This is a genomic window from Kitasatospora sp. NPDC056446, from assembly GCF_042796115.1.
In the GTDB taxonomy this organism is placed as follows: domain Bacteria; phylum Actinomycetota; class Actinomycetes; order Streptomycetales; family Streptomycetaceae; genus Kitasatospora.
The window spans coordinates 1-55,828 of record NZ_JBHTRF010000050.1; the positions used below are offsets into that span (position 1 = coordinate 1).

50 protein-coding genes (1 of these 50 cut by a window edge) are annotated in these 55,828 nt (G+C 73.8%); 22 read left to right on the forward strand and 28 right to left on the reverse strand.

Features of this window, described 5'->3' with window-relative positions:
* Positions 1 to 306: 306 nt before the first annotated feature.
* A complete protein-coding gene (gene map, locus ACFQ6N_RS26905; RefSeq protein ID WP_380654082.1) occupies positions 307 to 1,074 on the reverse strand; it encodes a type I methionyl aminopeptidase in 768 nt (255 codons plus the stop codon).
* A 215-nt stretch (positions 1,075 to 1,289) separates the two neighbouring features.
* Here map and ACFQ6N_RS26910 point away from each other — a divergent pair, with 215 nt between their 5' ends.
* Together ACFQ6N_RS26910 and ACFQ6N_RS26915 are read left to right on the forward strand one after the other, a co-directional pair.
* Positions 1,290 to 1,772: a hypothetical protein gene (locus tag ACFQ6N_RS26910; protein ID WP_380654085.1), complete on the forward strand. Its 483-nt coding sequence runs from the start codon at positions 1,290 to 1,292 to the stop codon at positions 1,770 to 1,772.
* A 98-nt stretch (positions 1,773 to 1,870) separates the two neighbouring features.
* Entirely contained in the window at positions 1,871 to 2,149 is a 279-nt protein-coding gene (locus ACFQ6N_RS26915; protein ID WP_380654088.1) for a helix-turn-helix domain-containing protein, read from the forward strand.
* Positions 2,150 to 2,233: 84 nt separating this feature from the next.
* On the opposite strand, the gene ACFQ6N_RS26920 is transcribed toward ACFQ6N_RS26915, so the two are convergent.
* The 3 genes from ACFQ6N_RS26920 to ACFQ6N_RS26930 form a co-directional block, all read right to left on the reverse strand.
* Positions 2,234 to 3,622, reverse strand: coding sequence for an ABC transporter substrate-binding protein (locus tag ACFQ6N_RS26920; protein WP_380654091.1), 1,389 nt, complete (start codon positions 3,620 to 3,622; stop codon positions 2,234 to 2,236).
* Positions 3,623 to 3,698: 76 nt separating this feature from the next.
* Complete coding sequence (locus ACFQ6N_RS26925; protein ID WP_380654093.1) at positions 3,699 to 4,604, reverse strand: carbohydrate ABC transporter permease; 906 nt, start codon at positions 4,602 to 4,604, stop codon at positions 3,699 to 3,701.
* Entirely contained in the window at positions 4,601 to 5,539 is a 939-nt protein-coding gene (locus ACFQ6N_RS26930; protein ID WP_380654096.1) for a carbohydrate ABC transporter permease, read from the reverse strand. The genes ACFQ6N_RS26925 and ACFQ6N_RS26930 overlap by 4 nt, the downstream gene beginning before the upstream one ends.
* A gap of 238 nt (positions 5,540 to 5,777) precedes the next feature.
* On the opposite strand from ACFQ6N_RS26930, the gene ACFQ6N_RS26935 reads away from it, so the two are divergent.
* Positions 5,778 to 6,395, forward strand: a complete 618-nt coding sequence (locus ACFQ6N_RS26935; RefSeq protein ID WP_380654099.1) for an SMI1/KNR4 family protein — start codon at positions 5,778 to 5,780, stop codon at positions 6,393 to 6,395.
* A gap of 56 nt (positions 6,396 to 6,451) precedes the next feature.
* Here ACFQ6N_RS26935 and ACFQ6N_RS26940 read toward each other — a convergent pair whose 3' ends face one another.
* The 3 genes from ACFQ6N_RS26940 to ACFQ6N_RS26950 form a co-directional block, all read right to left on the reverse strand.
* The gene (locus ACFQ6N_RS26940; RefSeq protein WP_380654102.1) at positions 6,452 to 7,213 is read right to left on the reverse strand and encodes an SDR family NAD(P)-dependent oxidoreductase; all 762 of its coding nucleotides are present in this window, start codon (positions 7,211 to 7,213) and stop codon (positions 6,452 to 6,454) included.
* Complete coding sequence (locus ACFQ6N_RS26945; RefSeq protein ID WP_380654105.1) at positions 7,210 to 8,607, reverse strand: MFS transporter; 1,398 nt, start codon at positions 8,605 to 8,607, stop codon at positions 7,210 to 7,212. The genes ACFQ6N_RS26940 and ACFQ6N_RS26945 overlap by 4 nt, the downstream gene beginning before the upstream one ends.
* A gap of 132 nt (positions 8,608 to 8,739) precedes the next feature.
* A complete protein-coding gene (locus tag ACFQ6N_RS26950; protein WP_380654108.1) occupies positions 8,740 to 9,327 on the reverse strand; it encodes a TetR/AcrR family transcriptional regulator in 588 nt (195 codons plus the stop codon).
* A gap of 150 nt (positions 9,328 to 9,477) precedes the next feature.
* Here ACFQ6N_RS26950 and ACFQ6N_RS26955 point away from each other — a divergent pair, with 150 nt between their 5' ends.
* Positions 9,478 to 9,951: a DoxX family protein gene (locus ACFQ6N_RS26955; protein ID WP_380654111.1), complete on the forward strand. Its 474-nt coding sequence runs from the start codon at positions 9,478 to 9,480 to the stop codon at positions 9,949 to 9,951.
* Positions 9,952 to 9,953: 2 nt separating this feature from the next.
* Here the strand turns inward: ACFQ6N_RS26955 and ACFQ6N_RS26960 are convergent, their stop codons facing one another.
* Both ACFQ6N_RS26960 and ACFQ6N_RS26965 read right to left on the reverse strand, forming a co-directional pair.
* Complete coding sequence (locus ACFQ6N_RS26960) at positions 9,954 to 10,250, reverse strand: MTH1187 family thiamine-binding protein (protein WP_380654113.1); 297 nt, start codon at positions 10,248 to 10,250, stop codon at positions 9,954 to 9,956.
* A gap of 93 nt (positions 10,251 to 10,343) precedes the next feature.
* The gene (locus ACFQ6N_RS26965) at positions 10,344 to 11,825 is read right to left on the reverse strand and encodes a SulP family inorganic anion transporter (protein ID WP_380654217.1); all 1,482 of its coding nucleotides are present in this window, start codon (positions 11,823 to 11,825) and stop codon (positions 10,344 to 10,346) included.
* Between the two features lie 776 nt (positions 11,826 to 12,601).
* On the opposite strand from ACFQ6N_RS26965, the gene gcl reads away from it, so the two are divergent.
* Both gcl and ACFQ6N_RS26975 read left to right on the forward strand, forming a co-directional pair.
* Complete coding sequence (gene gcl, locus ACFQ6N_RS26970; RefSeq protein WP_380654115.1) at positions 12,602 to 14,383, forward strand: glyoxylate carboligase; 1,782 nt, start codon at positions 12,602 to 12,604, stop codon at positions 14,381 to 14,383.
* A 152-nt stretch (positions 14,384 to 14,535) separates the two neighbouring features.
* A complete protein-coding gene (locus tag ACFQ6N_RS26975; protein WP_380654117.1) occupies positions 14,536 to 15,024 on the forward strand; it encodes a glutathione peroxidase in 489 nt (162 codons plus the stop codon).
* A 43-nt stretch (positions 15,025 to 15,067) separates the two neighbouring features.
* Here ACFQ6N_RS26975 and ACFQ6N_RS26980 read toward each other — a convergent pair whose 3' ends face one another.
* Positions 15,068 to 15,988: a LysR family transcriptional regulator gene (locus ACFQ6N_RS26980; RefSeq protein ID WP_380654120.1), complete on the reverse strand. Its 921-nt coding sequence runs from the start codon at positions 15,986 to 15,988 to the stop codon at positions 15,068 to 15,070.
* Between the two features lie 96 nt (positions 15,989 to 16,084).
* Here ACFQ6N_RS26980 and ACFQ6N_RS26985 point away from each other — a divergent pair, with 96 nt between their 5' ends.
* The 6 genes from ACFQ6N_RS26985 to ACFQ6N_RS27010 all read left to right on the forward strand — a co-directional run bounded on the left by ACFQ6N_RS26985 (position 16,085) and on the right by ACFQ6N_RS27010 (position 21,365).
* Positions 16,085 to 16,789 (forward strand): succinate dehydrogenase cytochrome b subunit, encoded by a 705-nt coding sequence (locus tag ACFQ6N_RS26985; RefSeq protein WP_380654122.1) that lies wholly within the window; start codon positions 16,085 to 16,087, stop codon positions 16,787 to 16,789.
* The gene (locus ACFQ6N_RS26990) at positions 16,786 to 18,729 is read left to right on the forward strand and encodes a fumarate reductase/succinate dehydrogenase flavoprotein subunit (RefSeq protein WP_380654125.1); all 1,944 of its coding nucleotides are present in this window, start codon (positions 16,786 to 16,788) and stop codon (positions 18,727 to 18,729) included. The genes ACFQ6N_RS26985 and ACFQ6N_RS26990 overlap by 4 nt, the downstream gene beginning before the upstream one ends.
* Positions 18,726 to 19,463: a succinate dehydrogenase/fumarate reductase iron-sulfur subunit gene (locus tag ACFQ6N_RS26995; protein ID WP_380654127.1), complete on the forward strand. Its 738-nt coding sequence runs from the start codon at positions 18,726 to 18,728 to the stop codon at positions 19,461 to 19,463. Before ACFQ6N_RS26990 ends, ACFQ6N_RS26995 begins: the two co-directional genes overlap by 4 nt.
* Before the next feature lie 382 nt (positions 19,464 to 19,845).
* Positions 19,846 to 20,151 carry a hypothetical protein gene (locus ACFQ6N_RS27000; protein WP_380654130.1) on the forward strand — a complete coding sequence of 102 codons (306 nt, stop codon included), beginning with the start codon at positions 19,846 to 19,848 and terminating at the stop codon, positions 20,149 to 20,151.
* 297 nt (positions 20,152 to 20,448) lie between these two features.
* The gene (locus ACFQ6N_RS27005; protein ID WP_380654132.1) at positions 20,449 to 20,982 is read left to right on the forward strand and encodes a DUF6232 family protein; all 534 of its coding nucleotides are present in this window, start codon (positions 20,449 to 20,451) and stop codon (positions 20,980 to 20,982) included.
* Positions 20,979 to 21,365 carry a hypothetical protein gene (locus ACFQ6N_RS27010; RefSeq protein WP_380654134.1) on the forward strand — a complete coding sequence of 129 codons (387 nt, stop codon included), beginning with the start codon at positions 20,979 to 20,981 and terminating at the stop codon, positions 21,363 to 21,365. The genes ACFQ6N_RS27005 and ACFQ6N_RS27010 overlap by 4 nt, the downstream gene beginning before the upstream one ends.
* Before the next feature lie 82 nt (positions 21,366 to 21,447).
* Here the strand turns inward: ACFQ6N_RS27010 and ACFQ6N_RS27015 are convergent, their stop codons facing one another.
* Positions 21,448 to 22,383, reverse strand: a complete 936-nt coding sequence (locus ACFQ6N_RS27015) for a DUF2797 domain-containing protein (RefSeq protein WP_380654137.1) — start codon at positions 22,381 to 22,383, stop codon at positions 21,448 to 21,450.
* A 469-nt stretch (positions 22,384 to 22,852) separates the two neighbouring features.
* Here ACFQ6N_RS27015 and ACFQ6N_RS27020 point away from each other — a divergent pair, with 469 nt between their 5' ends.
* The 3 genes from ACFQ6N_RS27020 (at position 22,853) to ACFQ6N_RS27030 (ending at position 28,664) form a co-directional block, all read left to right on the forward strand.
* Entirely contained in the window at positions 22,853 to 24,973 is a 2,121-nt protein-coding gene (locus ACFQ6N_RS27020) for a restriction endonuclease (protein ID WP_380654139.1), read from the forward strand.
* 215 nt (positions 24,974 to 25,188) lie between these two features.
* Positions 25,189 to 25,959: an ABC transporter ATP-binding protein gene (locus ACFQ6N_RS27025; protein ID WP_380654142.1), complete on the forward strand. Its 771-nt coding sequence runs from the start codon at positions 25,189 to 25,191 to the stop codon at positions 25,957 to 25,959.
* A gap of 68 nt (positions 25,960 to 26,027) precedes the next feature.
* Positions 26,028 to 28,664 carry an ABC transporter permease gene (locus ACFQ6N_RS27030; RefSeq protein WP_380654144.1) on the forward strand — a complete coding sequence of 879 codons (2,637 nt, stop codon included), beginning with the start codon at positions 26,028 to 26,030 and terminating at the stop codon, positions 28,662 to 28,664.
* Between the two features lie 281 nt (positions 28,665 to 28,945).
* Here the strand turns inward: ACFQ6N_RS27030 and efeU are convergent, their stop codons facing one another.
* The 4 genes from efeU to ACFQ6N_RS27050 all read right to left on the reverse strand — a co-directional run bounded on the left by efeU (position 28,946) and on the right by ACFQ6N_RS27050 (position 33,489).
* The gene (gene efeU / locus ACFQ6N_RS27035) at positions 28,946 to 29,794 is read right to left on the reverse strand and encodes an iron uptake transporter permease EfeU (protein ID WP_380654147.1); all 849 of its coding nucleotides are present in this window, start codon (positions 29,792 to 29,794) and stop codon (positions 28,946 to 28,948) included.
* A gap of 43 nt (positions 29,795 to 29,837) precedes the next feature.
* Positions 29,838 to 31,157, reverse strand: coding sequence for an iron uptake transporter deferrochelatase/peroxidase subunit (gene efeB, locus ACFQ6N_RS27040; protein ID WP_380654150.1), 1,320 nt, complete (start codon positions 31,155 to 31,157; stop codon positions 29,838 to 29,840).
* A 239-nt stretch (positions 31,158 to 31,396) separates the two neighbouring features.
* The gene (gene efeO / locus ACFQ6N_RS27045) at positions 31,397 to 32,545 is read right to left on the reverse strand and encodes an iron uptake system protein EfeO (protein WP_380654153.1); all 1,149 of its coding nucleotides are present in this window, start codon (positions 32,543 to 32,545) and stop codon (positions 31,397 to 31,399) included.
* Between the two features lie 128 nt (positions 32,546 to 32,673).
* Positions 32,674 to 33,489, reverse strand: coding sequence for an ABC transporter ATP-binding protein (locus ACFQ6N_RS27050; RefSeq protein ID WP_380654155.1), 816 nt, complete (start codon positions 33,487 to 33,489; stop codon positions 32,674 to 32,676).
* Between the two features lie 231 nt (positions 33,490 to 33,720).
* On the opposite strand from ACFQ6N_RS27050, the gene ACFQ6N_RS27055 reads away from it, so the two are divergent.
* Positions 33,721 to 35,943: an AMP-binding protein gene (locus tag ACFQ6N_RS27055; RefSeq protein ID WP_380654157.1), complete on the forward strand. Its 2,223-nt coding sequence runs from the start codon at positions 33,721 to 33,723 to the stop codon at positions 35,941 to 35,943.
* An 18-nt stretch (positions 35,944 to 35,961) separates the two neighbouring features.
* Here ACFQ6N_RS27055 and ACFQ6N_RS27060 read toward each other — a convergent pair whose 3' ends face one another.
* On the reverse strand, positions 35,962 to 37,290 hold the full coding sequence (locus tag ACFQ6N_RS27060; protein ID WP_380654159.1) for a hypothetical protein: 1,329 nt from the start codon (positions 37,288 to 37,290) through the stop codon (positions 35,962 to 35,964).
* Between the two features lie 244 nt (positions 37,291 to 37,534).
* On the opposite strand from ACFQ6N_RS27060, the gene ACFQ6N_RS27065 reads away from it, so the two are divergent.
* A complete protein-coding gene (locus tag ACFQ6N_RS27065; protein ID WP_380654219.1) occupies positions 37,535 to 39,094 on the forward strand; it encodes a M4 family metallopeptidase in 1,560 nt (519 codons plus the stop codon).
* Between the two features lie 75 nt (positions 39,095 to 39,169).
* Positions 39,170 to 40,066: an IS982 family transposase gene (locus ACFQ6N_RS27070; RefSeq protein WP_380654161.1), complete on the forward strand. Its 897-nt coding sequence runs from the start codon at positions 39,170 to 39,172 to the stop codon at positions 40,064 to 40,066.
* A gap of 126 nt (positions 40,067 to 40,192) precedes the next feature.
* On the opposite strand, the gene ACFQ6N_RS27075 is transcribed toward ACFQ6N_RS27070, so the two are convergent.
* The 4 genes from ACFQ6N_RS27075 to ACFQ6N_RS27090 all read right to left on the reverse strand — a co-directional run bounded on the left by ACFQ6N_RS27075 (position 40,193) and on the right by ACFQ6N_RS27090 (position 43,663).
* Positions 40,193 to 41,212 (reverse strand): hypothetical protein, encoded by a 1,020-nt coding sequence (locus ACFQ6N_RS27075; protein ID WP_380654164.1) that lies wholly within the window; start codon positions 41,210 to 41,212, stop codon positions 40,193 to 40,195.
* Positions 41,213 to 41,267: 55 nt separating this feature from the next.
* A complete protein-coding gene (locus tag ACFQ6N_RS27080) occupies positions 41,268 to 41,642 on the reverse strand; it encodes a hypothetical protein (RefSeq protein WP_380654166.1) in 375 nt (124 codons plus the stop codon).
* 10 nt (positions 41,643 to 41,652) lie between these two features.
* Entirely contained in the window at positions 41,653 to 42,588 is a 936-nt protein-coding gene (locus ACFQ6N_RS27085) for a glycerophosphodiester phosphodiesterase (protein ID WP_380654169.1), read from the reverse strand.
* Positions 42,589 to 42,661: 73 nt separating this feature from the next.
* On the reverse strand, positions 42,662 to 43,663 hold the full coding sequence (locus ACFQ6N_RS27090) for an ArsR family transcriptional regulator (protein WP_380654172.1): 1,002 nt from the start codon (positions 43,661 to 43,663) through the stop codon (positions 42,662 to 42,664).
* Between the two features lie 74 nt (positions 43,664 to 43,737).
* Here ACFQ6N_RS27090 and ACFQ6N_RS27095 point away from each other — a divergent pair, with 74 nt between their 5' ends.
* From ACFQ6N_RS27095 to ACFQ6N_RS27105, 3 genes are all read left to right on the forward strand, one after another.
* Complete coding sequence (locus ACFQ6N_RS27095; protein ID WP_380654174.1) at positions 43,738 to 44,691, forward strand: oxidoreductase; 954 nt, start codon at positions 43,738 to 43,740, stop codon at positions 44,689 to 44,691.
* A gap of 254 nt (positions 44,692 to 44,945) precedes the next feature.
* Positions 44,946 to 45,548, forward strand: coding sequence for a TetR/AcrR family transcriptional regulator (locus ACFQ6N_RS27100; RefSeq protein WP_380654177.1), 603 nt, complete (start codon positions 44,946 to 44,948; stop codon positions 45,546 to 45,548).
* Between the two features lie 96 nt (positions 45,549 to 45,644).
* Positions 45,645 to 46,697, forward strand: a complete 1,053-nt coding sequence (locus tag ACFQ6N_RS27105) for an SDR family oxidoreductase (RefSeq protein ID WP_380654180.1) — start codon at positions 45,645 to 45,647, stop codon at positions 46,695 to 46,697.
* A gap of 102 nt (positions 46,698 to 46,799) precedes the next feature.
* Here ACFQ6N_RS27105 and ACFQ6N_RS27110 read toward each other — a convergent pair whose 3' ends face one another.
* From ACFQ6N_RS27110 to ACFQ6N_RS27135, 6 genes are all read right to left on the reverse strand, one after another.
* The gene (locus ACFQ6N_RS27110; RefSeq protein ID WP_380654183.1) at positions 46,800 to 47,363 is read right to left on the reverse strand and encodes a hypothetical protein; all 564 of its coding nucleotides are present in this window, start codon (positions 47,361 to 47,363) and stop codon (positions 46,800 to 46,802) included.
* Entirely contained in the window at positions 47,360 to 49,108 is a 1,749-nt protein-coding gene (locus tag ACFQ6N_RS27115) for an alpha/beta hydrolase (RefSeq protein WP_380654185.1), read from the reverse strand. The genes ACFQ6N_RS27110 and ACFQ6N_RS27115 overlap by 4 nt, the downstream gene beginning before the upstream one ends.
* Positions 49,109 to 49,112: 4 nt before the next feature.
* A complete protein-coding gene (locus tag ACFQ6N_RS27120) occupies positions 49,113 to 49,514 on the reverse strand; it encodes a hypothetical protein (protein WP_380654188.1) in 402 nt (133 codons plus the stop codon).
* 159 nt (positions 49,515 to 49,673) lie between these two features.
* Positions 49,674 to 50,309, reverse strand: coding sequence for a class I SAM-dependent methyltransferase (locus tag ACFQ6N_RS27125; protein WP_380654190.1), 636 nt, complete (start codon positions 50,307 to 50,309; stop codon positions 49,674 to 49,676).
* Positions 50,306 to 50,800 carry a hypothetical protein gene (locus ACFQ6N_RS27130; RefSeq protein ID WP_380654193.1) on the reverse strand — a complete coding sequence of 165 codons (495 nt, stop codon included), beginning with the start codon at positions 50,798 to 50,800 and terminating at the stop codon, positions 50,306 to 50,308. The genes ACFQ6N_RS27125 and ACFQ6N_RS27130 overlap by 4 nt, the downstream gene beginning before the upstream one ends.
* 69 nt (positions 50,801 to 50,869) lie before the next feature.
* Positions 50,870 to 51,100 (reverse strand): hypothetical protein, encoded by a 231-nt coding sequence (locus ACFQ6N_RS27135; RefSeq protein WP_380654196.1) that lies wholly within the window; start codon positions 51,098 to 51,100, stop codon positions 50,870 to 50,872.
* 285 nt (positions 51,101 to 51,385) lie between these two features.
* On the opposite strand from ACFQ6N_RS27135, the gene ACFQ6N_RS27140 reads away from it, so the two are divergent.
* Positions 51,386 to 51,856, forward strand: coding sequence for a hypothetical protein (locus ACFQ6N_RS27140; RefSeq protein ID WP_380654198.1), 471 nt, complete (start codon positions 51,386 to 51,388; stop codon positions 51,854 to 51,856).
* Here the strand turns inward: ACFQ6N_RS27140 and ACFQ6N_RS27145 are convergent.
* The gene (locus ACFQ6N_RS27145; RefSeq protein ID WP_380654201.1) at positions 51,847 to 54,171 is read right to left on the reverse strand and encodes an acyltransferase family protein; all 2,325 of its coding nucleotides are present in this window, start codon (positions 54,169 to 54,171) and stop codon (positions 51,847 to 51,849) included. The two genes, ACFQ6N_RS27140 and ACFQ6N_RS27145, sit on opposite strands and share 10 nt — an antisense overlap.
* Before the next feature lie 233 nt (positions 54,172 to 54,404).
* A protein-coding gene (locus ACFQ6N_RS27150) for a glycosyltransferase family 2 protein (RefSeq protein ID WP_380654204.1) crosses the window boundary here: on the reverse strand, positions 54,405 to 55,828 show its 3' portion. The gene runs 313 nt beyond the window's last position; only the last 1,424 of its 1,737 coding nucleotides appear in the window; its start codon lies beyond the right edge, outside the window — the gene reads right to left on this strand; it ends in the stop codon at positions 54,405 to 54,407.

Below are 55,828 nucleotides of genomic sequence, written 5' to 3' on the forward strand. Positions count from 1 at the left end.
CCGACCCGAAGCCCTACGTGTGGACCAAGACCGCCGACGAGATCCTCGAACGCCTCGCCGGATATCTGAAGCGAATTCCCGACTCAGGACACTAGGGCGTGTCTGACAATTCGCGTCGGATCAGCGGGCGGCGTTGGGGTGCGTGCATCGCAAGGCGGAGGAGGGAGTCCATGCGGAGCATCGGCGACTGACGACAACGCGGCGAGGTGCGTGCCCCGGCGTCGCACGCCCGGCGGGAATTGTCAGACACGCCCTGTCGGGCTGCCCGGAAGGCGGCAACGGGCGCCCGGGGCGGGTGCGGGACGGTCAGCGCAGGGTGAGGATGCGCGGTCCGTCCTCGGTGATGGCGACGGTGTGCTCCAGGTGGCTGGCGCGTGAGCCGTCGGTGGTGCGCAGGGTCCAGCCGTCCGGGTCGGTGTCGTAGTCGTCCCGGCCGCCGGCCGTGAGCATCGGCTCGATGGCCAGCACCAGGCCCGGGCGCAGCGGGTAACCCCGGCCCGGGCGGCCGGTGTTGGACACGTGCGGGTCCTCGTGCATGCTGCGGCCGATGCCGTGGCCGCCGAAGCCCTCCGGCGTGCCGTACCGGCCGGCGCGGATGACCCCGCCGATGGCGTGGGCGATGTCGCCGGTCCGGTTGCCGACCACGGCGGCCGCGATGCCGGCCTCCAGGGCGCGCCGGTTGGCGTCGATCAGCGCGGTGTCCTCGGGACGGGCGGTGCCGACGGTGAAGCTCACGGCCGCGTCGCCGGCCCAACCGTCCAGGATGGCGCCGCAGTCGATGCTGACCAGGTCGCCGTCGCGCAGCCGGTAGCCGTTCGGGATGCCGTGCACGATGGCGTCGTTGACGGAGGCACAGATGACGGCGGGGAAGGGGACGGGCGCGAAGGACGGGCGGTAGCCCAGGAACGGCGAGGTCGCCCCGGCCGCCTTGAGCACGCCCCGCGCCACCTCGTCCAGCTCCGTCAGGCCGACGCCCACCGCCGCCGCTTCCCGCACGGCGGCCAGCGCGTCCGCGACCACTCGCCCGGCCTCGCGCATCGCGGCGAGGGCGGCGTCCGACTTGATTTCGACCATGGTGAACCACTCCCCTGGATCCAATTCTTATACCGGTATTTGTATCACGCTCGTTGGTGGACGAGCATCATCCGCTCCGCCGGGCGGGAAACGGGGGCGCAGGAGGGGACGGCGGCGGCGCCCGCGGCCGACCAGGGAATACGTGGCGCCCGAGGGGTCCGTGATCCGCTAGTGTTCGGCGGCGCAATCCGATGATCTGACCATGAGGAATCCACGTGACGACCCCGCCGACCACCCCCGTCGACGAGACCCCCAAGCCTGCCGAGCCGCTCGCCCAGGAGCCCGCAGGCACCGAACCCCCCGCCCCCGCCGGGCCCACGCGGCTGCGCCGGATCGCCACCCGCGTGGGGGGCCCGCTCCTCCTGGTCGCGCTGATGTCCGGAGGCCTGCTGGTCTCCAACTACATGAGCAAGTCCGAGCCCGAGGCCGCCAAGGCCGGCGACTGCGTGCACGACCTCGGCGGCAGCGGCTCCAAGCCCAAGATGGAGCTGGTGGCCTGCACCAAGCCCACCGCGGACTTCAAGGTCACCAAGGTCGTCCACGACGGCGACGCCAAGCACGCGTGCGACACGGAGCCGGAGGACGTCTTCGGCTCCTACAGCGAGGAGCGCCGGAGCACCGTCGTCATCCTCTGCCTGGCCCTGAACGCCGACCGCCCGGGCGGCCCGGCGGAGCTCCCGAACTGGCCCGCGCAGTAGGACGGGCCGCGGACCGGCCGCCCGGGCCCGTCCGGTGGGCCCCGGCGGACCCGGCCGACCCGGCGGGGATCCGCGGGACACCCACTACACTCGGCGCCATGGTGAGGACTCCGCTGACCCCGTGGGAGCGCGAGCGCGGGGAGCGCTTCGGCGCGCTGCTGCGCGAGGCGCGTGGCGAGCGCAGCATGGTCGAGGTGGCGGCGGTGGCCGGCGTCTCGGCGGAGACGCTGCGCAAGATCGAGACCGGCCGGGCGCCGACGCCGTCGTTCTTCACCATCGTGGCACTGGCCTTCGCACTCGACCTCTCCTTGGACGAGCTGGCCGGCGCCTGCGCGCTGCCGGCGGACGGTGAGCACCCCGAGGCGCTCTCGGCGTGACGGACGACGGCCCGCCCCGCGCGTGCTGCGCGGGGCGGGCCGTCGTCACGGCCGCACCGGGGCCGTACCGGAGGGCGGGGCGGGTCAGCCGACCGAGCTGTTGTAGCTCTCGATCGCCGGCTGGAGCTCCTTGGCCGCGTCGGCCAGGGCCTGCTGGGCGGGCTTGCTGCCGGCGATGGTCTGCTCGATCGCGGTCTCCACGCCCTTGCGGGCCTGGGGCATCACGCCGAGCAGGCAGCCGGCGGTGGCCGGGGTGGGCTTGGTGGCCTTCAGCTGGTCGATGGCGGTCTGGAACTGCGGGTACTTGGCCACCCACTCCTTGTCCTTGGGGTCGTCCAGGGACTTCGTGTTGACCGGGAAGTAGCCGGTGCCGGTGTGCCAGACGGCCTGCTGCTCGGGGGCCGCCACGAACTTCTCGAACTCCCAGGCGGCGCGCTTCTCGGCGTCCGAGTGGCCGGGGCCGCTGATCCACAGCGAGGCGCCGCCGATCACCGGGCCGCCCTGGTCGGCGGCGGTGACCTTCGGGAAGGCCGCGGTGCCGACGGTGAACTTCGCCGCCTCGGTGTAGCCGCGCAGCACACCGGTGGACTCCAGGTGCATCGCGACCGTACCGGCCTTGAAGGCGGCCTGGGCGTCGTCGGTGGTGCGGCCGGTGTTGGCCGCGTAGCCGCCCTTGACCAGGTCGGCCCACCACTGGACGATCTGCGCGCCCTGGGCGGAGTCGAACACGACCTTGCCCGCCTTGTTGCCGCGGCCGTTGTCGTTGTCGCAGTACATCGTGCCGGACTCGGCCAGCAGCTGCTCGACGAACCAGCCGTAGATGGCGGCACCGAAGCCGTACCGGACGGTCTTGCCGTCGGCGTCCTTCTTGGTCAGCTTCTTCGCCAGCTCGCCCAGCTCGTTGAGGTCCTTGGGCGGCTGGGCCGGGTCGAGGCCGGCCTCCTTGAAGGCGTCGCTGTTCAGGTAGAGCAGCGGCATCGAGGAGTTGAACGGCATCGACTGGAGCTTGCCGCCGACCGAGTAGTAGTTGCGGATGTTGGCGTCCAGGTCGTCCAGCGCGTAGCCGTCCTTGTCCGCGAAGGCCTGGGCGGGGACGGCCTGCTTGGAGTCGATCATGAACCGGGTGCCGATGTCGTAGACCTGCACCAGGGCGGGGGTGCCCTTCTGCTGCACCGAGGCCTTGTACTTGGTGACCAGCTCGTCGTACTTGCCCTGGAACTGCGGCTTGACCTCGATCTTGCCCTGGTGCGCGGCGTTGAACTGGTTGACCAGCCCGGTGAGCACCTCGGCGTTCTTGCCGGTCATCGAGTGCCAGAACTCGACCGAGGTGACACCGGAGGCCTGGTCGAGCGCCTGGGCGCCGGGCGCGGCGGCGTCGGAGGAGCCGCCGGAGGCCGAGCCGGAGCCGCCGGAGCTACAGGCGGTCAGGGACAGGCCGGCCACCATCAGGGCCGCGAGCGCGCGTGCACTCATCTTCACGAGGGTTCTCTCTTTCGGGAGGAAGGGCCGGATCCGGGAGGACGGACCGGCGGGCCGGCGCACCGGCGGGTCAGCGCACCGCGCCCGCGGTCAGCCCGCGGACGATGAAGCGCTGGCCGAAGACGACCAGGGCGAGGGTGGGCAGCAGGGAGAGCACGACGCCGGCCAGGATCAGCCCGGGGTCGGCCATCTCCGAGTCGCGCAGCGAGGTGAGACCGATCTGGAGGGTCTGCATGTTCGCCGTGCGGGTGATGATCAGCGGCCAGAAGTACTGGTTCCAGGCCGACAGGAAGACGTAGATCGACAGCGCCGCGAGCGCGGGCTTGTTGAGTGGGACGACGATCCGCCACAGGAAGCGCCAGTGGCCGGCGCCGTCGATCCGGGCGGCGTCGCGCAGTTCGCCCGGCAACTGGCGGAAGGCCTGCCGCAGCATGAAGGTGCCGAAGCCGGAGGCGAGGAAGGGCAGCACCAGGCCGAAGTAGGTGTTGCCGAGCCCCCAGCCGGACAGCGTCAGGTAGTTGGGGATGATGATGGCCTCCCACGGGACCATCAGCGTCGCCAGGAACACCCCGAACACCGCGGCCCGCGCCTTCAGCGGCAGGAAGACGAAGGCGTACGCGGCCAGGATCGAGGTGAACAGCTGGGCCGCGGTGATGGCGGTGGCCACGATCGCCGAGTTGGCGTACTGGCGGACCAGCGGGATCGCGTCCACGGCGCCGGAGAAGTTCCGGCCGGTGACCGAGTGCGGCACCAGCGCGGGCGGGTAGGAGGAGAGTTCGGACGGTCCCATGAAGGCGCCGGCGACCGCGTAGTACACCGGGAAGGCCACGGTCACGACGGCGACGGCGAGCAGCAGGTAGACGGCGGCCCGGCCGAGCAGGTCGCGCGGGGAGCGCCCGGCGAGGACGCGGGTGCGCGGGCGGGGGCGGGGCGCCTCGGCCCGGGCCTCGTCGTCCGTGGTGGCGAGAGTACTCACGCGTAGTGCACCTTCCGCTCCAGGACGCCGAACTGGACGGCCGTGCAGGCGAGGACGACCACGAGCAGCACCACGGCCTGGGCACTGGCCGTGCCGAAGTCGCTGGAGCCGTAGGCGAAGGCCTTCTCGTAGACGGAGTAGACGAGGGTCCGGGTGGAGCCGTCCGGCCCGCCCTTGGTGAGGATGTGGATCTGACCGAAGCTCTGCAGCGCGTGGACGGTGGAGACCACGGTCAGGAAGAACAGGTTCGGACCGAGCATCGGGACGGTGATCGAGCGGGCCAGCCGCAGGCCGGACGCGCCGTCGATCCGGGCCGCCTCGACGACCTCCCCCGGGATCGAGCCGATGCCCGCGGAGAGCACCAGCACGTTGTAGCCGAGGTTCATCCACACCGTGGTGACGGCCACCGACAGCAGCGCGTACCGGGAGTCGGTCAGCCAGCCGACCGGGCCGAGTCCGACCTGCGACAACAGGCCGTTGAGCACCCCGCTGGCGGGGTTGAAGAACACCGCGAAGACCACGGAGGCACTGGCCACCGAGAAGGCGAAGGGCAGCGCGAAGGCGGAGCGCAGCAGCCGCACGCCCCGGATCCGGTTCTCCAGCAGCAGCACCAGCACCAGCGCGCCGAGCACTCCCGGCACCACGGTGATCAGGGTGAACAGCCCCGTGGTGACGAGGGTGCGGCCGAAGTCGGCGGAGGTCAGCAGGTCGGTGTAGTGCTTCATCCCGACGTAGCGGGAGGGTGCTCCGAAGAGGTCGTTGGCGTGTCCGCTCAGGTAGATCGTCCGACCCAGCGGGTAGCCGATGAAGAGGACGAAGACCACCAGGGAGGGGAGCAGGAAGGCCCAGGCCAACCCGTGTTCGCCCCAGCGCCCCCGCCGCTGCGGTGGTGGGCGGCGGCCCGCGAGGGGCCCGGTGTGCGGTGCGGTCGGCATCTTTCGCGCGTCCGCCTTTCGTGATGTCGGTTCCGGCCGAAACCGTGTCTTGCCCACACGACGCGGCGGAAACCTCCCGGTGATCAACGAGTGTCACCGGGATTACGCGTTCGCGTCAGATTCGGCCGATCGTGCCCGGACGGGCTCCCTGCCGGGCTGCCACGGGGTTCACCGGGCTGTCGGAGGGGTGCCGTACGGTGCGCGGGTGGACGAAACGGGATTCGACATACGGGCCGCAATGGCCGAAACCTTGCACAGCCGTGCGGGCGCCTGGACGCTCGTCCGGGGCTTCGCCGCGTACTGGGGCGAGCCGCTGGGGCCGGCGGACGGCTTCTCGGACGAGGAGCTCGACGCGGCCGAGCGGCGGCTCGGGCTGCGGCTGCCGGCGGCGCTGCGCGAGACGTACCGGCTGTTCGGCCGGCGCGCGGACCTGACCAGCAACCAGGACGTGCTGCTGACGCCGGACGAGCTGTTCCTGATGGACGGCGCCCTGGTCTACCGGGAGGAGAACCAGGGCTGCGCGCACTGGGGCGTCCTGCTGGCGGACCTCGGCCGGGAGGACCCGCCGACGGTGGTCCGGCCGGACCTGGCGGACAAGTCGCAGGAGCGGTGGGAGCCCTGGGAGGAGCGCTTCTCGACGGCGGCCGCGGTGATGGCGATGACGGAGAAGCTGATGGAGGACGACGATCTGATCGTCTTCATGGAGGACGACGAGCTGCCCGACGGGCTGGCCGAGTTGCCCCCGCTCGGCCGCGACTGCCGCTGGTTCGCCGGGCCGGACGTGCTGGTCCTGGTGGTCGAGGGCGCCTTCATGAACGCCCGGGCGCGCACCGAGGAAGCGTTGGACGCGCTGTAGCCGCGGGCGGCTCAACGGCTGAACCCCGTGCAGCCGTTGAGCCGTCCCCAGCCGGGTCAGGCGCTGGAGCCGCCGTCCAGCACCAGGTCGGAGCCGACGGTGTAGCCCGCCTCGTCCGAGGCGAGGTAGAGCACGGCGGCGGCGATCTCCTCCACCGCGCCCGCCCGGCCGACCGGGACCTCGGACCTCATCCGCTCGCTCTTGTCGGCGGCGTTCTCGCCGGGGCGGCTGGACATCGGGGTGTCCACCGCGCCGGGGCTCACCGTGTTGATCCGCACGCCCTCGGCGATGTGGTCGAGGGCGGCGGTGCGGGTCAGCGCGGTGACGGCGGCCTTGCTGGCGAGGTAGGCCGCGGCGCCGCGGACCCGCCGGTGGACGCCCAGGTTGGAGGAGACGTTGACGATCGCGCCGCCGCCGTGCGCCCGCATGTGGCCGATCTGGTGCTTCATCGCGAGCAGGGTGCCGGTGACGTTGACGTCGAACACCCAGCGCCACTCGGCCTCGTCGATGTCGGCGACCGGGCCGGCGGCACCGAACACCCCGGCGTTGTTGACGGCGACGTCCAGGCCGCCGAACCGCTCGACGGCCTCGCGGACCAGCCGGGCGGCGTCCTCGCCCTTCGTCACGTCACCGGTCAGCACGACCGCCTTGCCGCCGGCCTGCTCGATCAGCTCGACGGTCTCGGCGAGCGGGGCGGCGCTGCGGCCGGCGACCGCGACCCGGGCGCCCTCCCGGGCGAAGGCGAGCGCGATGGCCCGGCCGATGCCGCTGCCGCCGCCGGTGACCAGGACGGACTTGTCGGCGAAACGCGTGGTCATGAGGTGGACTCCTTGATTCGAGTGGTGCGCTCTGGTGCGTCGGTGGTGGTTCGGGGGAGGGCGGCGACCGCCACGGCGGTGAGTGCCAGCCCCACGGCCGCTGCCGCGAAGGCCACGGCGTAGCCGCCGACGACGCTCGGGCGGGTGGCGGCGAGCGCCATCAGGGCGGCCAGGCCCCCGGTGGGGCCGAGTTCCATGGCCGTGTTGAACACGCCCGCGGCCAGGCCGGTCCGTTCGGGGGCCACCCCGCCGGTGGCGAGGACGGCCGCTCCGGCGAATGCCGCGGCGGCCCCGGCGGGCAGCAGGAGCAGTCCGGGCAGCAGCCCCAGCGGGTACCCGCTGTCGGGGGCGAGCCCGGCCAGCAGGCCGAGTCCGCCGCCCGCCGCGGCGAGGCCGCCCGCGGTGACCGGCCCCGGCCCGTACCGGACGGTCAGCGGGCCGGCCAGGCGGCCGGACAGCAGCAGGGCGGCCGCGTAGGGCAGGAAGGCGGCGGAGGTGGCGGCGGCGCTCCAGCCGCGCTGCTGCTGGAGGTAGAGCGAGAGCAGGACGAAGGTCAGCGCGGTGCCGGCGGCCGTCACCATGACGGTGGCGAGCGCGGTGGCACGGCGCCGGTCGGCGAGGAACCCGGGCGGCAGCAGCGGGTCGGCGGCGCGCCGTTCGGCGGCGGCGAAGGCGAGCAGCAGGACGAGCCCGGCGAGCAGCGGTCCGTACACCTCGGGGTCGGCCCAGCCGTGCTCGGTGGACGCCACCAGGGCGTAACTCGCCGCGCAGATACCGGCGGTGGCGAGGGCCGCACCGCGCAGGTCCAGGGCCGGGCGGCGCCCGGCGGGCTCCGCGGAGGGCAGCGAGCGGGAGCGGGCGAGGCCGGCCAGGGCGACCAGGACGGGCACCGCGAACAGCCAGCGCCAGGACACCACGGCGGCGACCGCGCCGGACAGCACGCTGCCGGCGGTGGCGCCGAGCACCGAGAGACCGCCCCAGGTGGCCATCGCCCGCCGGTAGTCGGCGGCCGCGGGGTACAGCACCCGCACCACCGCGACCGCCGCCGGGGCGGCGAGGGCCGCGCCGGCGCCCTGGAGGAGGCGGCTCGCGAGCAGGACCGGGTAGCCGGGCGCCAGAGCGCAGGCGATGGAGGCGGCGCCGAGCACCGCGAGGCCCGTCCGCAGGACCCGGCGCCCACCGTGACGGTCGGTCAGCCGACCGCCGAGGAGCAGCAGGGAGCTGAAGGTGAGCCCGTAGGAGGCGCTCAGCAGCAGCACCCCGGACGGGCCGAGCCCGAACTCCCGGGCCACCAGCGGCAACGGCACGGTGAGGATCGTGATCGTGAAGACCAGCACCGCCTGTACGACGCCCAGCAGTGCGAATCCGAACCGACTCCCCGTGGCGACACTCATGACAAACCCCCTCCCCCTTTTAAGAACGCTCGGTCCAGAATAAGGACAGCAAAGGACCCTCGCCCGACCCTGTCGGCCGGGCGCCGGTTCGGCCGTCCATGGCGGTTCGGCCGTCCTCGGCGGGCCCGGCCGTCAGCCCGGCCCCAGCAGCAGCAGCGCCTGCTCGGCGGCGTCCCCCACCCGGGCCGCGCCGTCGGCGGTCTTGCCCATCACCCGCATGCCCTGCATCAGCACCATCAGCATCCGGGCGAGCGCCCGGGGCTCCCGCTCGGCGGGCAGTTCGCCCTGCGCCCCGGCGCGCACCAGGGCGGCGGTCAGCACCGCCTCCAGATGGGCCAGGCTGGCGCCCACCCGGCGGGCCGCCGAGGTGTCGTGCGGGGCGAGCTCGACGGCGGTGTTGGTGACGAAGCAGCCGCGCTCCCGACCCTCCCCGGCCGACTCCGCCGCGTACCGGCGCACCATCGCCCGCACGGCCGGCAGGACCGGACCGGGCTGGGACAGTTCGGCCAGCAGCACCGGGTCGGTCTGCTCGGCGTACCGCTCCAGCGCGCGCAGGTACAGCTCGTGCTTGCTGCCGAAGGTCGCGTAGATGCTGGCCCGGGCGATGCCCAGCCCTTCGACCAGGTCGGCCATCGAGGTGGCCTCGTAGCCGCGCTGCCAGAACAGCTCCAGGGCCGCCTGCAGCGCCGCGTCCGGGTCGAATTCCTTCGTTCGCGCCATGTCGCAGACCCTAGCCCTTTCGGGAACGATCGGTCAAGAAAGGCCGATCATTGGTCCAGACCGGTTATCTGACGGAGCATTGCCAAGTGGACTAGACCAAGGCTACCCTTGCCGCCCCATCCCTCCTTACCCCCACAGGAGGAGTCCCCCATGTCCGCACCCGTCCCCAACAACCCCCGCCAGGCGGCCGAGGCCGCCAGGCCCCTGGTCCTGACAGCCTTTCGGATCGTCGTCGGCCTGCTCTTCGCCTGCCACGGCGCCGCCGCGCTCTTCGGCGTCCTCGGCGGCACCAAGGGCGGCGGCACCGTCCCGCTCGGCCAGTGGCCCGGCTGGTGGGCCGCACTGATCCAACTGGTCGGCGGCATCCTGGTCCTGCTCGGCGCCGGCACCAGGACGGCCGCCCTGCTCTGCTCCGGCTCGATGGCCTACGCCTACTTCACCGTCCACCAGGAGCACGCACTGCTGCCGCTGCAGAACGGCGGCGAGGCCTCGGTCATGTTCTGCTGGGCCTTCCTGGCCATCGCCGCGCTCGGCTCCGGCCCGTTCGCCCTGGACCGGCTGCTCGCCCGCCGGCCCGCGGCCGGGGCGGTCGAACCGGCCGCCCAGCCGACCTCGACGGGCTGACCTCAGCCCGTCGCGAGGTGCCGTTCCACCGAGGCGACCTTGGCGGTGAGGCCGTCGGTGACCCCGGCCCGGTCGTCGATCTTGATGACCGTGCTGACCCGGTCGCTGTAGCGCTTCACCGCCTCGACCGCCTCCCGGATCACCGGCATCACCTCGTCCCACTCCCCCTCGATGCTGGTGAACATCGCGTCCGTGCGGTTCGGCAGCCCGCTCGCCCGGACCACCCGGACGGCGGCGGCCACCGCCTCCCCCACGTCCTCGCCGATCCCCAGCGGGGTCACCGAAAAGGCTGCGATCACGGCTCTGCGCTCCTTGCGTCGACGGCACTGGTCACCGGCCCGGACCTTCCCGGACCGGCGACCAGGCTAGGCCCTGCTTCGCCCGCGAGCCGCTCAGGCCACCGAGGGCAGCGGCGGTTCGACCGCCAGGGACGCGGTGGAGCGGGCCCGGTGCTGGGCGGCCCAGGAGGCGAGGGCGACCGCGCAGGCGTGGTCCAGGTGGCGCAGCCCGGACCAGTCCAGCTCCACCGCCCGGTCGGCCGGCAGGCGTTCCAGGGTGTCCAGCAGCCGGGGCAGCCGCAGGAAGGTGGCGTTGCCGCTCAGCCGCACCCGGTGCAGGGCCTCGCCGGACGGCAGCACCTGCTCCTCCACCAGGATCTGCAGGTGCGAGGTCTGCCAGGCGGACTTGACCACCGCCAGGCCGATGCCGATCAGCACCCCCTCGAACAGGTCGGTGGCGATGATCGCGACCGCCGTCACCACGAGGATCAGCGCCTCCCCCCGGTGGCCGCGGCAGAGTGCGGCGATCCGGCGCAGCGGGACGAGCTTGGCGCCGGCGTGGACCAGGACGGCGGCGAGCGCGGTGAGCGGGACCAGCCCGAGCGCGCCGGGCAGCAGCGCCGTGAACAGCAGCAGCCAGCAGCCGTGCAGGACGCGGGAGGCCTTGGTCCGGGCACCGGCCTGGACGTTGGTCGCGCTGCGGACGATCACCGCGGTCATCGGCAGCGCGCCGAGCAGTCCGCAGACGGTGTTGCCGATGCCCTGGGCGGTGAGTTCGCGGTCGTAGTCGGTGCGCGGGCCGTGGTGCATCCGGTCGACGGCGGCGGCGCTGAACAGCGTCTCGGCCGAGGCGATCAGGGTGAAGGCGACGACCGTGCCGATCCCGGCGGTGCCGGCCAGCGCGCCGAGCGAGGCGCGGTCGGGCAGTTGCACGACGTCGAGCAGGTCGGCCACCCGGACCCGGGCCACCGGCAGGTCGGCGGCGGCGGTGACGGCGGCGGCCAGTCCGACGGCGGCCAGCGGCGCGGGGACGGCCCGGGCGGCGCGCTCCGGCAGGTACGTCCAGCCGACCAGCACCAGCAGGGTGCCCAGGCCGAGGGCGACCGCGCTCGGGGTGGCGGCGGCGGTGAGGACGTCCTTGAACAGGGCGGGCAGTCCGGCGATCTTCTCCGGTCCGGTCGCGGGGGCGCGGCGGTCGGCGAGCGCGTAGAGCTGGCCGAACACCAGGGTCAGGCCGATGCCGGCCAGCATGCCGTGCACCACCGAGGCGGACATCGCCCGGAACCAGCGGCCGAGCCGCAGGAGGCCCATCAGCAGTTGCAGCAGGCCGGTGCCGAGCACCAGCAGGCCGAGCGCGCCGACGCCGAACTCCCGGACGGCGTCGGCGACCAGGACGGTCAGCCCGGCGGCGGGGCCGCTGACCTGGAGGCTGCTGCCGGGCAGGGCGCCGACCACCAGGCCGCCGACGATGCCGGTGACCAGCCCGAGTTCGGCCGGGACGCCGGAGGCGACGGCCACCCCGACGCAGAGCGGCAGGGCCACCAGGAACACCACCAGCGAGGCGGGCAGGTCGTGGCGCCAGGGGACGGCGCGCAGGACGGCGGTCGGCGGCCGGAACGGGGACCGGGGCCGGCCCGGCGGGGCGTCCTTCCGGGGGCGACCCGGCGGGCCCTCGCTCCGGTGGGGCGGCCGGGTCACCCGGTCACCGCCGGGGTGCGGGTGGGGGCGGGGGTAGGGGTGAGGGTGGGCGTGGGGGTGAGGGTGGGGGTACAGCAGCGCACGGGGACGCTCCTTCCGCGCGCCCGCCGCTGCGGGCACGCCGTTGCGGTGCGGGGCAGGGTGCGGCATCGGGCAGGGTGGACTGCGGGGCTGGGCAGGGCGGTGCGCGGCCCGGTGCGGGCCAGGGGTGCGACGTGGGGAAGGGACCCCGGCACGGCGGTGGCAGCGCCGGCGGTGGTGGTGGCAGCGGCGACGGCGGCGCGGCCGCACGTCCGGGCGGACCCGCTCCCCCAAACCCCCCTGCCGCGGCCTCAGTTGGACGTCACGGGCCCGGCGTGGCACCGACGGTACCCAGGGTGGCAGGGCAGGCCGACCCCGGACACCGACCCTTCACCGGCACTGCACACCGGGTGCGCTTCCCGGCCCGGAGCGTCCGCTTCCCCGCGTACACCAGCGCGGTTGCCGTCCTGACGTGCGAACTCTCCGCCGCCGGCACACCCCCGGCCGGGCTTCCACATTCTGTTGAAGTCCCCCTTGACGCCCCGACGAGGCCCGCCCTACCTTGTTTCCACATACAGAAACCGTTCTTCCGTATGGTGGAATTCAGGAGATGAGCCCTCCGAGCCACTGCGGGCCGACGCAGGAGAGACCCGATGCCTCGTATGACAGCCGCCCGCGCGGCCGTGGAGATCCTCAAGCTCGAAGGCGTTGAGGTCGCGTTCGGCGTGCCCGGCGCAGCCATCAACCCGTTCTACGCCGCCCTCAAGGCCTCCGGCGGCATCAGCCACACGCTGGCCCGCCACGTCGAGGGCGCCTCCCACATGGCCGAGGGCTACACCCGCGCCAAGGCCGGCAACATCGGTGTGTGCATCGGCACCTCCGGCCCCGCCGGCACCGACATGATCACCGGCCTGTACTCGGCGATCGCCGACTCCGTCCCGATCCTGTGCATCACCGGCCAGGCCCCCGTCGCCCGGCTGCACAAGGAGGACTTCCAGGCCGTCGACATCGCCTCGATCGCCAAGCCGGTCACCAAGGCCGCCACCACCGTGCTGGAGGCCGCCCAGGTCCCCGGCGTGTTCCAGCAGGCCTTCCACCTGATGCGCTCCGGCCGTCCGGGCCCGGTCCTGATCGACCTGCCGATCGACGTCCAGCTGACCGAGATCGACTTCGACCCCGAGGCCTACCAGCCGCTCCCGGTCTACAAGCCCGCCGCCAACCGGATCCAGATCGAGAAGGCCATCGCGCTGCTCCAGCGCTCGGAGCGCCCGCTGATCGTGGCCGGCGGCGGCGTCATCAACGCGGACGCCTCCGCGCTGCTGCTGGAGTTCGCCGAACTCACCGGAGTCCCGGTGATCCCGACCCTGATGGGCTGGGGCATCGTCCCGGACGACCACGAGCTGAACGCCGGCATGGTCGGCCTCCAGACCTCGCACCGCTACGGCAACGAGAACTTCCTCGCCTCCGACTTCGTCCTCGGCATCGGCAACCGGTGGGCCAACCGCCACACCGGCGGCCTGGACGTCTACACCGCGGGCCGCACCTTCGTCCACGTCGACGTCGAGCCCACCCAGATCGGCAGGATCTTCGCCCCCGACCTCGGCATCGCCTCCGACGCCAAGGCCGCGCTGGAGCTCTTCGTCCGGGTCGCCGGGGAGCTCAAGGCCGCCGGGCAGCTCAAGGACCGCAGCGCGTGGGCGGCCGCCACCCAGGAGCGCAAGGCCACGCTCCAGCGCCGGACCCACTTCGACAACGTGCCGCTGAAGCCGCAGCGCGTCTACGAGGAGATGAACCGGGCCTTCGGACCGGAGACCCGCTACGTCACCACCATCGGCCTGTCCCAGATCGCCGGCGCGCAGATGCTGCACGTCTACAAGCCGCGGCACTGGATCAACTGCGGCCAGGCCGGCCCGCTGGGCTGGACCATCCCGGCCGCGCTGGGCGTCGCCACCGCCGACCCCGAGGGGCAGGTCGTCGCGCTCTCCGGCGACTACGACTTCCAGTTCATGATCGAGGAGCTGGCGGTCGGCGCCCAGCACCGGATCCCGTACATCCACGTGCTGGTCAACAACTCCTACCTCGGCCTGATCCGCCAGGCGCAGCGCAACTTCGACATCGACTTCCAGGTCAAGCTGGAGTTCGAGAACATCAACGCGCCCGAGCTGGGCGTCTACGGCGTGGACCACGTCAAGGTCGCCGAGGGCCTGGGCTGCAAGGCGATCCGGGTCACCGAGCCGGAGGGGCTGCTGCCGGCCTTCGAGGAGGCCAAGAAGCTGGCCGCCGAGTTCCGCGTCCCGGTCGTGGTCGAGGCGATCCTGGAGCGGGTCACCAACATCGCGATGAGCGGCACCGACATCGACAAGGTCAACGAGTTCGAGGACCTCGCCACCCTCCCCGAGCACGCGCCGACGGCGATCAGGCCGCTCGCTCTCTGAGCCGCCGCGCGGGGGCGTACGAGCCGCTCCGCACGCCCCCGCACCCTCGCGCCTCCGGAACACCGGCGGTGCCGGCACGGTTGACCCGTCCGGGGCCGCTACCGTGTGCCCGGGCGATAACCCGCTGCCGACCTGCCGAAAGGACCACCACCGTGAGCCTGTACGACATCCCGCTGCGCACCCTCGCCGGCGAGCCCACCTCGCTGGGCGACCACAAGGGCAAGGCCCTGCTGATCGTCAACGTCGCCTCCAAGTGCGGCCTGACCCCGCAGTACACCGGCCTGGAGAAGCTCCAGCAGCGGTACGCCGCGCGCGGCTTCACCGTGCTGGGCTTCCCCTGCAACCAGTTCGCCGGGCAGGAGCCGGGCAGCGCGGAGGAGATCCAGACCTTCTGCTCGACCACCTACGGCGTCACCTTCCCGCTGTTCGAGAAGCTCGACGTCAACGGCGACGACCGGCACCCGCTGTACGCGCAGCTGACCCAGGTCGCCGACGCCGAGGGCGAGGCCGGGGACGTCTCCTGGAACTTCGAGAAGTTCCTGGTCTCGCCGGACGGCACCGTCGCCGCCCGGATCCGCCCCCGGGTCGACCCGGAGTCGGCCGAGCTGACCGCCGCGATCGAGGCCGTCCTCCCGGCCTGATCGCGCGACCGACGGGGAGGGCCGCGTCCGGCGGCCCTCCCCGTCACAGCAACAGGCGGGTCCCCGGGGGGAGTTCGCCCGAGCGGGCGGCGTCGCGCAGGTGTGCCAGGAGGGTGTCGCGCAGGGCCTCGGCGGCCCGGGTGAGCGGTACTTCGTGGCCGTGCGCCACGGCGATGGTGCGGCCCAGGCCCGGCCCGGCGAAGGGCGTCACCGCGAGGCCCGAGCGGGCCGCCACCATGCCGGGCACCACGGCGGGCCCGAGCCCGGCCCGGACGAAGCCGAGCACCGCGTCCATCTCGCCGCCCTCCACCGCGAACTCCGGCTCGAACCCGGCCGCCCGGCAGGCCGCCAGGGTCGCCTCACGGACGTCGTAGCCCTCCCGGAACATCACCAGCGGGCGCCCCCGCAGCTCCGCCACCCGCGCCCTGCGCCGGGCCTGCCGTTCGGCGGAGACCAGGACCAGTTCCTCGTGCAGCAGCTCGGTGACGGCGAGGGCGGGCGCGGCCTCCCCGCGAGGCGGGGTGATGATCAGCGCGAGGTCCAGCTCGCCCGCCGCCAGCCAGCGCACCAGGTCGCGCGAGCCGCCCTCGCGCACCCCAAGCGCCACCCCCGGGTAGCGGTCCCGGAACACCCGCAGCACGTCCGGCACCAGGCTGGTGCACAGGCTCGGCGGCGCGCCGAGCCGGACCCTGCCGCGGCGCAGCTGGACCGTCTCCTGGACGGCGAGCCGGGCGCTCTCGGTGTCCGCGAGGATGCGCCGGGCCAGCGGCAGCAGGGCGTCCCCGGCGTCGGTCAGGGCGATGTTGCCCCGGGTGCGGTGGAACAGTTCGGCACCCAACTCCCGCTCCAGCGAACGGATTTGTTGCGACAGGGACGGCTGGGCGACGTGTGCCGCCTCGGCCGCCCGGGTGAAGTGCCGGGTCTCGGCGACGGCCAGGAAGTAGCGGAGTTGCTGGAGCTGCACACGGCCAGGATAGGCCGCATCGATAGCCTAGGCCTATCGTGGTGAGCCGCATCATGTCTTGGACGCACCCTGGCGGCCGTCCCTACCGTTGCTGCCATGACAACCGCGACTCGGACGGCCCGGCATCCGTCCACCCTGGCGACGCTCTGGCGGTCGACCGTCGGCAAGAAGGCGGTCATGGCCGTCACCGGACTGGCCATGCTGCTGTACCTGGTCGCACACATGCTGGGCAACCTCAAGGTGTTCGCCGGCCCGGACGACATCAACGGCTACGCGGCCTGGCTGCGGACCATCGGACAGCCGTTCCTGGGCCACGCGTGGTTCCTGTGGATCGCCCGCTTCGGCCTGCTCGCCGCCGTCGTGCTGCACGGCGTCTCGGCCTACCAGCTCAGCCGCCGCGACCTCGCCGCCCGGCCGAGCAAGTACGTCCACAAGCGCCGCCGGGCGAGCTACGCGACCCGGACGATGCGCTGGGGCGGGGTGATCCTGGCGCTGTTCATCGTCTGGCACATCCTCGACCTCACCACGCTGACCGTGAACCCGGCCGCCCAGGAGGGCCACCCGTACCAGAACATCGTGGCCTCGTTCGGGAACTGGTACTCCTGCCTGATCTACATCGTCGCGATGCTCGCCGTCGGCCTGCACATCCGGCACGGCTTCTGGAGCGCCGCGCAGACCCTCGGCGCCAACAACGCCCGACGGGACCGGGCGCTCAAGCTGACCGCCGACGGCCTGGCGCTGGTGCTGACCGTCGGCTTCCTGTCCGTCCCCGTGGCCGTGATGTTCGGAGTCGTCAAATGAGCTACCTCGACTACACCGTCGGCGAGCCGGTCGCCGACGCCAAGGCCCCGGCCGGGCCGATCGAGCAGCGCTGGGACCAGCGGCGGTTCGACGCCAAGCTGGTCAACCCGGCCAACCGGCGCAAGCACACCGTGATCGTGGTCGGCACCGGCCTGGCCGGCGGCGCGGCCGGCGCCACCCTGGCCGAACAGGGCTACCACGTCGTCCAGTTCTGCTTCCAGGACTCCCCGCGCCGGGCCCACTCGATCGCCGCCCAGGGCGGCATCAACGCGGCCAAGAACTACCGCAACGACGGCGACTCGATCCGCCGGCTGTTCTACGACACCGTCAAGGGCGGCGACTTCCGGGCCCGCGAGTCCAACGTGCACCGGCTCGCCCAGGTGTCGGTGGAGATCATCGACCAGTGCGTGGCCCAGGGCGTCCCGTTCGCCCGCGAGTACGGCGGCCTGCTGGACACCCGCTCGTTCGGCGGTGTCCAGGTCTCCCGCACCTTCTACGCCCGCGGCCAGACCGGCCAGCAGCTGCTGCTCGGCGCCTACCAGGCGCTCTCCCGGCAGATCGCCGCCGGGAACGTGGAGCTCCACGCCCGCACCGAGATGCTGGACCTGCTGGTCGTCGACGGCCGGGCCCGCGGCATCGTCGCCCGCGACCTGGTCACCGGCGAGATCAGCAGCCACACCGCGGACGCCGTCGTCCTCGCCACCGGCGGCTACGGCAACGTCTTCTACCTCTCCACCAACGCCAAGAACTCCAACGCCACCGCGATCTGGCGGGCGCACCGGCGCGGCGCGCACTTCGCCAACCCGTGCTTCACCCAGATCCACCCGACCTGCATCCCGCGCTCGGGCGAGCACCAGTCCAAGCTCACCCTGATGAGCGAGTCGCTGCGCAACGACGGCCGGATCTGGGTGCCCAGGGCGCAGGGCGACACCCGGCCGCCGGCCGAGATCCCCGAGGAGGAGCGGGACTACTACCTGGAGCGGATCTACCCCGCCTTCGGCAACCTGGTGCCGCGCGACATCGCCTCCCGGGCGGCCAAGAACGTCTGCGACGAGGGCCGCGGCGTCGGCCCCGGCGGCCAGGGCGTCTACCTGGACTTCGCCGACGCGATCCGCCGCCTGGGCCGGGACGCCGTCGAGGCCAGGTACGGCAACCTCTTCGAGATGTACGAGCGGATCACCGCCGAGGACCCGTACCGGGTGCCGATGCGGATCTACCCGGCGATCCACTACACGATGGGCGGGCTCTGGGTCGACTACGACCTCCAGACCACCGTCCCGGGCCTGTTCGCGATCGGGGAGGCCAACTTCTCCGACCACGGCGCCAACCGGCTCGGCGCCAGCGCGCTGATGCAGGGCCTCGCCGACGGCTACTTCGTACTGCCGCCCACCCTCAACGACTACCTGGCCCGCAACCCGCTGCCCGCCGTCCCGGCCGACCACCCGGTGCTCGCCGACACCGCGGCCGAGGTCGAGGACCGGCTCCACCTGATCCTCGCGGTGGACGGCGACCGCACCCCCGACTCCTTCCACCGCGAACTCGGCGAACTGCTCTGGGACGAGTGCGGGATGGCCCGCGACGCCGCCGGGCTGCGGCGGGCGCTGGAGCGGATCCCGCTGCTGCGCGAGGAGTTCTGGCGCCGGATCAAGGTGCCCGGCACCGGGCAGGAGCTCAACCAGTCGCTGGAGAAGGCCAACCGGCTCGTCGACTACTTCGAGCTGGCCGAGCTGATGTGCCTGGACGCCCTGCACCGCGCCGAGTCCTGCGGCGGCCACTTCCGCACCGAGAGCCAGACCCCCGACGGCGAGGCCGCCCGGCGCGACGAGGAGTTCACCTACGCCGCCGCCTGGGAGTTCACCGGCACCGGCGAACCGCCCGTCCTCCACCGCGAGGACCTCGACTTCGAGCACGTCCACCCCACCCAGCGGAGCTACGCGTGAACCTCACCCTGCGCATCTGGCGCCAGACGGGCCCGGACGCACCCGGGTCGATGACCACCTACCGGGTCAGCGGGATCAGCCCGGACATGTCCTTCCTGGAGATGCTCGACACCCTCAACGAGGAGCTGATCACCCGCGGCGACCAGCCGGTCGCCTTCGACCACGACTGCCGCGAGGGCATCTGCGGCGCCTGCGGCATGGTGATCAACGGCGAGGCGCACGGCCCCGAGCGCACCACCACCTGCCAGCTGCACATGCGGCACTTCGAGGACGGCGACACCATCGACGTCGAGCCGTGGCGGGCGGCCGCCTTCCCGGTGGTCAAGGACCTGGTGGTGGACCGCTCGGCCTTCGACCGGATCATCGGCTCCGGCGGCTACATCACCGCCCCCACCGGCAGCGCCCCGGAGGCGCACGCCACGCCCGTCCCCAAGGAGGCCGCCGACACCGCCTTCGAGCACGCCGAGTGCATCGGCTGCGGCGCCTGCGTGGCGGCCTGCCCGAACGGCTCGGCGATGCTGTTCACCTCCGCCAAGGTCGTGCACCTCAGCGTGCTGCCGCAGGGCGCGCCGGAACGGTCGGCCCGGGTGCGGAACATGGTCGGGGCGATGGACGCCGAGGGCTTCGGCGGCTGCACCAACACCGGCGAGTGCGCGACCGCGTGCCCCAAGGGCATTCCGCTGCCGAGCATCGCGGCGATGAACCGGGAGTTCCTGCGGGCCGCCCGCGGCTGACGCTCCCCCGCATACGGTCGGATCCGCCGGCCATCGGCCCCCCGCGTTCGGTGCTCGTCGCGGGGGGCCGACGCATGGCCGGCACATGGCCGTGCACGTGCACGTGCAGCCGACCGTGCACGGTCATCTCCCTTTCCCCGTACGGGTGGTGGATCGGCCCGAGCGGTGCTTCCCGGCCGAAAACCGCGCTACGGTGGTGCTCCGCCAGGGAAGGACGGCATATGCCCCAGGTTCAGTCCTGCGCCGGCTGCGGCGGGTCCGGGGGGACCCAGAAGACCGAGGCAACGGTCGAACTGGACGAGGAAGGAAGCATGGTGCCCAGGGTCCACGAATTCTGGTCGCCGTGCGGTCGGTGCCACGGATCCGGGACGGTGATCGTCGGATGAGGTTGGTCTTCGAGTGCGTCGAGTGCGGTGGGCACTACCTGCCGCCCGAGGACATGGTGTACCCGGACGGTCCGGCCTCGCCGGTCTGGTGCACCGGCTGCCAGGACGCCAACCGGGCGGCCGGGGTCCGGGAGGACCCGCTGCTGGCCCGGGTCGCCCTGGCCGCCGCCCGGGCGGCGCTCGCCCGGCAGGTCGCCGAGGCCGCCGAACCGGCCCCGCGCGCCGACGTCCGCCCGTCCCGTCCGCCGCAGTCCCGCCGGGCCCGGTCCGGCCCGGGCGGGGTGCGCAGCAAGCTGGCCTGAGCACCCGGGGCCCGCCCGGGCGGAGGCGCCGACCGGCCGTCAGATACCGCTTTCGACAAAGCGCTTGTGCGATCGCGGAGAGTGCTGGTTTATTGTCGTCCCGCGCTCGACAGCCTTGGGGGAATGTCCATGCAGCCGATCGATCCGGCTGATTCGCATCGGGTCGGCCAGACCGGGTCCACTCCGTTCATGCCGCCACCGCCGCCGTCGCCGCCTCCGCCGTCGGCGCCTCCGGCGGGGGCGGTACCGGTCCCGGGCCTGTCGGCCTCGGTCGGCCGGGCCACCATCCGGGTGGCCGTGACCAAGCGGATCCTCTGGGTCGGCAACGCGGCCTACCCGCTGGCGACGATCGCCCGGGTCAGCACCACCGTCATCGTCGCGAACCGGCCGGCCGCGGTCATGCGGTTCCTCAAGGTCGCGGGGAGCATCGTGCTGGCCGCGCTCGGGCTCCTGGCGATCGCGAACGCCTCCGGCAGCCTCGGCTCGTCGAGCTCCTACGGCAACGACGGGAGCTCCGGCTCGGGCTGGATCATCGCCGTGGCGACGCTGCTCGTGGTGGCCTACTTCGTGGCCGACACCCTGCCGGTCCTGGTCCAGCCACGTCTGCACGCGCTGACCGTGGACACGGCCGGGCCGCCGACCGCGCTCCTGGCCTGGCCGACAGCGGAGTCCGCGTTCGAGTTGCAGGCCGCCATCACGCAGGCGATCGAGAACCCGCAGATCGAGTTCCAGCAGTTCGTCAGCAGCGTGGTCGTCGACCTGCGGCGCTACCACTTCGGCGACAGCGTCAACATCTACGGCGGCCAGGGGAACACGGGGGTCAGCAAATGAGCGGCGACGGACTCGGCGACGGCTTCGGGCACGCCCCGCACGTCCACATCGGCGACCGGGTCGACATCCACGGCGACCACAACATCGGCATCCAGCACAACAGCGGCCCGGCCGGTGACCGGGCGCTGCCGCCGGAGGCCGTCCGGCTGTTCGCCCAGCTCGCCGCCGCGGTCGCGGAGCTGGCCCACGACGGCCGGGTCCGCGAGGAGGACCGGCGGCGCTTCGCCGCGGCCCTTCCGGTGCTGACCGAACCCGCCGCCCAGGAGCGGAGCCTGCGACAGGACACGCTCTACCTGCTGGCCGGCCTGGCCCAGCGCATCGGCGAGATCGCCGCCCCGGCGCTGGGCCTGGCGAACCAGTTGCTCGCCCTGATCAGCGGCTGACCCGACCGCCCGGCCCGTCGAACTCCGCGCGGACGCACGTCCGACGGTCCACAACCCTGCCGGTCGGGAGCGGCCGCCGGGATCAGAAGAGGGCTTCCTGGGTGTCCGGCTCCGGCGGGCGGACCCGCTCGCGCAGCGTCAGCCCCTCGGACGGGCGGCCCGCCACCGGCGTGAGCGTCCAGCCGGTGAGCCGCCGGGTGTCCAGCAGCAGCGGGCCGGGGCCGTCGGCCTGGTCCAGGAAGAGGTGCTTGCCGATCGGCGCCCGGAGCCAGCCCGCGAGCACCGCGCCGTCGGTCAGCCCGGCGATCTCCCGGTAGGCCTCCGGGGCCCCGCCCGCGAGGCCGTAGCGCTCGACGTGGTCCACCACCGGGCGGTCGGCGAGCCGCTCCACCGCGTGGCCGTCCAGCAGCCGGTGCGCCCGGCCGCGGGCCTCGGTCAGCACCGAGCGGCGGTACGGGACGTCCCCGTGCGACCACCAGTGGTCGGCCTTGAGCCGGGACGTGTACCGCTCGCGCGCCAGACCCGAGGCGGCGACGGTGAGTTCGGCGCGCCGGACCGCCGGGAGGGCGCCCCGCGCGGTGAACGCGTAGGCCAGCGCGCCCTGTTCGAGCAGCCGGCTGTCGCCGCGCTGCTCGGCGGTCAGCCCGACCTTCAGCAGGCCCTCGCCGAACCAGGCGAGGTAGAGCAGGTAGGTGCGGCCGTCGTCGAGGATCTGGTCCCGTGCGAGGGCGAGGCCGCGGTCCACGCTCTGGCAGGCCGGGCACTGCGTCGCGCCGCCGTCCGGGTCGATCACCGCGTGGTGCGGGCACGGGGTGCGCTCCACCGCCCCGACCAGCCAGGCCCCGGTGCAGCGGCGCGGGCCGCGGAGCAACCAGCCGACCTCCGCTCCGCGCTCGACGGCGCGCTCGTGCACCCGGGTGCCGTGCACGGCACCGAGCACGGCACGGCCGTCCCGCCAGCTCAGGCCGGTGGAGATCCAGCCCGCGGGCCGCTCCGGGTGCGGCGCTGCGATCGTCACGTCTCTCCCTGCCGTCGGTCACCGGCGAGCCTACCCGGCGCCACCGACAGGCCGTCCCCGGTCACCGGATCCGTCCGGTTCCGCCGCCGCGCACGCGCGATCCGGACAGGCTGCCGCCCGCCCCGCCGGCGACGGCCGTGCTCGACGGCGAGCACCGCGACGCCCATGAACGCGGCGGCCGCTTCATCCCCTGGGAGAACCCCGACGCCTGGGTGGACGACCTCCGCCGCACCTTCCGGGGCCGCCGGCCCTGAACCCGGCGCCGCGCCGCGGCCGCCCGCCCGTGCGCACCGGCGCCGACAATCGCCGAGGCGCCCCGCAGGTCGCGGGCGCGTGGCCGGGTGGGGTGCCCACGTTCTATTGTGGCGGGCGCGGTCGGCGGCGTGGCCGGGAGGCGACGACGCGCGGCCGGGGTCGGCAGCGAGGCGAATGGGGTGGACGGACGGTGTCGGGGCGGCGGAGCAGCGGGGTGCTGGCGATCTGGGCGGAGGCGCAGCGGCAGCAGCAGCGCCGGGACGAGGCCCGGTGGCGCGCCGAGGCGGCGGAGGAGCGTCGGCGGGAGCGCGAGCAGCGCGAGGCGCAGCGGGCGAGCGCCCGCAACGAGCGGGAGGCACAGCGTGCCCACCAGCAGTCGCGGGAGGCGGAGGCGGCCCGGCGGACGGCCGAGCTGGACGCCCGGGTCGAGGAGTTGAGGGGCCTGCTGGCCGCCGGGCTGGCCGCGCCGGCGTTCGGTCCGCAGGCGCTGCTGGCGCCGAGCGCGGTGCCGCCGTTCGATCCGGGGCCGCTGGGCGAGCCGGTGGAGATGCCGGACCAGGCGTCGGCGGGCTACTTCGTGCCGCCGCCGGATCCGGTCCAGGCCCGCAACCCGGGGGTGCGGCGGCAGTACGAGCAGTACCTGGCGCAGGCGCGGGCCCGGTTCGAGCAGGACTGGTACGCCGCGCAGGCCCGGGAGGCGGACCGGCAGCGCCGGCTGGCCGCGTACCACCGGGACTACCTGGCCTGGGCGGAGCAGTTCCGCCGCCAGGACGAGGAGCGCGGGACCCGCACCGAGGAGTTGCTGCGGCGGCTGCGGGCGGGCGAGCCGGAGGCGGTGCAGGAGTACTTCACGGCGGGCCTGTACGCCTCGGCGGCGTGGCCGGAGGGCTTCCCGCACCGGCTGGTGGCGGCCTTCGACGCGGCGGGCCGGCAGCTGGTGGTGAACTGGGAGCTGCCCGGGCCTGACGTGGTGCCGGCCGCCGCCCGGGTGCGGTACGTGAAGTCGGACGACCGCGAGGCCGAGGTGGCCCGCCCGGCGACGGAGCGCAAGGCGCTGTACCGGGAGGTGCTGGCGCAGTCGGCGCTGCGGGTGGTGGCGGAGCTGTTCCGGGCGGACCGGGACGGGCTGCTGGACTCGGTGGTGCTGAACGGCTTCGTGCTGGGCATCGACCCGGCGACGGGCCGGGAGGCCGAGCGTTTCGTGTCGACGCTGTCGGCGGCCCGGGCCGGGTTCGCCGGTCTGGCGCTGGACCGGGTGGCCCCGCTGGAGTGCTTCCAGGGCCTGGGCGGCCGGTTGTCGGCGCGCCCGGAGCGGCTGGACGAGGTGCGTCCCGACCGGCGGCCGGAGTCGGTCGGCGGGAGCCTGGCCGGTCACGGCGGCGAGGACGAACCAGACCTGTTCGAGATGGACCCGCTGGAGTTCGAGGAGCTGATCGCCGAGCTGTTCCGGCTGCGCGGCTTCCGGGTGATGACCACGGCGCGCAGCGGCGACGTCGGGGTGGACGTGGTCGCCGAGGACCTGGACCCGGTCACCGGCGGCACGATCGTCATCCAGGCGAAGCGCTACAAGAAGACCGTCCCGCCGACGGCCGTGCGCGACCTGGAGTCCACCGTCCGCCACCACGGCGCGATCAAGGGCATCCTGGTCACCACGGCGGGCTTCGGCCGCGGCTCGTACAGCTACATCGAGGGCAAGCCGCTGACCCTGGTGAGCGGTCCGGAGCTGGTCGGGCTGCTGGCGGAGCAGGGGCTGCGGGGCCGGCTGGGCGGCGGCCCGGCCCCGGCCGCGGTGCCCGAGGCGGAGGCCGCGCCGGCGGGCGGGGAGACCGCGCTCACGGTGAGCTGGCAGAGCCGGACGGCGGGCGGGGACCCGGTCGAGCTGGACGTCACCGCGTTCCTGTGCGCCGACGGCCGGGTGCTCAGCGACGAGCACTTCGTGTTCTTCAACAGTCCGCAGGATCCGGACGGCGCGGTGCGCCTGCACCCGACCCGGTCGGTGCCCGGTGAGCCGACCCGGGCGGCCCGGCTGACCCTGGACCTGCACCGGCTGCCGGCCGCGGTCGACGAGGTGGTGGTCGCCGTCTCCACCGAGGAGGAGGAGCCGCCGGCGCTGCCGCTCGGCTACGTGTTCGGGCTGGCCGTCGCCGCCGCGTACGGGACGGGTTCGGGCGGCCCGGCCGCGTGGGCGGGCACGACCGGCGGGGTGCCGGACTCCGCGATGCTGCTCGGCGCCTTCCGACGGGCCGACGGCGGCTGGGAGTTCAGCCCGTCGGGCCGGGCGGTGACGAACGGTCTGACCGGGCTGGCCACGGCGTTCGGCGTGGCGGTGGAGTAGCGGGGAGCCCCCGGCCCCCGGAGTCGGGAGCCACTGGCTCCGGGGTCGCCGGCCACCGGCCGTCAGGGTCGGTGTCATACCTGAGGAGGAGAGCGCCCCCGCCGGACCACCGGGTCGGCGGGGGCCTGCCGTCCCGTCGGCATACGCATCGCGTTCGAACAGCTTGGGAGGATGGAACGGAACCCGATTATCCGCATCACGTCCCAGGAGTTCACGTGACGTTCCCCGCAACCGCCGTCCGCACCGGCCTGGCAGCAGCCCGCGCCACCGGCCTGAACAAGGTCTACGGGGAGGGCGAGACCCGCGTCGTCGCCCTCGACAACGTCAGCGTCACCTTCCCCCAGGGCGAGTTCACCGCGATCATGGGCCCGTCCGGCTCCGGCAAGTCGACCCTCATGCACTGCATGGCCGGCCTCGACACCGTCACCTCGGGCTCCTCCACCATCGGCGACACCGAGCTCGTGGGCCTGAAGGACAAGCAGCTCACCCAGCTGCGCCGCGACCACATCGGCTTCATCTTCCAGGCCTTCAACCTGCTGCCGACGCTGACCGCGCTGGAGAACATCACCCTCCCGATGGACATCGCCGGCCGCAAGGCCGACAAGGAGTGGCTGGACCGCGTCGTCGACACCGTCGGCCTCTCCGGCCGGCTCAGCCACCGCCCGTCCCAGCTCTCCGGCGGCCAGCAGCAGCGCGTCGCCTGCGCCCGCGCCCTCGCCGGCAAGCCCGACATCATCTTCGCCGACGAGCCCACCGGCAACCTCGACTCCCGCTCCGGCGCCGAGATCCTCTCCTTCCTGCGCAACTCCGTCCGCGAACTCGGCCAGACCGTCGTCATGGTCACCCACGACCCGGTCGCCGCCGCCTACGCCGACCGCGTCGTCTTCCTCGCCGACGGCCGCATCGTCGACGAACTCCACCACCCCACCGCCGACACCGTCCTGGACCGCATGCGCCGCTTCGACGCCAAGGGCCGCACCAGCTGACCCGACGCCGGCCCGCGAGGGCCCCGAGGCCACCCGTCCCCCGAGTACCCCAGGACTGACAACCCCTCATGTTCCGCACCGCACTGCGCAATGTGCTCGCCCACAAGGGCCGACTGCTGATGACGACGCTCGCCGTCATGCTCGGCACCGCCTTCGTGGCCGGCACGCTCGTCTTCTCCGACACCCTCGGTGAGGCGCTCAGGACCCAGAACTCCAAGAGCTACACCGACATCGCCGTCACGGTCAGCGACCGCGAGGCCGGCAGCCGCGGCTACGACCACGGCGGCCGGGCCGCCACCGGGCCGGCCCTCACCGAGGAGACCCGCGCCAAGGTCGCCGCGCTGCCCGGCGCCGCCGAGGCGCGCGGCGTGGTCAGCGGCTTCGCCGGCATCGCCGACAAGAAGGGCGCGCTGATCGGCAACGGCTTCTCCACCACCGGCACCAACTACGTGCCGGGCGCCGACGGCACCGACCCGCGCTACCCGCTGGCCGAGGGCCGGGGCCCGAAGAACGCCACCGAGATCGCCCTCGACACCAAGACCGCCGACAAGGGCGGCTACAAGGTCGGCGACACCGTCCGGGTCGCCGTCAACGGCCCGGTGATGGAACTCAAGCTCACCGGCACCCTGCACACCAACGACCCGCGCGTCACGGCCGGCGGCTCGCTGGCCGCCTTCGACACGGCCACCGCCCAGCAGCTCTACCTGAGCCCGGGCCGCTTCGCCGAGCTGGACGTCAAGTCCAAGCCGGGCACCGACGACGCCGCGCTGCTCACCGCCGTCAAGCAGACCGTCCCGCAGGGCGACAACATCGAGGCCAAGACCGGCCGCGAGCTCGCCGACGAGCAGGACCGGATGATCAAGCAGGGCACCAGGGTCCTGAGCGCCTTCCTGATGGGCTTCGCGGCCATCGCGCTGTTCGTCGGGATCTTCATCATCGCCAACACCTTCTCCATGCTGGTCGCCCAGCGCACCAAGGAACTGGCCCTGCTGCGCGCCGTCGGCGCGACCCGCCGCCAGATCACCCGCTCCGTGCTGATCGAGGCACTGCTGGTCGGCCTGACCGCCTCGGTCGCCGGTCTGCTGGCCGGCATCGGGATCTCCGTCGGGCTCAAGGCGTTCCTCAACGGCCCGATGGACGCCAACCTGCCGGACGGCCCGCTGATCGTCGCGCCCGGCACGGTGATCACCGCGATCGCGGTCGGCGTGCTGGTGACCGTGCTGGCCGCCTGGCTGCCCGCCCGCCGGGCCTCCCGGATCGCGCCGGTGGCGGCGATGAGCTCGGCCGAGCAGCCCGCCACCCAGAAGAGCCTGGTGGTCCGCAACACCCTCGGCCTGCTGTTCGCCCTGGCCGGCGCGGGCTCGCTGGCGGCCGGTGTGGGCGGCAAGGAGGTCAAGCTGGTCGGTCTCGGCGCGGGCGCGCTGCTGATCGGCGTGTTCGTCCTCACCCCGCTGCTGTCCCGGCCGCTGATCGCGCTGTTCACCCCGCTGCTGCGCGCCGTCTACGGCACGCCGGGCAAGCTGGCCAAGGAGAACGCCGTCCGCAACCCGCGCCGCACGGCCGCCACGGCCTCGGCGCTGACCATCGGCGTCACCCTGATCACCTCGCTGACCGTGGTCGGCGCCTCGGTGAACAAGGCCGTGGACGACGCCGCCGCGAACGACCTCAAGGCCGACTACGCGGTCACCATGGAGAACTACTCGATGCTCTCCCCCGAGGCCGCCACCCAGATCGCCAAGGCGCCCGGTGTCAGTGCGACGAGCGTGGTGCGCACCGTCCCGGTGAAGACCGGCGCGGGCGCCGCGAACGGCTCGGCGGGTTCCGACGCCTCGAACGGCTCGGAGGCCTCGGACGGCTCGGACGGCTCGGACGGTTCGGGCACCGAGTGGCTGACGGTGGTCGACGCCACGACCATCGACCGGCTGGTCACCGTCAAGGTCAAGGAAGGCTCGGCGGACGCCCTCAAGCAGGGCCGGCTGATGGTGAGCTCCGGCAACGCCGAGCACAACGGCCACAAGGTCGGCGACACCCTCCCCGTCAGCTACCCCGACGGGAGCAAGGGCTCGCTCACCGTCGGCGCCGTCATCGAGGCCAACTCGGTGCTGGCCGGGATCGTCGCCCCCGACGCCGTGGTCGGCCCGCACGCGCTGCCCGGCTCCGGCCTGGACAAGGTCCTGGTCAAGGGCGCGAACGGCCCGACCGGCGAACTGAAGCAGGCCCTGCGCGACGCGACCGGCGGCAACCCACTGATCGCGATCAAGGGCGAGAAGGACATCAAGGCGGAGAACCGCCAGATGCTCAACGGGATCCTGAACATGATGTACGGGCTGCTCGGCATGTCCGTGGTCATCGCGGTGCTCGGTGTGGTCAACACCATGGCGATGTCGGTGTTCGAGCGCCGCCGGGAGATCGGCATGCTGCGGGCGATCGGCCTGGACCGGCTCGGCATCCGCCGGATGGTCCGACTGGAGTCGCTGCTGATCGCGCTGTTCGGCGGGCTCGTCGGGGTCGGCCTCGGCATCCTGGTCGCCTGGGCGGGCGTCCGGACGCTGGCGGACGACCTCAAGGGCATCACCACCGTGGTGCCGCCGGTGCAGACCGCCGGCTTCCTGCTCGCCGCCGCCGTGATCGGCCTGCTGGCCGCCCTCTGGCCGGCCTACCGGGCGTCCAGGCTGGACATCCTGGACGCGATCAAGAGCGCGTAGCCCGGACGTACGGAAGGAGCCCCCGGGGCGGTTCGGTCGAACCGCCCCGGGGGCTCCCGCGCGTCACGGCCCCCCACGGGTGGGTAGTCGGGGGTTCTCCCCCCAGCACGACCCCGGCGGGCGGCCCGGTTCCGGCTGTGACATGACGAAACCGCCCCTCATGACGGAACAGCCCCTCATGACGGAACCGCCCCGCCCGGCGGAAGGCCGGACGGGGCGGTTCGGTGCGATGCGGTGCGGCGCCGGGGCTGTGTGGCGCCGGCGCCGGGCGGGCTGTCGGGTCAGGCGGCCGGGGTGGCCGTGACGGGCTTGGCCGGCTTGGCCTTGCCGCCGCCACCGAGGACGTTGAAGAAGACGGCCAGCGTCGGCACCAGGTAGAGCAGCCAGACCACGATCTGCAGCACGGTCGGGTCGGGCTGGAAGTTGAACACGCCCTTCAGCAGGGTGCCGTACCAGCTGTCCTTGGGGATGGTGCTGGAGATGTCGAAGGCCAGGCTGTGCAGGCCGGGCAGCCAGCCGGCCTCCTGGAGGTCGTGCACGCCGTAGGCGAGGACGCCGGCCGCGACCACGACCAGCATCGCGCCGGTCCAGGTGAAGAACTTGGCCAGGTTGATCTTCAGCGCGCCCCGGTAGAAGAGCCAGCCGAGCACCACCGAGGTGAGCAGGCCGAGCGCGGCGCCGATCAGCGGGTTCCAGCCGTCACCGGTGGCCTGCACGGCCGACCAGATGAACAGCGCGGTCTCCAGGCCCTCGCGGCCGACGGCCAGGAACGCGGTGACGACCAGGGCCGTGGTGCCCATCGCGATCGCCGCGTCCAGCTTGCCGTGCAGCTCGGTCTTCAGGTGCCGGGCGGTGCGCCGCATCCAGAACACCATCCAGGTCACCAGGCCGACCGAGATGATCGACAGCGTGCCGCCGAGCGCCTCCTGGGCCTCGAAGGTGAGCTGGTTGGAACCGAACTGCAGCACCGCGCCGAAGGCCATCGAGAGCACGACGGCGGCGCAGACGCCGAGCCAGACCGGCGGCAGCTTGTCCTTGCGGTCGGTCTTGACCAGGTAGGCGATCAGGATGCAGACGACCAGGCTGGCTTCGAGGCCTTCGCGCAGGCCGATCAGGTAGTTGCCGAACACGCGGGCTCCTGGGGTGTCGAGGTGGTACGAGGGGGTCGCGGGGTCAGCCGAACAGGGCCTGGCCCCACCACTCCCCCGGCTTGCGCACGCCCGCCGGGCAGGCGAAGTGGGCGGAGCCGACGTGCTGGATGTACTCGTTGAGCTTGTCGCTCGCCGCCAGGCGGTTCTGCAGCGGCACGAAGGCCTTGCGGGTGTCGCGCTGGTAGGCGAGGAAGAACAGGCCGGCGTCCAGGCGGCCGAGGCCGTCGGTGCCGTCGGTGAAGGAGAAGCCGCGGCGCAGGATCATCAGGCCGTCGTTGGCGTCCGGGTGGGCGAGCGCGACGTGCGAGGTCGCGGGCATCGCCTTGAGGTCCGGCGCGTCGTGCTCCTTCGGCTTGCCGTACGGGGCGCCCTCGCCCTTGGTGCGGCCGAAGGTGTCCTCCTGGTCCTTGAGCGAGGCGCGGTCCCAGGTCTCGATGTGCATCCGGATCCGCCGGGCGACCAGGTAGGAGCCGCCGGTCATCCACTCGGGGCCGTCGCCGGGGGCGGCCCAGACGTGGTCGGCGAGCTTCGCGGTGTCGTTGCCCGCGATGTTGTGGGTGCCGTCCTTGAAGCCCATCAGGTTGCGCGGGGTCTGCGCGTCCGGGGTGGTGGAGGAGGTCTTGCCGAAGCCGAGCTGGGACCAGCGGATGTTGACGGTGCCCATGCCGATCCGGGCCAGGTTGCGGATCGCGTGCACGGCGACCTGCGGGTCGTCGGCGCAGGCCTGGACGCAGATGTCGCCGCCGCTGCGGGTCGGGTCGAGCTTGTCGCCCTTGAAGTTCGGCAGGTCGACGAGGGCCTCGGGCCGCTTGGCCCGCAGGCCGAAGCGGTCCACGGGCTGTCCGTCCGGGCCGGGCTTCTCGAACAGGCTCGGCCCGAAGCCGATGGTGAGGGTGAGCCGGGAGGCGGGCAGGCCGAGGGCCTCGCCGGTGTCGTCCGGCGGCGCCTCGGGCAGGCCGGTGGCGGCGCCGGTGCCGACCTCGCGGCCGCCGGTCATCGCGGCGGCGGCCTTGGTCCACTCCTTGAGCAGCTTCACCAGGGACTCCCTGGTCGCCTTCTCGGAGACGTCGAAGGCGGCGAAGTGCAGCCGGTCCTGGACCGGGGTGGAGATGCCGGACTGGTGCTCGCCGTAGAAGGGCACCTCGGCGCCGGCCGGGGCGGCGGGCGCCGGGTCCGGGTCGTCCTGCCGAGTGGCCGCGGCGACCGAGCCGACGGCGGCGGCGCCGAGCGCGACGCCCGCGCCGGCCCAGCCGATGACGGCGCGTCGGCTGACCGCGCCCCTGGTCGCGGCGGCGTCGGTGGCGGCCGGCGTCCCGTTCTGCTGCTCGTTCTCGGCGTCCATCGGCGGGCGGGCCCTTCTCGGTACTGAAACTGCTCTGGGTGCTACTGGACTGCTCCGGGTGCCGCGGAACCGCTCGGCCGGCCGGACCGTGCCGACTCACGGATGCCGTGGCGGCCGGTCTCGGCCGCCACGGCGTCGGTGCGGTGGTCGTGCGGGTGGTCGGGCGGTGGCCCGGTGCAGCGGTGGCGCGGGTGAAGCGGTGGCGCGGTGGTGCGGTGGTGCGGGAACCCGTGGCCGGGTTACTTGACGACCACGGCGGCGGCCAGCTTCGAGAGCGGCTCGCCGAGCGAGTTGACCGCGTCGGAGAAGGCCTTGCGCTCGGCCTCGGTGACCTTGTCGTAGGAGGTGAAGGTGCCGTCGGCCTGCTTGTACTTGGCGAGCAGGGCGTTGATCGCGGCGAACTCGGAGTCCAGCGTCTTGGCCAGCTCCGGGTCCTTCTCGGAGGCGACCGGCTTCAGCAGCTCGTAGGCCTTCTGCGCGCCCTCGACGTTGGCCTGGAAGTCGGCCAGGTCGGTGTGGCTGTAGCGGTCCTCCTCACCGGTGATCTTGTTGGTGGCGACCTCGTCCAGCAGCTCCTTGGCGCCGTTGGCCATGCTGGTCGCGGTGATCTCGGCCTCGGGGATCTTCTTCTGCCAGTCCTTGAGGTCGTTGACCAGCTGGTCGGCGAGCTTCTTCTCGTCGTCGCCGATCGTGCCGTCCGCCCAGAGGGACTTCTCCAGCTTGTGCCAGCCGGTCCACTGCTGGCCGGCCTCGACCTTGTCCTCGCGGGTGTCGGTCTTGGGGTCGACGTCGCCGAAGCTCTCGGCGACCGGCTCGGTGCGCTCCCAGCCGGTGCGCGAGGGGGCGTACAGCGACTTGGCCTTCGCCAGGTCGCCGGCCTTGATGGCGGCGGCGAACGCCTCGACGGCCGGGACGGTGGCGTCGGCCTGCTCCTGGGCGTAGGTGCGGTAGGCGGCCACGGCGGCTTCCAGGCGCGGGTCGGCGGGCGCGGCGCTGCCGCTCGCACCGGTCACCGTGATCTTCTGGCGGATGCCGTCGCCGACCATGCCGGGCTTGCAGGCGACCTCGTACGAGCCGGCCTTGATCTCGGCGTTGATGCTGGCCTTGGTGCCCGGGCCGATGTTCTCGCGCTCGGTGATGATCTTGTCGCCGTCGCCGTAGACGTAGACCTCGGTGGTCTTGGAGCCCTTGTTGCTGATGTCCAGCACGACGTGCCCGGCCGGGAAGGTCGTCTTGGAGACCTCGCAGGCGGTGTCGGTCGCGTTCACCTTGACCGCGTCGGAGGAGCCCGCCTTGTCGTCCTTCTTGGAGGCACAGCCGGCCAGGGCTGCGGTCGCCACGGCGAGGGTGAGCAGCGCGGCTGCGGTGGAACGGCGACGGGCGGACATGCGGGCTCCAACGGAAAAGGGCATGGGGGTGCCAAGGAGGGTGGGGGTCGGCGGACCGACGCCCCGTCGTTAGCTAAGGCATACCTTACGTAAGGATGTCCGAGCGTCCACACCCACCCCCTGAACCGTTACCTTCCCGGCGTGCGGCGGGCGGCGGCCCGGGCCGTCCAGCGGCCCTCGTGCCGGCTGATCCGGATCGGGTGGCCGAAGGTCTCGCTGATCAGCCCGGTGGTCATCACCTCGTCCACCGGCCCGGCCGCGACGCACTCGCCCCCGCGCAGCAGCAGGGCGTGCGTGGTGCTCTCCGGCAGCTCCTCCAGGTGGTGGGTGACCAGCACGCTGGCCAGCTCCGGGTGCTGGTGGCGCAGCAGGTCGAGGCTGTCCAGCAGCAGTTCGCGGGCGGTGAGGTCCAGCCCGGTGGCGGGCTCGTCGAGCAGCAGCAGCCGGGGGCTGGGCATCAGAGCGCGGGCGATCAGGGCCCGGCCGCGCTCGCCCTGGGACAGCGTGGTCCAGGGGGACTCGGCGATGGCGGCCATGCCGAGGGTCTCGATCAGCTGCTCGGCCCGCTCCAGCACCTCCGGGCCCGGCTTGCGGTGCCACTCCGGCTCGATGGTGTTGGTGTGCCCGGTGAGCACCACCTCGCGGACGGTCAGCGGCGAGCGCAGCGGGTGGCGCGGGTTGACGTGCCCGAGGTGGGCGCGCAGTTCGCGGATGTCGACCCGGCCGAGCCGGCGGCCGAGCACGTCCACCTCGCCGCGGGTGGGGTGGGAGACCGCGCCGAGCAGGGCCAGCAGGGTCGACTTGCCCGCCCCGTTCGGGCCGAGCAGCGCCCAGTGCTCGCCGGGCCGGATCTCCAGGCTGATCCCGCGCAGCAGGTGGCGGCCGTCGCGCACGACGTCCACGTCCCTGGTGCGCAGCAGCGGGCCGTCGAGGGGCAGGCTCATGGGCTCGGGTCTCCGATCGCGGCGCCGGGCAGGGCACCGGGCTGGGTGCGGGCGCGTCGCGTCGCGGCGCCGGACGGACCGGCGCCGTCCGTCCGCGTGCAGAGTACAACCGTCGGCCGGGAGGCGGGCCCGCCGTCCGATCGGTGGACACGCCAGAACCCTGTTGCCCGACGGGAGTTGGGAGGAGGATCGTGTCTTCGAAGGGGCGAGGGGGACGAGGGGGAGGCGGGGATGACCGTGGACGCCGAGGGAGCCGGGCGGGCCGGGACACTGCACGGGCTGGTCGAGCGGCAGGCGCGCCGGGCACCGGCGGCGGTGGCCGTGCGCTGCGGCGGGAACGAGCTGACGTACGGCGAACTGGACGCGCGGGCGGACCTGCTGGCCGCCCGGCTGGCGCGGCACGGGCTGGCGCCGGGCGGCCGGGCGGCGGTCGCGCTGGGCCGGGGCACCGAGGTGTACGTGGCCCTGCTGGCGGTGCTGAAGGCGGGCGCCGCGTTCGTGCCGCTGGAGCCGACCGCGCCGGACGCGCTGCTGCGGCACGTGCTGGGCGACGCGGCGCCGGACCTGGTGGTGACCGAGGAGCGCCACCGGGTCCGGCTGGCGGACGCGGGCGGGGCGCGGCTGGTCTGCGTCGACGGGGCCGCGGACGCGCGGACGCCCGAACCGGGCGCGGTACCCGAACCGGGCGCGGCGCCCGAACCGTCGGAGCCGTCCGGGCCGTCCGGGCCGTTCGCGGCGCCCGAGGTCGGCCCGGAGGACCTCGCCTGCGTCTTCTACACCTCCGGCTCCACCGGCCTGCCCACCGGCGCGCTGATCGGGCACCGCAACCTGCTGGCCGCCTACGAGGGCTGGCGCGAGGTGTACCGGCTGACGGCCGGGGACCGGATCCTCCAGACCGCGAGCCCGGAGTTCGACGTCTTCACCGCCACCTGGATCCGCGCGCTGGGCACCGGCGCCACCCTGGTCGTGGCGCCGGCCGGCCTCACCGTGGACCGCACCGCCGACTTCGTCGCGCTGCCCGCCCTGGTCGCCGCCGAGCGGATCACCGTACTGGAGCTGAACGTCCGCACCGCGCGCCGGCTGACCGAGCACCTCGCCCGGACGGGCGGCGCCCTGCCCGGCGTGCGGCTGCTCACCGTCGGCGCCGACAAGTGGTACCTGGACGAGCAGTTGGGCCTGCAGCGCCTGCTCGGCGGGCACACCCGGGTGCTGAACGTCTACGGCCTGGCCGAGGCCACCGTGGACAGCACCTACTTCGACGCCCAGGGCACCGCCGCCGCCGGGGGCGCCGAGCGGGTCTCGCTGATCGGCCGCCCGTTCCCCGGCACCCGGGTGTACGTGCTGGGGCCGGACGGCAACCCGGTGCTGCCGGGCCGGCTCGGCGAGATCGCGATCGCCGGCACCGGCCTGGCCCGCGGCTACCTCGGCCGTCCGACGGACACCGCCCGCCGCTTCGTCCGGGCCGACTACGACCCGGACGGGCGGGTGCTGCTGACCGGCGACCTCGGGCTGCTCCGGGCCGACGGCGTGCTGGAGTTCACCGCCCGGGCCGCGACCGTGGTCGGGCCGCTCGGCCCGGAGCGGGCGACCACGGTGCTGGCCAGGGTCCGGGCAGCGGCGCGGGCCGAGGGCGTGCTGCGCGGGCACCCGGCGGTGCGCGAGGCCGCCGTCGTCGAGGTGGAGCCGTCGCCGGGGCAGCGCCTGCTGGTCGGCTACGCGGTGACCGCCCAGGGGTCGCCGGACGGCGCGGACGGCTGGTCGCTCTCGCAGTACCTGAGGACGGAGCTCAAGGGCCGGTCGGTGCCGGCCGCCGTCGTCCCGGTGCCGGAGCTGCCGCGCACCCGGGCCGGCAAGCTGGACCGGGCGGCGCTGCCGCTGCCGGCCCCGCCGGAGCACACCGCCCCGCGCTCGGCCAAGGCGGGCGGCCGAGCCGGTGGCAAGGGCGGGGGCAAGGCCGGGGGCGGGCGGTCCGGGGGCCCGGACGCCTGGAACAGCTGCGGGGCGTTCGGCTGCGTCGTCGTGCTGTTCGCCGGCGTGGCCTGGGCCATGACCTTCGCGCTCTTCCCCGGCTCGACCGACGTCACCGGGATCCCCGTCCCGTACAACCTGCTGTTCAAGCTGCTCTACCTGTGCGAGAACCTCGCGTTCGGCACCGGGATCGTCTACCTCACCACCGGCTTCGAGTCCCTGCTGCGGCTCGGCCGGCCGTACCGGATGTCGGTGCTGACCCATCTGGCGCTGACCTGGCTCCTGGTCAACTGGTGGCCGCAGGACAACCTCTACCGGCTCACCAGGGCGAACGACTGGCCGCGCGAGGCGGCGCTGGTGTTCTCGTTCAACATCCCGCTGATGCTCGCGGCGCTGGTGGTGATCCGCTTCGTCATCTGGCGTCCGCCGGTCGGGGCGGGCGGCGCCGGGGCAGGTCGGAGGGTCGGGACGGCCGGGAAGGGGTGACGCCCCCGGGCGGCCCCCTCATCTGAGCGCCTCGAACATGCCGGCCAGCCCGTGGTTCGCGGCGGCGACCAGCGCCTCGGCCGCGTCCAGCCCCTCGGCGTCCGGCCCCGCGAGGGCGAGGCCGACGACGGGCTCGGGCTCCTGACAGGCGGTCGGGATCAGCGGCAGCAGGGTGACGCCGAGCCGGGCGCAGCGCGGGCGCAGCCGCTCCAGGTGGTCGTGCAGGGCCGCCGGGGCGAGCCGGGCGCCGAGCGGCATCCCGTCCAGGGTGCGGACCAGGTGGCCGGGGCCGCGCACCCGGTCGAGCCGGGCGGCCAGGACGAAGGCGACGGCCGGGCCGGTGAGCCGCAGATTGATCTCGGTGGGGGCGAGCCGGCGCTGCCGGTCGGTGACGAAGTCGACGTCGTACCAGCCCCGGTAGCCCTCCTCGGCCAGCCGCTCGCCGACCGCGAGCGCGAACCGGCGGGCCGTCGCGCCGGCGCCCCCGGGCACCGTGCCGGGGCCGACGGTGACGCCCTGGTAGCGGGTGCCGGCCACGTCCATGACGCCCGCGCCGACCGGGTGGACGGTGCCGTCCGAGCCGACCACGGCGTCGTAGGTGAGGTCGCGCAGCCGGGCGGCCGGGCCCGGGTCCACGTGCTCCTCCAGCAGCAACGCGCCGTCGGGCGGCAGGACTTCGGTGCGGACCAGGCGACGCAGCAGCGCTCCGCCGCCGCCCGCGCCGAACAGGTCGGCGGGCTCGACCACGACAGTGCCGTAGCCGCCGACGCCGTACGGGCTCTTCACTACGGTGGTCAGCCCCCGGGCGGCGCGGGCGGTGAGCCGTCGGGCGGCCCGGCGGCGGCCGTCCGGGCGCTCCTGCCGGGGCAGCCGGATGCCCGGGTGCGCGGGGGCGAGGGCGGCGAACAGGTCGTGCGCGGCGGCCTTGGACTCGTAGCGGCGCACGGCGGCGAGCTCGGGCCCCTCGCCCTGGGCGGCGGTGCGGCCCCAACCCACCACCGGGCGGCCGGAGTCGGCGATCCGCGCGGCCAGCGCGGGGCGGTCGGCGAGCGCTTCGGCCATGGTCCGGTCCGGTGCCACGCCGCTGTGCACCTCGACCGGGCCCCAGTCCAGCTCCCGGGCCAGCCAGTCGGTCCACTCCGGGGCGACCTCGTGGGGCAGCACCAGCAGCGCCGGTTCGGGGCTGTAGCCGACGGCCAGGCAGGCGTAGTGGTGCGCCTGCCGCAGCCGCCGGGCGCGCTGCGGCCCGTCCGTGCCCGGGGCGAGGAACTGCGCGTTGAAGTCCGCGACGTCGCCGACGTGGACCGCCGCCCGGCCGCCCGTCCAGGCCCCCACCCATCCGTCCATGGAGCGGAAGCATAGGGCCCGGCGGGCCGGGGCGGGGCGTAGTCGGTCGTCACGACGGCGCTGTGGAGCGCTTGTTAACTTCTGATCATTTTTGAATGTCCAAGGACACGACTTGGCAAAGTTATGACCTTTCCTCTAGCTGTACCTGACTGACCGCCGTCAATCTCTGACCCAGCTCCTTTCCCTGCAGCTAACCCCCACTGGAGTCAGAGTGACCCCCACCACCTCCTCCCGCCGTGTCCGCATGGCCGGAGCGATCGCGGTCGTCGCCGCCCTCGCCGGCGCGACCGTCCCCGCCGCCACCGCCTCCGCCGCGCCCGACCCCCGCGCGGCCGCGATATCCCAGGCCCGCGCCAACGTCACCCACAACACCTCGGTGTTCGGCTTCGGCGCCGGCCAGGACCTCGTCGTCAAGGACGTCGTCCTGGACGCCGACGGCACCTCGCACGTCCGCTTCGACCGCACCTACCAGGGCCTGCCGGTGGTCGGCGGCGACCTCGTCGTCCACCAGGACGCCAAGGGCCGGCTCAAGGACACCTCCCGCGCGGCCGCCCACGACGCCGCCGTGAAGTCCACCGTCCCGAAGGTGCCCGCGCAGTCCGGCGCCGCGAACGCGCTGTCCGCCGCCCCGGACGTCCGGGACGCCGTCAGCACCCCCGAGCTGGTCGTCTGGGCCGCCGACGGCACCCCCCGGCTCGCCTGGCGCACCACCGTCGAGGGCACCGGCGAGCACGGCCAGCCGGCCGGCCGGGTCGTCGTCACCGACGCCACCACCGGACAGCAGATCGAGGCCTACGACGCCGAGCACCAGGCCTCCGGCACCGGCAACTCCGAGTACACCGGCACGGTCACCGTCGGCACCACCCCGGTCAGCGGCGGCTACACCCTGACCGACCCGGTCCGCGGCCACGTCACCAAGGACGCCCACAACCTGTCGTCGAGCTCGGTCAAGGCCACCTCGGGCACCGCCTTCACCAGCGCCACCAACGTCTTCGGCGACGGCCGCAAGTTCTCCACCGACCGCTCCACCGCGGCCGTCGACGCCCACGCCAACACCGCCTGGACGTACGACTACTACAAGAACACCTTCGGCCGGAACGGCATCAAGAACGACGGCAAGGGCGCCACCGTCTTCGTCCACGTGGGCACCAACTGGGACAACGCCCAGTGGTCCGACAGCTGCTTCTGCATGATGACCGGCGACGGCGACGGCACCACCGACCCCGAGCAGGTCGACCTCGACACCATGGGCCACGAGATGACCCACGGCGTCACCAGCGCCACCGCCAACCTGCGCTACAGCGGCGAGTCCGGCGGCCTCAACGAGTCCACCAGCGACATCTTCGGCACGATGGTCGAGTGGTACGCCAACAACGCGATCGACACCCCCGACTACCTGTTCAGCGACCAGTCCACCCCGCCGTGGCTGCGCCGCTTCGACAAGCCCTCGCTGGACGGCCGTTCGGCGGACTGCTGGAGCAGCTCGGTCGGCAAGCTCGACGTGCACAACTCCTCGGGCGTCGGCAACCACTGGTTCTACCTGGCCAGCGAGGGCAGCGGCAGCAAGACCATCAACGGCTTCACCTACAACAGCCCGACCTGCAACAGCTCCTCGGTCGCCGGCATCGGCAACCAGAAGGTCGCCAAGATCTGGTACCGCGCGCTGACCGTCTACATGACCTCCACCACCAACTACAAGGGCGCCCGCGCCGCCTCCCTCAACGCGGCCCGCGACCTGTACGGCGCCGGCAGCGCCGAGTACACCGCGGTGGCGGCGGCCTGGAGCGGCGTCAACGTCAACTAGACGAGTAGTTCCGAAGTCGGCCGGGTTTGCCGGTTCTGCTCCGGACGTGCAGGGAGGGTATCCAGCATTCGGGTTGTGACGACCGAAGAGCTGGACACCCTCCTGACGGCACTCTACGTGCAGATCGATGATCACCTGCCCCGAACACGGTGGTTGGGACGCCCGCCGCGGCTGACGGACTCCGAACTGATCTGCCTGGCCGTAGCCCAGGCCCTGCTCGGCTACCACTCCGAGGCCCGCTGGATCCGCTTCGCCCACGCCCACCTGCGCGGCATGTTCCCGGACCTGCCCCAGCGCCCGGCCTACAACAAGCGTCTGCGGGCAGCCCGGCCACTGCTCCAGCAGGCCATCCGCGACCTGGCGAGCGCGACCGACCTGTGGGCCGACCCGGTGTGGATCACGGACTCGACGCCGGTCGAGTGCGGCCGCTCCCGCGACACCGTCCGCCGCTCGCAGCTCGCGGGCTGGGCCGGCTACGGCTACAGCCGTTCCCACTCGCGCTGGTTCTGGGGCTTGAAGCTCCACCTGGTCTGCACTCCGGCCGGGCTGCCCGTCACCTGGGCCCTGGCCAACCCGAAAGTCGACGAGCGCGAGGTCCTGGCCGCGCTCGTCGAGGCCGAGCCCCATCTCGCCCGTGAGCGGCCCGGCCTGCTGATCCTCGCCGACAAGGGCTACGTCTCCGCCGAACTCGACCGCTTCCTCGATCAGTACGACATCCAGCTGCTACGGCCGTCCTATCGCAACCGAGCCCCACGTCCGGGCGAGGGCCTGCTGAAGTCCGTCCGCCAGCTGATCGAGTCCGTGAACGACACCCTCAAGGGCCAGCTCGGCCTCGAACAACACGGCGGCCGCACCATCGAAGGCGTCGGGGCCCGAGTCGGCCAGCGGCTGCTGGCGATGACCTGCGCGATCTGGCACAACCGCACCACCGGCCGGCCCGTCACCCGCTCACTGATCGCCTACGACCACTGACCGACTTCGGAACTACTCGTCTAGGCCCTGCGCCCGGTTCGCCGGTCGGGCCTGCCTGCCGGTCCGCCGCTCTGTCGGTCGGCTGGTCGGACGGTCGGACGGTCGGCGGAACGCCGGTCCGGGAACCTAGTGGTCGAACCCCACGTGGCAGTGGTCGTGGTGGGTGTCGTCGGTGAAGAACCGGTTGCCGGCACCCGGGATCGCCACCGGACCGCCCACGTTGTACGAACCGGCGGCGGCCGCGTCCCGCATGAAGGACTCGACCAGCTGCCGGGGCGTCGCCGGATCCACCACGGCCATGCCGTCGATCCGCCAGACGTCGAAGGCCCGGCCCAGCGGATGGTCGCTGGGCCGGGTCGTCCCGAAGACGTCCAGCGGGTGGCCGGTCCGCACCACGCTCACCGACAGCGCGTACGGGCCGGCCAGCCGCAGCATCGCCTCCAGCGCGCTGTCGTGGACGGTGCCGCCGCGCAGGTCGGCCGCCGCCTCGGGCGGCAGCTCGATCCTCGGCTCGGCCAGCACCCGGGCCACCGCCGGGGACGGCGAGGCGGCCGCCGGCCCCGCGACGCCCGGGTTCAGCGCGGTGACCGTCCACCGGGGCTCGGCCCGGCTCAGCCGGACGTCCACGGTCGTACCGCCTTCGGCCACCGAGCCGTCCGGGCCCCGGGTCCACTGACGGCACACCACCAGCACGCTCGCCGAGTCGGCGAGGATCCCGCCGTACTGGGCGACGACCACCTCCAGGCTCGCCTCGGCGGCCGCCGGGGCCAGCGGGCCCGCCCGGTCGGCCAGCGCGGGCGGCAAACCCAGCGCCGCCACCCGCGCCCGGGCCGCCTCCAGCCCCTGCCCGCCGGGCGGCCAGGCACCGAGCGCCGCGACCAGTTCGACGGCCCGGCGCTTGACGTCGGGCTGGATCTCGGACGCCCCGGGCTCCCAGAGCGCCGGCCGGGGAAGCGGGGTCGCCGTCGGGGTGTCGGCCGACGTCGGGCTCGTCGGAGCCGCCGGTGTGACGCCCGAACCCGCCGCCGCCACCGGCTGCTTGCCCCCGCTCGTACACCCCGCCGCGCCCAACAGCAGCACCGCCGCCCCGGCCCGCAGCACACCCCGCCGGTCCGCGCCCCACCGTCCACCGTCTCCGCCTGTCATGCCGTCAGTATGCGACCCGGGGAGCGGCGATCGGCGGAGCCCACGGACGGCGGCGTCACCGCGGTCCCGGGGGCCGCAGGGCGTAGCCGGCGTCGGTCCGCTCGATCCAGGACGGCTCGCCGAGCCTCATCCTCAGCACGGCGACCGGGTACCTCAGCTCCACCGGATTGAGCACAGTGCCCCAGACCCGCCACAGGATCGTGTCCGGGTCGTGCACGCCCTCGCCCAGCTCGATCAGCCCGCGCAGCAGCCGGGCGTCCCGGTGGGTGAGCTGTGCCTCGCGGCCGTCCACGGTCGCGGTCCGGGTGTCGAGGTCGAGGCGGAGACGGCCGTCGAAGGCGGTCAGCACGCCCTGCGGCTCCTCGACCGGGCCCTCCCGGCCGCTCGTCCCGTCGTAGCGGTGCCCGCTCCCCGCGCTCTCGCCGTCCACACCGGGCAGCCTAACCGGCGGCGCCCGGCGACGGCCGGGCCGCGTTCCAACCGGCCAGCTCCGCCGGGCGGTTGGTGATGATGCCGTCCACGCCCAGGGCGGCGAGGGCCTGCCAGCGGGCGGGCCGGTCGACCGTCCAGACGTTCACGGCGACCCCGGCGGCGTGCAGGTCCCGGACCACGCCGGGACGGCCGGCCAGCGCGTCGTCCGACGGGTGGTAGGCGGCCAGGCCCAGCTCGCGGGCGGTGGCGACCGGGTCGGCGTCGAGGGTGGAGCGGAGCAGGCCGAGCGGCAGTTCGGGGGCCAGTTCGCGGGTGAGGCGCAGGGCGTCGACCTCGAAGCTCTGGACGAGGACCCGGTCGGCCATGCCGTGGTCCCGCACCTCCGCGACGATCCGGGCGACCTCGTCGCGGGTGTGCGGCCCCTTGATCTCCAGCAGCAGCCTGCCGCCCCGGACCCGCAGGTCCTCCAGCTGGGCGGCCAGGGTGGGCAGGCGGGTGCCCGCGTACGCCGGGGCGAACCAGGAGCCGGCGTCGAGTGCGTCCAGCTGGGCGGCGGTCAGGTCGCGGATCCGGCCCTTGCCGTCGGTGGTGCGGTCCACGGTGTCGTCGTGCAGGACGTACGGGACGCCGTCCCGGCTGGGCTGGACGTCGTCCTCGATCCACTCGGCGCCCGCCCGCCGGGCGACCTCGTCGGAGACCAGGGTGTTCTCGGGGGCGGCGGAGGAGGCGCCGCGGTGGGCGTAGACGGTCGGCGGCGCGCCGGCCGGGCGCAGCCGGGCCTCCCGGGGCGCCTCCTCCGCCGCCTCGTGGCGGGCTCCGTACGGGGCCGGCTGCCGCGTGGGCGCCGCGGCGAGCGCGACGGCGCCGAGGGAGGCCCCGAGCAGGGCGGCGACGAGCGCGGTCCGGTGACGGCGGGGGTACCGGGGGTGCCGACTGGAGGTCATGCCCGCACGTTACGGCCGGAGGGCGGCCGCAGCCCAACGCCACCGGAGCGCGTCGTGGCGTCCGGAGCGCCCGTCAGCCCTCCGCCGGCTGCCCGAACGGCGCCAGCAGCGCCTCCGCGGAGGCCGTCCGCGCGTACAGCACCGACCGTCCCGCCCGGTGGGCGCTGACCAGGCGGGCGTCCCGCAGGGCCGTCAGGTACTGGGACACCGCGGACGGCGAGAGCCCGGTGCGGTGGGCGAGTTCGGTCGTGGACGCCGGGGCCGCCAGCTCCGTCAGCAGCCGGGCGCGGGACCGGCCGAGCACGGCGGCCAGGGCTTCGGTGCCGGCCGGCGGGGCGCTCGCCCACAGGGTGCCGATGCCGCGCGCCGGGTAGGCGAGCTGCAACGGGTCGGGGGGCGCGAGTCGGCTGTACAGCGCCGGGCCGGTGAAGGCGGAGGGGACCAGGAGCAGGCCCGCCCCGGCCGTGCGGTCCGGCAGCGGGCGGGTGCGGTGGCGCAGCCGCAGGGTGTCGTCCGTCCAGCGGAGGCCGGAGTGCAGGTCGTTCAGGACCCGTGCGGCGCCGTGCTCGGCGGCCTGCCGGGCGCGGTGCAGCACGTCCGCGTCCAGGACGGCGCGGATCCGCGCCCAGTACGGGGCCAGGGCCAGGTCCCAGTACGCCTCGACCGCCTCGGTGAGCCGGGCCAGCCCGCCGGCCGGGTCGCCGTCCAGGGCGCGCAGCCGGGGGCCGAGCCGGCCCCGGCCGTCCCGCAGCCGGTCGAGGTCGCGGTGGACCCGCTCGGCCGGGGTGGCCCGGATCGCGGCCAGTTCCTCCGCCAGGCCGGGGGCGGGACCGGACGGCGCCGGGTTGAGGAAGTCGGGCACGTACCCGCTGGGCGGGACGAGCTCGGCGAGCAGTGCGTACGCCGGGCCGAGCGCGGCCAGTCGCGGCCGTACCTGTTCCGTCCAGGGCTGGTGGACGGGGTGGGCGAGCCCGGAGCGCAGCAGCCGCAGGCTGGGGCCGACCTCCCACATCGGGGAAACCGCGAAGCGCATCCGGGCCAGGTCGCCCGCCGTGAACAGCAGTTCGGCCGCCACGCCCGTACCCCCGTGGATTCAGACATGATCGAATCGTTGGCGGTCAGGCTAGCGCAGCGACGATCATGACGGGCATGACCTCCGAGAGCACCCTGACGACGGCCAAGACGCCCACGACGCCCGTGAACCCCGCCACCCCCACCGCCGCCGCCTCCGGCACCTGGACCCTCGGCGACCGCCCCGTCCACCGCATCGGCTTCGGCTCGATGCGCCTGCCGCAGACCGGCCCGGCGCTCGTGCCGCACGCCGTGCCCCGCGACCGCGAACAGGCCCTGCGGGTGCTGCGCCGCGCGGTCGAGCTCGGCGTCGACCACATCGACACCGCCGCCTTCTACTTCTCCCCGCTGCGCTCCGCGAACGAGCTGATCAACCGGGCGCTCGCGCCGTACTCCGACGACCTGGTGATCGCCACCAAGGTCGGCCCGGGCCGAGGCGCCGACGGCCACTGGGTGGAGCACGCCCGCACCCCGGAGCGCCTGCGCGCCCAGGTCGAGCAGAACCTGCGCCAGCTCGGCCGCGACCACCTCGACCTGGTCAACCTGCGCGTCCTCGGCACCGACCCGGTCGCCGAACGCTTCGGCGCACTGGCCGAGTTGCGGCAGGCCGGGCTGATCCGCCACCTCGGGCTGTCCAACATCCACCCGCACCAGCTCGCCGAGGCGCAGGCCATCGCGCCCGTGGTGTGCGTGCAGAACCCGTACGGCATCGGCGCCTCGGCCGAGCAGGACGAGCTGCTGCGGCTGTGCGGCGAGCAGGGCATCGCCTTCGTCCCCTTCTACGCCATCGCCGGCGAGGGGCGGCAGGACGGCGCCGGCGCGGCCGAGCACACCCGGGTCCAGGAGGTGGCCGGGGCACGCGGGGTGAGCACCGCCCAGGTGCGGCTGGCCTGGACGCTGCACCGCGGCCCGCACGTCCTGGCCATCCCGGGCACCGGCGACGTGGCCCACCTGGAGGACAACATCGCGGCCGGGGCGCTCCGGCTGTCGACGGAGGAGCTGGCGCTGCTCGACGAGGCCCACACCGGCTGATCCGGAACCGGCCCGGGCCCCGGGTGACCCGGGTTGACCCGGGTGCCCCGGCCGGGCGTCGTCCTCCGTGCCACTGCTCAACGACCTGGGCCACCTGCCCGAGGAGCTGCGCCGGACCGGATTCCCGCCGGGGCTGCGCTGTTGAGGCCTGCCCGGACTCCTGCCTCCCGGCCCCTCCACCCCCGGCCTCCCGCCTGCTCCTGCGCCTCCGCCTCCCGTCGACAGGAATATGCAGACCGGTCTACTATCGCCGCATGGGAGTCAAGGGTGAGGAGACCCGGGCCCGGCTGATCGCCGGCACCAGGGAACTGATCGAGGCGCAGGGCTACTTCGGGACCGGCCTGAACCGGATCGTGGCCGGCACCGGCACGCCGCGCGGCTCGCTCTACTTCCACTTCCCCGGCGGCAAGGACCAGCTGGTCGCGGCCGCCCTCACGGAGGCCGGCCAGGAGGTCGAGGCACTGCTCGCCGCACTGGCCACCGAGGGCGCCGACACCGCCGCCCTCGCCGAGCGGCTCATCGAGGCCTTCGCCGAGCGCCTGGCGCGGTCCGACTACACCAGCGGCTGCCCGATCGCGACCGTCGCCCTGGAGACGGCGGGCACCAACGAGGCCCTGCGGGCCGTCTGCGCCGAGGTGTACGCGGGCTGGCAGCGGGTCCTGACCGGCCGACTGGAGGCCGAGGGCTTCGGCCCGGACGAGGCCGAGACCGCCGCCGGCCAGGCCCTCGCCCTGCTGGAGGGCGCGGTCCTACTCTCCTCCGTCCGGCGCAGCCGCGAACCGCTGGACCACGCCCGGCACGCCGTCCGGCACCTGCTCGGCCGCGCGCAGGCGACGAGCGCGCAGACGAACAGCTAGGCGAGCAGCCAAGCGAAGGGCGCGCCGCGATCGGGCGGCGCGCTCCCGTCCGCCCGAAAAATATGCAGACCGGTCTACTTATTCACGGAGCACAGCATGGCGCCCCTCCTGCCCCGCACCCTCGTCCTCGGCGCCACCGGCTTCCTCGGCCGCTGGCTGGTCCTCGAACTCCTCGCCCGCGGCGAGCCGGTGGCCGCCGCCGCCCGCGGCACCGGCAGCGCGGACGTCCTCCGCCGCTGGCTGCGCGACCACGGCGCCGACGACACCGCCCTGACCACCGTCGCCGCCGACCTCACCCGCCCCGGCCTCGGCCTTGCCCCCGAGGACGACGCCCGGCTCGGCGAGGTGCGCGACGTCCACAACCTCGCCGCCCGCTACGACTTCGGCCTCACCCGCGCCCAGGCCGAACCCCCCAACGTCCACGGCGCCCTACACGCGCTGGAGTGGTCCGCCACCCGGCCCGGGCTGCGCCGCCTGGTCCACCTCTCCGGCTACCGGGTCGGCCGCGACCCGCGGCCGCGGTACCCGCTCGACGAACGCACCACCGCCGCGCTCTACACCCGCCTCGGCGCGTACGAGGCCTCCAAGCAGCTCGGCGACGCCGCCGTCCGCGTCGCCGCGCCCCGGCTCGGCGTCCCGCTCACCACCGTCAACCCGAGCAGTGTCATCGGCCATTCGGTGACCGGCGAGGCCGGCCAGTACCTCGGCCTGGCCCAGCTGGTCCGGCAGCTCCACCGCGGCCGCCTCCCCCTGCTGCCCGGCACCCGGAACACCTTCCTGCCCGTCGTCACCGTCGACCACCTGGCCCGTTTCCTCGCCGCCGTACCCGAGCACGACCGCGCGCCCGTCCAGACCCACACCGTCCTCGACCCCACCACCCCCCGCCTGCCCGACCTGATCGCCCTCCTCGCCGGCCACCTCGGCGTCCGCCCGCCCCGCGGCCTGATCCCCGTCGCCCTCGTCCGCCGCCTGCCTCGCGCCCTCACCGGCGCCGCCCCGGAGACCCTCACCTTCCTCTCCGAGGACCGCTACGACACCGCCTCCGCCGACCGCCTCGGCAGCGCGGCGGCCCTCAGCCACCCGCCCCTGACGCCCGCCGTCACCCGCTGGGCCGCCCGTCTCGTGGCGGACGGCTTCGGCGCGCCCTGACACCGCACCCACCCCACGACACGACGGCGGCCCGCACAACCCCTACGGGATCGTGCGGGCCGCCGTCACACCCGCGAGTAGGTCGGGGCGGGCCTGGCGGTGTCAGTGCGACCAGTAGGGGTCGTCGACTGTCGCGCACTGGGCGGCGTAGTCCAGCGGTCCTTGGCCGAACCCGCCGTGCCAGTTGTCATCGCTGATGTCGGTGACATTGGTCCGGGTGGCTCGGACCTCGGCGCAACCGTTCACACCCACGACGAACCAGAGGGTGAAATCCGAGCCCCTCACCTCCACCGAGCCCTTGTTGCGATCGACCGAGTAGCCCTTTGCCGTCCAGAGGGCCCGGACGATGTCGAGCGGCTCTTGATCGCGTTCGGAGGTGATCCGGACTCGGGCCGCCTGTTTGGCGATCATCTCTGCCCGACCCGTCTTCTTGCACCCGGACGTACCGCAGAGTCCTGTCAGATCGGGGTCGCTTTCGTACCTCGCCTCGGCCCACTGGAGCCCCGGGTGGAAGGCCCCCGCGACATCGGCGAGCTCGGCCTCGATCCGGTGCTGCGCCTGCTCGACCGGCATGGTGGGTTCCTCGGGCTCCGGCCAGACGTACCAGCCGACCAGGAGCGCCAGCAGTACCCCTGGCACGGTCATGCGCCATACCGTGGCCTTCACCTCGGATCCTCCCGGGTGATCGTGTTCCCGTGGCCGCTCACGATCTTCCCGATGTTGGGGAGCGAGTCGCCGCCCTTGTCGTGCTTCCCGAAGTAGTTGTCGTGGGAGTCGGTCATGGTCCCGTCCGCCACCGAGAAGCGCTGTCCGCCGAAGCTCTCACTGGCCGGATCGGTACCGTGCCACGACCCGTCGGGATTCGTGATCGCCTCGACCGCGGCCCAACCGGGAATGAACATCCCAGGGGCCGGCGCGGCCGCGACGGGGTCGTACTTGGCCGTGCCGACGTACACGTGATCCGCACCGATCCCGAGCTGCGACGCCTTGTCCACCCCGACACCCGGGCTGCCGACCAGGACGATGTCGTCGACGGGCAGGCCACCGGGGTGCTGGGTCGCCTGCCCGACCACCAGGGAGCCGTAGCTGTGCCCCTGCGCGGTCATGTGGGCCGGCGCGCCCTCGTGAGTGGCCCGCAGTCCGGTGAGGAACTTGTTGTACGCGGCCCCGCCCTCGTCCGCCCGGTCCTGCATGAGCACCGAGGGGCCGTCCAGCTGCGGCGCGTCGTACCCAAGCCAGAACACGGACGCGACGCTCGGCGTCTCCCGGTTGTCCCCCGCACTCTTCACCGCGGAATCGTAGATGCGCTTCGCCGTCATGGCGTCGCCTCCTCCGACGCCGGCCAGTGTGCTGTTCAGCCCGGGCACCAGCGACGAGACGTTCCGGGCCTTGTCCGGGTCGCCCCAGGACACGATCGCGCGGCCCTGCCCCTGATCACCGATCCCCAGCAACAGCAGCGGCGGGTTGTAGCCCGGCCCGCCCACACCGTCGTCCATCTTGCCGTCGAGCCGGTCCTGGATGGACTGGAAGCCGGCGATCTTCTCGTTCAGGGCGTCGCGCTTGGCCTTCCACTTCTCGTACTCGGGGTTCGTGACGGGCTCGCCCTTGACGTACCCCAGGTACTTCTCCGGCTCGGGGCCGAGGTCGGCGAGTTGGCGCCGGCGGTCCTGGATCAGGTTCTTCAGGTTGGTCCGGTTGGCCTGGTCGCGGGCGGCGGCGGGGATGCCGTCGAGGTTGCCGAGCTGGTCCGGGTGGTTGAGGATCATCCGCTGCTGCTGGGCATCGGTCAGGCCGTTCCACCAGGTCTTGACGCTGTTCGGGTCGGTGCCGGCGGCCGGGATCTGCTGGAGCGCGTCGGCGGCGTCCGTGTCGGCCTTCACGGTGGCGGAGTCGAGGCCGGTGCCGCTGCTCGCGTTGGTGGCGAGGTGGGCGAGCCGGGCGCTGATGGTCTGGTCCGTGTGGTCGGCCTCGTTGAGCGCGGCGGTGATCCGGGCCTGGATCTGCTTGGCCTGGTTCTCGGCGTCGGTGCCGGCGAAGTTCGCGGAGTTCGGGTCCTTGTCCCAGGTGATCCCGCCGTCGGCGGCGACGGTCAGTTTGTGGGTCCTGGCGTCGTCGAGGGCGCTGACCAGGTGGGACTGGGCGGCGGCGAAGCCGTCGTAGGCGTCCTGAAGGGCCCTGCTGACGAGGCCGATCTCCGACTGGGCGGCCTGGAGCTCGTTCTCCAGGAGCTGGATCCGGGCCTGGGCGTGGCTGGCGGCGGTGCCCGTCCACTGGGAGCGGTTCAGCCGGTCGACGACCTCGCTCTGCCAGTTGTCCTTGTGCTGACCGAAGGCGGTGGCCAGGGTGTCGAAGGCGTTCTTCGCGGTGGTGATGCCGATGACGTCGGCGTCGTGAAGCGTCTTGATGTCCATCGGGCTACTCGGCCGCCTTCGCACTGGCGGGCTTCACGGGGCCCGGGACGACGGTCGTGCCGAAGGGGTCCGGCTCGTCCGGGATCGGTGCGGCCGGGTTCCTCATGCTCGTGTGGACGTCCTTCTCGACCTGGCGGTAGTAGGTGGCCGATGCGGCGAGTTTGGTACCGACCTCGCCCATGTCACCGCCGAGCCTGTCCAGCAGCGTCTTCCAGTTCGTGCCGCAGTTCGTGATGGCGGCGGCGGTGAGAAAGCCTTGCAGGCCGGAGGCGGCCTGGCTGCACGGCTCGGTGATCTTTGTGGTTTCCCCCGGTATGAGACCGCCTATGTGCTGCGCGCTCTGTCCGCAGCCGTCCAGTTCGGCCGGATTGACCTTGAACTCCAAGCCCGCGTCAGGATCTGCCATGCATGCCCCCCATACGTCCGGGCCGACTATCGGCCCGCCCGTGCGTTCGATAACCAACGACGCATGCTAACGGATCGCCTTGGAGGAGGATCGGCGGACGTGCGGGGCCGCGGTGACGATCCCACCGGCCTCACCGCGCCGGGACTTCCGCGCCTGGCTTCAGGCCCGACCGAAGAGCAGGTCCGTCCAGTGCACGTCGTCGCGGCCGTGCAGGTCGGGACGGGCGGAGCGGTGGAGGAGCCGCAGCCCGCGGGCCTCGGCGAGGCCGATCGTGAACTCCGGCGGGAGGTCGAACATCCGGCGGCCGGGCGGAACGGGGCCGTGGCGCACGGTGAGGGCGAGCCGGCCGCCGGGGCCGAGGAGGGCGGTGAGGGCGTCCATGGCGGGCGGGCACTCGGCGGGGGCGAGGTGCATCCAGACGGCGGTGAGCAGCACGAGGTCGTAGCGCTCGCCCTCGGCGCGGAGCACGGGCAGCCCGGGCAGCTCGTCCGCGACCCAGCGGATGCCCGCTCCGGCGTGCAACCGCTCGCCGACGGCGCGCAGTTCGGGGGTCGGCTCGGCGGCCACCACGCGGTGGCCGAGTGCGGCCAGGGCGGCGGCGTCACGGCCGGTGCCGGCGCCGATGTCGAGGACGGCGGCGGGCGGCGCCGGGTAGTGGTGGAGCAGTTCGCGGTGGACGTCGGCGAAGCTCACGCTCTCGTACTGGACGGCGAGTTGCTCGGCCGCCTCGCCGTACCCGGCCGTGCTCCGCAGGTCCTCGCCGTACCCGGCCGTGCTCAGCTGGTTGTCGTTCATTTCGCCTCCCGGACGATGACCGCGTCCCCGGCGGCCGCCGCGCCGGCGAAGAAGTCGCGTAGGTCGCGCAGGTCGTTGACGACGAGGACGGCCACCGACTCGGACCAGGGCGACGGGTAGCCGAGGTGCGCGACCGTACGGGCGAGCACGCTGTCCTGCTGGCGCACGAGTTCGCCGAGCGCCGAGTCGCGCAGGAAGGCGAAGGCCGCGGCGACCTGGTCGGGGCGCAGCACGGGCATCGCGGTGCCCGGCTCGCGCCGTCCGCCGCCGTAGACGGGCAGTCGGGCGGCCGGGTCGGGGTGGAGGCCGTTCTCGGTGAGTGCGAGTTCCAGCAGGACGGCGGCGCTCCGGGCGCCCAGGGCGAGCCCGGCGGCGGCCAGCCGGTCGTACCGCAGGTCGCGGTCGTGGGGCACGAGTTCGCCGAGCTCCTCCGCCGAACAGGTGTCCACGGCCTGACCCGGCAGCCGGCGCCAGAAGTGATCCACACTCACCCGCTCAGCCTAACCAAGTCCCGGCCACGGCGTGGAGCGGGACGGCCGTATGGATCCCGTCGGATCCGGTCAGGCCTCGCCGGGGTGCCAGGCGGGCCACTCCCAGGGGCGGTCGGCCCAGTGGACGCGCTGCGGGTCGTGCGGGTCCACGTCGGGAAAGAGCTGGTGGACGCGGGGTTCGAACTCCTCCGGCGCGAGCGGCTCCCAGCCGTGGCCCTCGAAGTGGACGAGGCGGTAGCGGCTGTCGGTCCGGAACTCGGCCACATCGACCAGGGGTGCGGTCGTGCTGTTGGTCTCCATGACCCCAAGCATGTGGCGCGGCGGCAATCAACGCCCGCCCAGACCCCTCTTCCGGGTCATGTCCCGGCGTCGGCGCGCTCGTTGAGCACGGAAAGGTACGCGGGGGGCTGCGGGAAGGACGAGCACATGACTGGGCAGCCCACCGGAGGGCAGTGGCAGTGGCCGCGGAACGCGTGGCAGCCGCCTCCGGTCCCCACGACTCCCCCGCCCCCGTTTCCCGCTCCCCCACCACCGGGACGGCGCTCGCGCAAGGCCTGGGCCGTCGGGGCGGTCGGGACGGGGGCCGTGCTGGCCTCCGTGCTGGTGATGTGCGGTCCGGGGTCGGGCGACGTCCTGAAGGCGGTGGCGATGCCGGAGGCCTCGCCGTCGGCGCCGGACTCGGCGTCGCGGCTGCTGCCGATGTCGCCGCAGCCCGTCACTCCCGCGCCGTCGCCGCTGCCGGCTCCGGTCCCGGACGCCGGGGCGGCGGGCGGAACGGGCGGGCCGGGCGGCTCCGGCGGGGCGGCGACGGTCTCCGTCTCCGGGGCGGCGGACGCCCAGCGCGCCTCGGCGAGCGCGCGCCCGAAGCCCGGGCACAGCCCGCACGCCTCCGCACCGGCCCGTGGGACGGCGGGCGCGCCCGCCCCGGCGGGGCCGGGGTCGGGCGCGTCGCTGCCGGGTGCCGGGGCGGGCACCATCTGTGACCAGGCCGAACGCGTCGGCCGCTGGCCGGCGGGCTCGGAGCAGGCCCGGCTCTGCCGCAGCGTCTACGGCTGAGCCGCCGGGACGCCGGCGGCGCCGGGGCTGCCGGGGCTGCCGAGGCCACCGGGCGCACCCGGGCTGCCGGCGGCGCCCGGACCACCGGAGGTGCCGGGAGCGCCGGTCGCCCCGGCGCCGCCGGGTGCCCCGAGCAGCCCCTTGTCCAGCCGGGCCGCCAGCACCCGCGCCAGCGTGTCGGTGATGTGCCCGGTGTCCCGGTACAGCACCACGCCCTCCAGCACCGCCGGGCAGGAGGGCCCGTCCCCGGGGCAGAGCAGCGGGCCGAGGTCCAGGGTCCGGACGCCGTACCGGGCCGCGAGCCCGCCGTCGAGCATCGGGTCGGGCTCGAAGGCGGTGTCGCGCGGGAAGAAGCAGGCGTCGGAGCGCCCGTCGGAGGCGGCCAGGCAGGTCGGGATGTCCTTGCCCGGCATCGGGGTGTCGCCGAGGTAGGCGAGCGGGGCGCCGAGCGCGGTGAGGCGGTCGAGCGTGCGGGTCCAGCCCTCGGTGCGCTCCTCCTGGCTGCCGTAGCGGTTGAGGCCGGCCAGCAGGACGAGGCGCGGCTTGGGCCCGGAGGTGAGCCGGGTGAGGGTGTTCTCGCGCCAGCGGTCGCATTCGTCGAAGGTGCGGCCGAGGACGTTGTTGCGCACGGTCAGGGTGGCGAGCGGGCAGCCTGGCTTGACCAGCACCTCCAGCGCCCAGTGCCGCTGCTCGGCCATGGCGAGGGCGCCGGAGATCCACTGTCCGGCGTGCGAGTCGCCGAGCAGCACGATCCGGTCGGGGCTGTCCTCGGTGCCGAAGAGGCAGCGCGGGCTGCTGTCGGCGTTGAGCGGGATCTCGCAGCCCTTGCCGGGCGGGAAGTCCTCCCGGGCGCGGGCCAGCGACGGGGTGAGGGCGAGCACCCGGGTGCCGGGGGCGAGCAGGCTCGGCCCGTCGGCGGCTCCGGCGGGTGCGGCGACCGGTGCGTCGGCGGCTCCGCCGAGGGCGCGCACGGTGCCGCCGCCGAGGGTGAGCGCGGCGATCAGCGGGATGACCAGGGCGCTGGCGCCGACGGCGAGCCCGCGCCGGGGGGCCGGGCTGCTGCCGTAGCGCAGCGGCTGTTCGACCAGGCGCAGGGTGAGCCAGGCGGGCAGCGCGCTGGCGGCGGTGAGAGCGAGCAGGGTGGTCCAGTGCAGTGCGCCGTAGCGGGCCTGGGCGATGGTCAGGACCGGCCAGTGCCACAGGTACCAGGCGTACGAGAGGCGTCCGGCGGCGCGCAGCGGTCGGACGGAGAGCAGGCGTCCGGCGTCGGCGGCGCGCAGCGAGCCGTGGCCCGCGAGCAGCACGGCGGCGGTGCCGAGGACGGGCAGCAGGGCGGCGGCGCCGGGGAACGGCGTGGTGCGGTCGTACAGGAAGAGCGGGGCGACGACGGCCGCCAGGCCGGCCCATCCGACCAGCCGCAGCGCCCAGAGCACCGGGCGCCGCCCGGCGCGGGAGGCGAGTGCCCCGCCCGCGAGCGCGGCGCAGGCGCCGGCCGCGAACTCCCAGAGCCTGCTTCCGGTGGAGAAGTAGGCGAGCGGAGCGGAGGTCTGCGTCCAGCGCAGGCACAGTGCCAGGGACACGCCGCCGATGGCCACCGTGGCGAGGGTGATCGCGAGGGTGCGGCGGCGCCCGTGCAGGTAGCGGGCGAGGCCGATCAGCAGGACGCCCCACAGCAGGTAGAACTGGTTCTCCACGCCCAGCGACCAGAAGTGCTGGAGCGGGCTGGGGTCGCGTTCGGCGGCCAGGTAGTCGGTCTGCTGGCCGACGAAGCGCCAGTTGGCGAACTGGCCGGCGGCGGCGATCAGGTCGCGGGCCAGGTCGGTGCCGCGCAGCGGGTCGAGCAGCGCGCCGCCGGCGGCGGCGGTGGCGACCAGCACGGTGGCGGCGGCGGGCAGGATCCGGCGGGCGCGGCGGGCGGCGAAGTCCCACAGGCCGATCGGCCGGGCCAGCAGCAGGCCGGTGATCAGGAACCCGGAGATGACGAAGAAGATGTCGACGCCGATGTAGCCGCCGGTCAGGCCGGGTACGGCGGCGTGGAAGGCGAGGACGGACAGCACGGCGAGGCCGCGCAGCCCCTCGATGTCGGGACGGAAGGCGGCGCGCTTGCGGGGCTCCCCGGTCTCGGCGACGGTGGCGCCCTTCGGGGCGGTGACCTCGCGGTCCATCCGGACCACGTCGGGCAGCAGGTCGGCGGCTGCCGGAGCAGCGGTGGCCGTTGCGGCGGAGACGGTGGCGGTGGCGGTGGCGGCGGTCGCGGCGGAGACGGTCGCGGCGACGGAAGGTGAGGACGACGACGGTGGTACGGCCGTTGACACGGCGGTGCTCCTTGCAGGGCTGGCAGCGGTAGTGGGCCCACCGGGCCGATGGGGCGGCCGGGCGGAGTCCGCGCCGGTGGGGCGACGCGCAAGGAAACTCGGCGGTGAAGCGGTGGGGCGGTGAAACGGTGGGGCGGGTCGGCGGTGAGGCAGGTCACCGGAAGCGGATTCGACGCTGAAGCCGCCAGGAGCATGTGACGATGCGTCAGGAACTGCGCATCGGAAGGGGTGGATCAGAAGATCAGCGGATCCGCCCAGCCCGACGCCAGCAGCCCGCAGAGCAGCAGCACGGCGGTGACGGCGACGGCCTCGGCACGCCCGAACCCGAGCTCGGAACGGCTCCGCGCGGGCGCGGCGACCTCGCCGACGGTGGCGCCCTTGCCACCGTTCGCGCTGCGCAGGAGCGGCCACAGGGACCGGATCAGCGGGATCATCGTGTAGGCGGTGAGCGCGAGCAGTGCGGTGAGCGCCCAGTAGGGCCGCCAGCCGTGCAGCAGCGCGGCCCGGACGAGTCCGGCGGCGCCCGCGATGATGACCAGCCCGAGCCAGCCGACCCCGATCCGGGCGACCGTACGGGCGAGTGAACTGCCGCCCGACACGGCGCCGGTGGGCACCCAGTCGGCGGAGCGGCGGCGCAGCGCGTGCGCGATGGCGACCACGTGGCAGAGCCCGCCGAGGAGTTGGACCCGGGTGACCTCGAAGCGCCAGCGGGTGCGGGACATCGCGGGCAGCAGGACGAGCGCGACCCAGATCGGCGGCAGGAAGGGGAGCACCTGCCAGGGCTGGATCTCCTCGGGCCGGAAGAACAGCATGATCAGGGCGGGCAGCGGCACGGCGAAGACGTTCACCGCGCTGGTGAGGTAGCCGAGGATGCCGTTCCAGAAGCAGAGCCGGGCGGAGCGGGAGAGCGGTCCGCGGCGGAAGTCCGGGTCGCGGACGAGGGCCAGGGAGCCGAGGCACCAGCGGTACTGCTGGCTGATGAAGGCGGGCAGGCCGGTGGGCGACATGCCCTTGGCGACCAGCGCGGGCACGTAGCGGGTGGACCAGCCGGCGCGGGCGAGGGCGAGGCCGGTGTAGAGGTCCTCACTGTGGTCGATCTCGGCGAAGCCGCCGATCCGCTGGAGCGCGGCACGCCGGTAGAGGGCGTTGGTGCCGCAGCAGACGGTGCCGTCCTGCGCGTCCCGGGAGGGCTGGATCCAGCGGTAGAAGATCTCCTGGGTGGCTCCGGCGGCGCGTTCGAGCCAGGACATGTCGGCGTCCGTGTCGAAGCACTGCGGGCTCTGCACGATGCCGACCCCGGGGTTGTCGAGGTAGGGCACCAGGTGGTGCAGGAAGTCGGGGCGCGGGCAGAAGTCGGCGTCGAGGACGGCGATGATCTCGCCGGTGCCCTCGGCCAGGCCGTGGTTGAGGTTGCCGGCCTTCTTGAAGCGGCCCCGGTCGGGGCGGGCGCGGTACCGGAAGCCGTAGGACTCGGCGAGTTCGCGCACCTCGGGGCGGTCCGCGTCGTCGAGGACCAGGACGGCCAGTTCGCCGGGCCAGCGGACGGCGGCGGTGTGCCGGTAGGCGTTGTCGAGGACGGCCAGCGGTTCGCCGGCGGTGGGCAGCAGCAGGTCCACGCTCGGGGGGCGGGCGGGCTGCCAGGCGCGCATCAGCAGGT

Excerpts from the sequence above, each read along its gene's own strand:
- map (WP_380654082.1), bottom strand. The coding sequence starts at position 1,074 with ATGGTCGAAATCAAGTCGGACGCCGCCCTCGCCGCGATGCGCGAGGCC.
- ACFQ6N_RS26915 (WP_380654088.1), top strand. The coding sequence starts at position 1,871 with ATGGTGAGGACTCCGCTGACCCCGTGGGAGCGCGAGCGCGGGGAGCGC.
- ACFQ6N_RS26920 (WP_380654091.1), bottom strand. The coding sequence starts at position 3,622 with ATGAGTGCACGCGCGCTCGCGGCCCTGATGGTGGCCGGCCTGTCCCTG.
- ACFQ6N_RS26930 (WP_380654096.1), bottom strand. The coding sequence starts at position 5,539 with ATGCCGACCGCACCGCACACCGGGCCCCTCGCGGGCCGCCGCCCACCA.
- ACFQ6N_RS26935 (WP_380654099.1), top strand. The coding sequence starts at position 5,778 with ATGGCCGAAACCTTGCACAGCCGTGCGGGCGCCTGGACGCTCGTCCGG.
- ACFQ6N_RS26940 (WP_380654102.1), bottom strand. The coding sequence starts at position 7,213 with ATGACCACGCGTTTCGCCGACAAGTCCGTCCTGGTCACCGGCGGCGGC.
- ACFQ6N_RS26945 (WP_380654105.1), bottom strand. The coding sequence starts at position 8,607 with ATGAGTGTCGCCACGGGGAGTCGGTTCGGATTCGCACTGCTGGGCGTC.
- ACFQ6N_RS26950 (WP_380654108.1), bottom strand. The coding sequence starts at position 9,327 with ATGGCGCGAACGAAGGAATTCGACCCGGACGCGGCGCTGCAGGCGGCC.
- ACFQ6N_RS26955 (WP_380654111.1), top strand. The coding sequence starts at position 9,478 with ATGTCCGCACCCGTCCCCAACAACCCCCGCCAGGCGGCCGAGGCCGCC.
- gcl (WP_380654115.1), top strand. The coding sequence starts at position 12,602 with ATGCCTCGTATGACAGCCGCCCGCGCGGCCGTGGAGATCCTCAAGCTC.
- ACFQ6N_RS26985 (WP_380654122.1), top strand. The coding sequence starts at position 16,085 with ATGACAACCGCGACTCGGACGGCCCGGCATCCGTCCACCCTGGCGACG.
- ACFQ6N_RS26990 (WP_380654125.1), top strand. The coding sequence starts at position 16,786 with ATGAGCTACCTCGACTACACCGTCGGCGAGCCGGTCGCCGACGCCAAG.
- ACFQ6N_RS27000 (WP_380654130.1), top strand. The coding sequence starts at position 19,846 with ATGAGGTTGGTCTTCGAGTGCGTCGAGTGCGGTGGGCACTACCTGCCG.
- ACFQ6N_RS27010 (WP_380654134.1), top strand. The coding sequence starts at position 20,979 with ATGAGCGGCGACGGACTCGGCGACGGCTTCGGGCACGCCCCGCACGTC.
- ACFQ6N_RS27030 (WP_380654144.1), top strand. The coding sequence starts at position 26,028 with ATGTTCCGCACCGCACTGCGCAATGTGCTCGCCCACAAGGGCCGACTG.
- efeB (WP_380654150.1), bottom strand. The coding sequence starts at position 31,157 with ATGGACGCCGAGAACGAGCAGCAGAACGGGACGCCGGCCGCCACCGAC.
- efeO (WP_380654153.1), bottom strand. The coding sequence starts at position 32,545 with ATGTCCGCCCGTCGCCGTTCCACCGCAGCCGCGCTGCTCACCCTCGCC.
- ACFQ6N_RS27050 (WP_380654155.1), bottom strand. The coding sequence starts at position 33,489 with ATGAGCCTGCCCCTCGACGGCCCGCTGCTGCGCACCAGGGACGTGGAC.
- ACFQ6N_RS27055 (WP_380654157.1), top strand. The coding sequence starts at position 33,721 with ATGACCGTGGACGCCGAGGGAGCCGGGCGGGCCGGGACACTGCACGGG.
- ACFQ6N_RS27060 (WP_380654159.1), bottom strand. The coding sequence starts at position 37,290 with ATGGACGGATGGGTGGGGGCCTGGACGGGCGGCCGGGCGGCGGTCCAC.
- ACFQ6N_RS27065 (WP_380654219.1), top strand. The coding sequence starts at position 37,535 with ATGGCCGGAGCGATCGCGGTCGTCGCCGCCCTCGCCGGCGCGACCGTC.
- ACFQ6N_RS27075 (WP_380654164.1), bottom strand. The coding sequence starts at position 41,212 with ATGACAGGCGGAGACGGTGGACGGTGGGGCGCGGACCGGCGGGGTGTG.
- ACFQ6N_RS27085 (WP_380654169.1), bottom strand. The coding sequence starts at position 42,588 with ATGACCTCCAGTCGGCACCCCCGGTACCCCCGCCGTCACCGGACCGCG.
- ACFQ6N_RS27095 (WP_380654174.1), top strand. The coding sequence starts at position 43,738 with ATGACCTCCGAGAGCACCCTGACGACGGCCAAGACGCCCACGACGCCC.
- ACFQ6N_RS27100 (WP_380654177.1), top strand. The coding sequence starts at position 44,946 with ATGGGAGTCAAGGGTGAGGAGACCCGGGCCCGGCTGATCGCCGGCACC.
- ACFQ6N_RS27105 (WP_380654180.1), top strand. The coding sequence starts at position 45,645 with ATGGCGCCCCTCCTGCCCCGCACCCTCGTCCTCGGCGCCACCGGCTTC.
- ACFQ6N_RS27115 (WP_380654185.1), bottom strand. The coding sequence starts at position 49,108 with ATGGACATCAAGACGCTTCACGACGCCGACGTCATCGGCATCACCACC.
- ACFQ6N_RS27120 (WP_380654188.1), bottom strand. The coding sequence starts at position 49,514 with ATGGCAGATCCTGACGCGGGCTTGGAGTTCAAGGTCAATCCGGCCGAA.
- ACFQ6N_RS27125 (WP_380654190.1), bottom strand. The coding sequence starts at position 50,309 with ATGAACGACAACCAGCTGAGCACGGCCGGGTACGGCGAGGACCTGCGG.
- ACFQ6N_RS27135 (WP_380654196.1), bottom strand. The coding sequence starts at position 51,100 with ATGGAGACCAACAGCACGACCGCACCCCTGGTCGATGTGGCCGAGTTC.